Annotated in this window: 52 protein-coding genes (2 of these 52 cut by a window edge); 21 read left to right on the top strand and 31 right to left on the bottom strand. The window is 65.1% G+C overall.

The genetic code is table 11. The features are described from left to right. Positions 1 to 2,189 carry the 5' portion of a DNA polymerase II gene (locus GTP44_RS10980; protein ID WP_161019441.1) on the bottom strand. 181 nt of this gene lie to the left of the window's left edge, so 2,189 of the gene's 2,370 nt are visible here — the first part of the coding sequence; it begins with the start codon at positions 2,187 to 2,189; the stop codon falls past the left edge of the window. Between the two features lie 34 nt (positions 2,190 to 2,223). After that, on the bottom strand, positions 2,224 to 2,835 hold the full coding sequence (locus tag GTP44_RS10975) for a hypothetical protein (RefSeq protein WP_160990814.1): 612 nt from the start codon (positions 2,833 to 2,835) through the stop codon (positions 2,224 to 2,226). 179 nt (positions 2,836 to 3,014) lie between these two features. Here GTP44_RS10975 and GTP44_RS10970 point away from each other — a divergent pair, with 179 nt between their 5' ends. Further along, entirely contained in the window at positions 3,015 to 3,707 is a 693-nt protein-coding gene (locus tag GTP44_RS10970) for a response regulator transcription factor (protein ID WP_160990931.1), read from the top strand. Further along, on the top strand, positions 3,707 to 5,671 hold the full coding sequence (locus GTP44_RS10965; protein ID WP_229256874.1) for a sensor histidine kinase: 1,965 nt from the start codon (positions 3,707 to 3,709) through the stop codon (positions 5,669 to 5,671). Before GTP44_RS10970 ends, GTP44_RS10965 begins: the two co-directional genes overlap by 1 nt. 211 nt (positions 5,672 to 5,882) lie before the next feature. Here the strand turns inward: GTP44_RS10965 and GTP44_RS10960 are convergent, their stop codons facing one another. Both GTP44_RS10960 and GTP44_RS10955 read right to left on the bottom strand, forming a co-directional pair. Next, positions 5,883 to 7,097 carry an acyl-CoA dehydrogenase family protein gene (locus GTP44_RS10960; protein ID WP_161019440.1) on the bottom strand — a complete coding sequence of 405 codons (1,215 nt, stop codon included), beginning with the start codon at positions 7,095 to 7,097 and terminating at the stop codon, positions 5,883 to 5,885. Between the two features lie 14 nt (positions 7,098 to 7,111). After that, complete coding sequence (locus tag GTP44_RS10955) at positions 7,112 to 7,807, bottom strand: histidine phosphatase family protein (protein ID WP_161019439.1); 696 nt, start codon at positions 7,805 to 7,807, stop codon at positions 7,112 to 7,114. Positions 7,808 to 7,888: 81 nt separating this feature from the next. On the opposite strand from GTP44_RS10955, the gene GTP44_RS10950 reads away from it, so the two are divergent. Continuing rightward, complete coding sequence (locus tag GTP44_RS10950) at positions 7,889 to 8,800, top strand: LysR family transcriptional regulator (RefSeq protein WP_160990817.1); 912 nt, start codon at positions 7,889 to 7,891, stop codon at positions 8,798 to 8,800. A 160-nt stretch (positions 8,801 to 8,960) separates the two neighbouring features. Continuing rightward, positions 8,961 to 9,425: an alpha/beta hydrolase gene (locus GTP44_RS10945; protein WP_161019438.1), complete on the top strand. Its 465-nt coding sequence runs from the start codon at positions 8,961 to 8,963 to the stop codon at positions 9,423 to 9,425. Positions 9,426 to 9,445: 20 nt separating this feature from the next. Here GTP44_RS10945 and GTP44_RS10940 read toward each other — a convergent pair whose 3' ends face one another. The 5 genes from GTP44_RS10940 to GTP44_RS10920 all read right to left on the bottom strand — a co-directional run bounded on the left by GTP44_RS10940 (position 9,446) and on the right by GTP44_RS10920 (position 15,470). Beyond that, a complete protein-coding gene (locus GTP44_RS10940; RefSeq protein ID WP_161019437.1) occupies positions 9,446 to 10,051 on the bottom strand; it encodes a PqiC family protein in 606 nt (201 codons plus the stop codon). Next, a complete protein-coding gene (locus GTP44_RS10935; protein ID WP_160990819.1) occupies positions 10,048 to 11,670 on the bottom strand; it encodes a PqiB family protein in 1,623 nt (540 codons plus the stop codon). Before GTP44_RS10935 ends, GTP44_RS10940 begins: the two co-directional genes overlap by 4 nt. Next, complete coding sequence (locus GTP44_RS10930; RefSeq protein ID WP_160990820.1) at positions 11,663 to 12,931, bottom strand: paraquat-inducible protein A; 1,269 nt, start codon at positions 12,929 to 12,931, stop codon at positions 11,663 to 11,665. The genes GTP44_RS10935 and GTP44_RS10930 overlap by 8 nt, the downstream gene beginning before the upstream one ends. Before the next feature lie 98 nt (positions 12,932 to 13,029). Then, positions 13,030 to 14,256: a M20/M25/M40 family metallo-hydrolase gene (locus tag GTP44_RS10925; RefSeq protein WP_161019436.1), complete on the bottom strand. Its 1,227-nt coding sequence runs from the start codon at positions 14,254 to 14,256 to the stop codon at positions 13,030 to 13,032. 11 nt (positions 14,257 to 14,267) lie between these two features. Further along, positions 14,268 to 15,470: a urate hydroxylase PuuD gene (locus GTP44_RS10920; RefSeq protein ID WP_161019435.1), complete on the bottom strand. Its 1,203-nt coding sequence runs from the start codon at positions 15,468 to 15,470 to the stop codon at positions 14,268 to 14,270. Positions 15,471 to 15,587: 117 nt separating this feature from the next. Between GTP44_RS10920 and GTP44_RS10915 the strand changes: the two genes are divergently transcribed. Together GTP44_RS10915 and GTP44_RS10910 are read left to right on the top strand one after the other, a co-directional pair. After that, positions 15,588 to 16,526 carry a LysR family transcriptional regulator gene (locus GTP44_RS10915; protein WP_161019434.1) on the top strand — a complete coding sequence of 313 codons (939 nt, stop codon included), beginning with the start codon at positions 15,588 to 15,590 and terminating at the stop codon, positions 16,524 to 16,526. Positions 16,527 to 16,598: 72 nt separating this feature from the next. Beyond that, entirely contained in the window at positions 16,599 to 18,356 is a 1,758-nt protein-coding gene (locus GTP44_RS10910; RefSeq protein WP_202424048.1) for an allantoate amidohydrolase, read from the top strand. Here GTP44_RS10910 and GTP44_RS10905 read toward each other — a convergent pair. From GTP44_RS10905 to aptA, 8 genes are all read right to left on the bottom strand, one after another. Continuing rightward, positions 18,338 to 19,699 carry a tetratricopeptide repeat protein gene (locus GTP44_RS10905; protein WP_161019433.1) on the bottom strand — a complete coding sequence of 454 codons (1,362 nt, stop codon included), beginning with the start codon at positions 19,697 to 19,699 and terminating at the stop codon, positions 18,338 to 18,340. The two genes, GTP44_RS10910 and GTP44_RS10905, sit on opposite strands and share 19 nt — an antisense overlap. 32 nt (positions 19,700 to 19,731) lie before the next feature. Continuing rightward, entirely contained in the window at positions 19,732 to 20,958 is a 1,227-nt protein-coding gene (locus GTP44_RS10900) for a Zn-dependent hydrolase (protein ID WP_161019432.1), read from the bottom strand. Continuing rightward, the gene (gene hydA / locus GTP44_RS10895) at positions 20,958 to 22,364 is read right to left on the bottom strand and encodes a dihydropyrimidinase (protein ID WP_161019431.1); all 1,407 of its coding nucleotides are present in this window, start codon (positions 22,362 to 22,364) and stop codon (positions 20,958 to 20,960) included. Before hydA ends, GTP44_RS10900 begins: the two co-directional genes overlap by 1 nt. Before the next feature lie 10 nt (positions 22,365 to 22,374). Beyond that, the gene (locus GTP44_RS10890; protein ID WP_161019430.1) at positions 22,375 to 23,859 is read right to left on the bottom strand and encodes an NCS1 family nucleobase:cation symporter-1; all 1,485 of its coding nucleotides are present in this window, start codon (positions 23,857 to 23,859) and stop codon (positions 22,375 to 22,377) included. Between the two features lie 51 nt (positions 23,860 to 23,910). Continuing rightward, positions 23,911 to 25,206, bottom strand: coding sequence for an NAD-dependent dihydropyrimidine dehydrogenase subunit PreA (gene preA / locus GTP44_RS10885; RefSeq protein ID WP_161019429.1), 1,296 nt, complete (start codon positions 25,204 to 25,206; stop codon positions 23,911 to 23,913). Beyond that, complete coding sequence (locus tag GTP44_RS10880; protein WP_161019476.1) at positions 25,206 to 26,576, bottom strand: NAD(P)-dependent oxidoreductase; 1,371 nt, start codon at positions 26,574 to 26,576, stop codon at positions 25,206 to 25,208. Before GTP44_RS10880 ends, preA begins: the two co-directional genes overlap by 1 nt. 67 nt (positions 26,577 to 26,643) lie before the next feature. Further along, the gene (locus GTP44_RS10875; protein WP_161019428.1) at positions 26,644 to 28,137 is read right to left on the bottom strand and encodes a CoA-acylating methylmalonate-semialdehyde dehydrogenase; all 1,494 of its coding nucleotides are present in this window, start codon (positions 28,135 to 28,137) and stop codon (positions 26,644 to 26,646) included. Positions 28,138 to 28,186: 49 nt separating this feature from the next. Further along, on the bottom strand, positions 28,187 to 29,503 hold the full coding sequence (gene aptA / locus GTP44_RS10870) for an omega-aminotransferase AptA (protein ID WP_161019427.1): 1,317 nt from the start codon (positions 29,501 to 29,503) through the stop codon (positions 28,187 to 28,189). A gap of 189 nt (positions 29,504 to 29,692) precedes the next feature. Between aptA and GTP44_RS10865 the strand changes: the two genes are divergently transcribed. From GTP44_RS10865 to GTP44_RS10835, 7 genes are all read left to right on the top strand, one after another. Further along, positions 29,693 to 31,153, top strand: coding sequence for an aminotransferase-like domain-containing protein (locus tag GTP44_RS10865; protein ID WP_161019426.1), 1,461 nt, complete (start codon positions 29,693 to 29,695; stop codon positions 31,151 to 31,153). Further along, a complete protein-coding gene (locus GTP44_RS10860; protein ID WP_160990833.1) occupies positions 31,141 to 31,788 on the top strand; it encodes a TetR/AcrR family transcriptional regulator in 648 nt (215 codons plus the stop codon). Before GTP44_RS10865 ends, GTP44_RS10860 begins: the two co-directional genes overlap by 13 nt. Before the next feature lie 5 nt (positions 31,789 to 31,793). Next, complete coding sequence (locus GTP44_RS10855; protein WP_161019475.1) at positions 31,794 to 32,126, top strand: GNAT family N-acetyltransferase; 333 nt, start codon at positions 31,794 to 31,796, stop codon at positions 32,124 to 32,126. A 101-nt stretch (positions 32,127 to 32,227) separates the two neighbouring features. Next, positions 32,228 to 32,479, top strand: coding sequence for a hypothetical protein (locus GTP44_RS10850; RefSeq protein WP_160990834.1), 252 nt, complete (start codon positions 32,228 to 32,230; stop codon positions 32,477 to 32,479). Then, on the top strand, positions 32,476 to 33,387 hold the full coding sequence (locus GTP44_RS10845) for a sensor histidine kinase (RefSeq protein WP_160990835.1): 912 nt from the start codon (positions 32,476 to 32,478) through the stop codon (positions 33,385 to 33,387). Before GTP44_RS10850 ends, GTP44_RS10845 begins: the two co-directional genes overlap by 4 nt. Further along, positions 33,384 to 34,145, top strand: coding sequence for a LytR/AlgR family response regulator transcription factor (locus tag GTP44_RS10840; RefSeq protein WP_161019425.1), 762 nt, complete (start codon positions 33,384 to 33,386; stop codon positions 34,143 to 34,145). Before GTP44_RS10845 ends, GTP44_RS10840 begins: the two co-directional genes overlap by 4 nt. Positions 34,146 to 34,200: 55 nt before the next feature. Then, positions 34,201 to 34,659: a VOC family protein gene (locus tag GTP44_RS10835; RefSeq protein ID WP_161019424.1), complete on the top strand. Its 459-nt coding sequence runs from the start codon at positions 34,201 to 34,203 to the stop codon at positions 34,657 to 34,659. On the opposite strand, the gene GTP44_RS10830 is transcribed toward GTP44_RS10835, so the two are convergent. The 7 genes from GTP44_RS10830 to xapA all read right to left on the bottom strand — a co-directional run bounded on the left by GTP44_RS10830 (position 34,617) and on the right by xapA (position 43,112). Beyond that, entirely contained in the window at positions 34,617 to 35,840 is a 1,224-nt protein-coding gene (locus tag GTP44_RS10830) for a nucleoside deaminase (RefSeq protein ID WP_161019423.1), read from the bottom strand. The genes GTP44_RS10835 and GTP44_RS10830 overlap by 43 nt on opposite strands. Next, positions 35,840 to 36,247 carry a cytidine deaminase gene (locus GTP44_RS10825; protein ID WP_160990841.1) on the bottom strand — a complete coding sequence of 136 codons (408 nt, stop codon included), beginning with the start codon at positions 36,245 to 36,247 and terminating at the stop codon, positions 35,840 to 35,842. The genes GTP44_RS10830 and GTP44_RS10825 overlap by 1 nt, the downstream gene beginning before the upstream one ends. Continuing rightward, positions 36,244 to 37,569 carry a thymidine phosphorylase gene (gene deoA, locus GTP44_RS10820; RefSeq protein WP_161019422.1) on the bottom strand — a complete coding sequence of 442 codons (1,326 nt, stop codon included), beginning with the start codon at positions 37,567 to 37,569 and terminating at the stop codon, positions 36,244 to 36,246. Before deoA ends, GTP44_RS10825 begins: the two co-directional genes overlap by 4 nt. Before the next feature lie 60 nt (positions 37,570 to 37,629). Next, positions 37,630 to 40,011, bottom strand: a complete 2,382-nt coding sequence (locus tag GTP44_RS10815) for an aldehyde dehydrogenase family protein (RefSeq protein ID WP_371867200.1) — start codon at positions 40,009 to 40,011, stop codon at positions 37,630 to 37,632. A gap of 14 nt (positions 40,012 to 40,025) precedes the next feature. Further along, positions 40,026 to 40,979 (bottom strand): deoxyribose-phosphate aldolase, encoded by a 954-nt coding sequence (gene deoC, locus GTP44_RS10810; protein WP_161019421.1) that lies wholly within the window; start codon positions 40,977 to 40,979, stop codon positions 40,026 to 40,028. Then, the gene (locus tag GTP44_RS10805) at positions 40,976 to 42,169 is read right to left on the bottom strand and encodes a phosphopentomutase (protein ID WP_161019420.1); all 1,194 of its coding nucleotides are present in this window, start codon (positions 42,167 to 42,169) and stop codon (positions 40,976 to 40,978) included. The genes deoC and GTP44_RS10805 overlap by 4 nt, the downstream gene beginning before the upstream one ends. A gap of 103 nt (positions 42,170 to 42,272) precedes the next feature. Next, the gene (xapA, locus tag GTP44_RS10800) at positions 42,273 to 43,112 is read right to left on the bottom strand and encodes a xanthosine phosphorylase (protein ID WP_161019419.1); all 840 of its coding nucleotides are present in this window, start codon (positions 43,110 to 43,112) and stop codon (positions 42,273 to 42,275) included. Positions 43,113 to 43,319: 207 nt separating this feature from the next. Between xapA and GTP44_RS10795 the strand changes: the two genes are divergently transcribed. The 3 genes from GTP44_RS10795 to GTP44_RS10785 are packed head-to-tail and all read left to right on the top strand — an operon-like array spanning position 43,320 to position 46,331. Further along, complete coding sequence (locus GTP44_RS10795) at positions 43,320 to 44,450, top strand: carbohydrate kinase family protein (protein ID WP_161019418.1); 1,131 nt, start codon at positions 43,320 to 43,322, stop codon at positions 44,448 to 44,450. A 4-nt stretch (positions 44,451 to 44,454) separates the two neighbouring features. Continuing rightward, entirely contained in the window at positions 44,455 to 45,366 is a 912-nt protein-coding gene (locus tag GTP44_RS10790; RefSeq protein ID WP_161019417.1) for a pseudouridine-5'-phosphate glycosidase, read from the top strand. 59 nt (positions 45,367 to 45,425) lie between these two features. After that, positions 45,426 to 46,331: a LysR family transcriptional regulator gene (locus tag GTP44_RS10785; RefSeq protein WP_161019416.1), complete on the top strand. Its 906-nt coding sequence runs from the start codon at positions 45,426 to 45,428 to the stop codon at positions 46,329 to 46,331. 3 nt (positions 46,332 to 46,334) lie between these two features. Here the strand turns inward: GTP44_RS10785 and pcp are convergent, their stop codons facing one another. Genes pcp through GTP44_RS10750 form a run of 7 tightly spaced genes read right to left on the bottom strand, consistent with a single transcriptional unit; the run spans position 46,335 to position 51,891 of the window. After that, positions 46,335 to 46,985, bottom strand: a complete 651-nt coding sequence (gene pcp / locus GTP44_RS10780; protein WP_160990849.1) for a pyroglutamyl-peptidase I — start codon at positions 46,983 to 46,985, stop codon at positions 46,335 to 46,337. Positions 46,986 to 47,022: 37 nt separating this feature from the next. Then, the gene (locus GTP44_RS10775; RefSeq protein ID WP_160990850.1) at positions 47,023 to 47,979 is read right to left on the bottom strand and encodes a DUF979 domain-containing protein; all 957 of its coding nucleotides are present in this window, start codon (positions 47,977 to 47,979) and stop codon (positions 47,023 to 47,025) included. Beyond that, positions 47,976 to 48,662: a DUF969 domain-containing protein gene (locus tag GTP44_RS10770; protein ID WP_160990851.1), complete on the bottom strand. Its 687-nt coding sequence runs from the start codon at positions 48,660 to 48,662 to the stop codon at positions 47,976 to 47,978. Before GTP44_RS10770 ends, GTP44_RS10775 begins: the two co-directional genes overlap by 4 nt. Before the next feature lie 28 nt (positions 48,663 to 48,690). Next, entirely contained in the window at positions 48,691 to 49,359 is a 669-nt protein-coding gene (locus GTP44_RS10765) for a TorF family putative porin (protein WP_160990852.1), read from the bottom strand. Between the two features lie 5 nt (positions 49,360 to 49,364). Continuing rightward, a complete protein-coding gene (locus GTP44_RS10760; protein WP_161019415.1) occupies positions 49,365 to 50,672 on the bottom strand; it encodes a S8 family peptidase in 1,308 nt (435 codons plus the stop codon). Further along, on the bottom strand, positions 50,669 to 51,325 hold the full coding sequence (locus tag GTP44_RS10755; protein ID WP_161019414.1) for a zf-HC2 domain-containing protein: 657 nt from the start codon (positions 51,323 to 51,325) through the stop codon (positions 50,669 to 50,671). The genes GTP44_RS10760 and GTP44_RS10755 overlap by 4 nt, the downstream gene beginning before the upstream one ends. Then, positions 51,322 to 51,891, bottom strand: a complete 570-nt coding sequence (locus GTP44_RS10750; RefSeq protein ID WP_161019413.1) for an RNA polymerase sigma factor — start codon at positions 51,889 to 51,891, stop codon at positions 51,322 to 51,324. Before GTP44_RS10750 ends, GTP44_RS10755 begins: the two co-directional genes overlap by 4 nt. Positions 51,892 to 52,098: 207 nt before the next feature. Between GTP44_RS10750 and mrtJ the strand changes: the two genes are divergently transcribed. The 5 genes in view from mrtJ to GTP44_RS10720 are tightly spaced (at most 16 nt apart) and all read left to right on the top strand, a layout consistent with a single transcriptional unit that may run on beyond the window. Then, positions 52,099 to 52,392, top strand: coding sequence for a JDVT-CTERM system glutamic-type intramembrane protease MrtJ (gene mrtJ, locus GTP44_RS10745; protein ID WP_371867199.1), 294 nt, complete (start codon positions 52,099 to 52,101; stop codon positions 52,390 to 52,392). Between the two features lie 16 nt (positions 52,393 to 52,408). After that, positions 52,409 to 55,057 (top strand): choice-of-anchor D domain-containing protein, encoded by a 2,649-nt coding sequence (locus GTP44_RS10740; protein ID WP_229256873.1) that lies wholly within the window; start codon positions 52,409 to 52,411, stop codon positions 55,055 to 55,057. Further along, entirely contained in the window at positions 55,054 to 55,284 is a 231-nt protein-coding gene (locus GTP44_RS10730) for a DUF4266 domain-containing protein (RefSeq protein ID WP_160990856.1), read from the top strand. The genes GTP44_RS10740 and GTP44_RS10730 overlap by 4 nt, the downstream gene beginning before the upstream one ends. Before the next feature lie 11 nt (positions 55,285 to 55,295). Further along, on the top strand, positions 55,296 to 56,429 hold the full coding sequence (locus GTP44_RS10725) for a DUF3570 domain-containing protein (protein ID WP_161019412.1): 1,134 nt from the start codon (positions 55,296 to 55,298) through the stop codon (positions 56,427 to 56,429). Further along, positions 56,426 to 57,200, top strand: partial view of an FAD:protein FMN transferase gene (locus tag GTP44_RS10720; protein ID WP_371867198.1) — the 5' portion only. It continues 119 nt past the right edge of the window; only the first 775 of its 894 coding nucleotides appear in the window; the start codon lies at positions 56,426 to 56,428; its stop codon lies beyond the right edge, outside the window. Before GTP44_RS10725 ends, GTP44_RS10720 begins: the two co-directional genes overlap by 4 nt.

Genomic DNA, 57,200 nt, shown 5'->3' with positions numbered 1-57,200 from the left:
TTCTGATAGCGCAACGGGCGCCGCTGCGACTGGTTGTATTCATCGGCGATGCGCGCGGCGCGCACCTGCGGCGGCACGTTGACCTTGTATTCGTCCAGCGGCTGGCGCAGGCGTTTGCGATAGACCAGCAGGTCATCATGGTCACCGGACAGCGTTTTCTCGGCATACTCGCGCACATAATCCTGGTAAGGCTCATCCTTGAAGATGCGGGTGAACAGCCCCTGCTGGAATTGCTGCGCCAGCGGCGTCCAGTCGCTGCGCGCCACCTCCAGTCCGCGATAGATGACTTCCTCTTCGCCCTTGGCGTTGACGGCCAGACCGGCATAGCGCTTCTTGCTGCCCAGGTCGGTGCCGCGAATGGTGGGCATGAAGAACTTCCGGTAATGCGTGTCGAACTCGATTTCGAGGTGGCAGTCGAGGCCGTGCTTTTCCTTCAGCATGGTGCGCCACCACTGGTTGATGTCGTCGGCCAGCGCATGGCCGATGGCCAGCGCCTCCTGGTTCGGGTATTCCTTTTTCAGCCAGATGAAGATGGAGTCGGTGTCGCCGTAGATGACGTCGTAGCCTTTGGCCTCCACCAGCTCGCGCGTCTGCTTCAACATCTGGTGACCGCGCAGCGTCACCGACGACACCAGACGCGGGTTGAAGAAACGGCACTCGCTGGCGCCCAGCACGCCGCAGAAGGAATTCATCAGCAGCTTCAGCGCGGTCGACAGCGGCTCGTTCTTGGCCCGCTTGGCGGCGTCGCGCTGTTTCCAGATATCGGTGGTGATGGCCGGCAGGCAGTGCTTGTCGCGCGAGAACACGGTGCCGTTGACGCCCTCCACCACCTTGGCCGGATCGGTGGCGGCTTCGCCCTCGATCAAGCCCACCGGGTCGACCAGAAAGGTCCGGATGATCGACGGGTACAGGCTCTTGTAGTCCAGCACCACCACCGAATCGTACAGCCCCGGCTTGGAGTCGAGCACGAAGCCGCCCGGCGAGGCGCCGCCGCTGATGTCGCCGACATTCGGCGCCACATAGCCTTCGCGGTGCATGCGCGGCAGGTAGTGGTGGTTGAAGGCGGCGATCGAGCCGCCCAGGTGGTCGGCCGCCAGCCCGGTCACGGTGGCGCGCTCGATCATGAAGGCCAGCAGGTTGGCCTTGGCGAAGATGCGCGTGACCAGTTCGCAATCCTTCAGGTTGTAGCGCGCCAGCGCCGTCTTGTCATGCTGGAAGCGGCGTTCGATTTCCGCCATCTTGTCGTAGTCGTCGCCGATTTCCTTGCCCTCGCCCAGCATCGCCTGCGCGACGTTTTCCAGGCTGAAGGACGGGAACATCCACGAGGCCGCCTTCAGCGCGTCGATGCCGTCGAGGATGATGCGGCCCGGCAGCGGCGCGAACAGATAGCCCTGCTTGCCCGGATGCTCGCGCCATTCGATGCCCTTGCCCTCGCGGCCCAGCGCCAGCGGCACCTTGTACTTGTCGGCGTTCTTTTGCAGCACGCGCAGGTCGAACTGCACCACGTTCCAGCCGACGATCACATCCGGATCGTGGCGCGCCATCCAGGCGTTCAGACGCTCGATCAGCTGGCGCGGCGTGGCGAGGTATTCCAGCGCGAAGTCGACCGCCGGCGCGTCGGCCGGCGCCGCCCCCAGCATGTAGACCTGGCGCTGGCCGCAGCCTTCCAGCGCGATCGAATACAGGTCCTCGTAGGCGCTGGTTTCAATGTCCAGCGACACCATCGTCAGCGTCGGCCGGTAGTCGGGCGCGGGCTTGAGCTTGCAGTTGTGGATGACGGCGCCGCTGGCGTGGCCGCCCTCGGTCTGCACGCTGGCGGTGATGAAGCGTTCCATCAGATAGCGCTCGGGCGGGCGGATGTCGGCCTCGTACAGCTTGATGCCGTGGTCGCGCAAGACGCGCTCCAGCGCGGTCAGTGATTTGTAGCGCGAGGCGTAGACGCCGACCACCGGCTGCTGCTGGAAGGTTTTCAGCGGCAGCTCGCGCAGCGCGATGCCGGCGCCGGGCGCGATCTGCGCCGCGATCGCCTCGCGCAACGCGGCCTCGGCGAAGGCCACCGAGGTCTGCGCGGTAAGGCGCACTTTCCTGGGGCCGGCGTCGGTCGCCAGCCAGAAATCGATCTCCGTGCCGCTGGGCGTGTCGCGCCAGTGACGGGTCAGGATGAAGCCGGTTTGTGCGGTATGCGTCATGCCAGAATTATACTGTATGCGCATACAGTTTACACTACTCTGTGCTGAGCCATCCCCCGGCGTGGTAGGTCAGCCGCAGGGCTGCCGGGCCGCGCGGCGCCGGCCGGTGTTCCGGCTGACCCGGCGTGCCCGCGCGCTCGACGTCGAAGGCCACGCCGTCCAGGCTGATTTCCACGCTGGCGCCGTCCTCGGCGCGACCGGCGAACAGCAGCAGCGCGCCCGGTCCGCGCACCGCGCCGCGCAAGGTCGACAGGCCGGACCAGCGATAATGCAACAGCTCGCCGACCAGACGGGTGGCCGCCCGCACCAGCGGCAGCCGCTGTTCCTGCGACGGGTCGCCGCCGCTGATCCAGTACACCTGCACCGCGCACAGCACGCCGTGCTCGGCGTCGAACAGGTAGTGCAGCCGCGCCGCGCCGGGCCCGGGCGGCAACGCCGGCAAGCTCAGTTCCAGCCGCTGCTCGCCGCTGAAGCGGTCGTACTCGTGGCGCAGTGTCGCCTGCGCCGCCGGATGCTCTTCGGCGATCGCCTGCATCACGGTGGCCACGTCCATGCCCCAGCGCGCGCGGCCGTAGCCGCTGCAACGGTACAGGTGTTCACCCACCTGCCAGGCGCGCGGCTGACCGGTCAGTGATAGTTCCTGCATGGGGCGACGCACGGGACGGGGCGACAACTTGGATTGGACGTACATGGCGAGTCGGAAAACGGAGAACAGATAACGGTGCAGATTGTATGTTGCGATATCGCATCGTGTCTGTAGCACGAATGTACTACACGGCGGCGATCACCGCCGAGGCCGCCGCCGTTACGGCGTACAATGCCCGCATGACGCCCACACTGCCCCAAGATACCCGCCGCATCCACGTTGCCATCGTTGAGGACGACCCGGATTTCGGCAGCGCCCTCAGCCTGGCGGTGCAGGCCTGCGCCGACCTGCTGCTGACCGGCCGCGCCGCCACCCAGGCCGAGGGCCTGGCCATGCTGTCGGGGCCGCCGGCCGATGTGCTGCTGGTTGATCTCGGCCTGCCGGACGGCTCCGGCATCGAGGTGATCCGCGCGGCGGCGCGGCTGTGGCCCAGCTGCAGCACCATGGTCAGCACCAACTTCGGCGATGAAACCCATGTGATGCGCTCGATCGAGGCCGGCGCCGCCGGCTACCTGCTGAAGGACAGCTCGCCGGCGCGGATGAGCGACGAGATCCGCAGCCTGGCCAACGGCGGCAGCCCGATCAGCCCGATCATCGCGCGGCAGGTGCTGGCGCGCTTCCGCCACATGCCGACCGAGGCGCCGGCCAGCGCCGCCACGCCGCCGGCGGATGCGCCGACGCTGCTGTCGCAGCGCGAAAAAGAAGTGCTGGACTACATCACCAAGGGCTTCAGCGTGCATGAAATCGCCGGCCTGATGCAGCTGTCGCACTTCACCATCCGCACCTTCGTGCGACGCATCTACAGCAAGCTGAAGGTCAACTCCAAGGCCGAGGCCATCTACGAAGCCCGCACCCAGGGCCTGCTGTCCTGATGGCACGCCCGGCACGGCTGCTGGCCCATCTGCTGTTGCTGTTCTCCATCGCCGTGCTGATCGCGGCCGCCGCGCTGTATCTGGACAACGAAGGCGGCGCCGGCGCGCCGCTGCGCCTGACGCAGGCCGAGTGGCAGGAAACCGTGGCGAGCGGCTACACGCCGCCGCCGCCCACGCTGAACAGCGCGACGCTGCCGCCGGTCTGGCAAACAACACCGCTGCCGTTCAACCCGCCGATCGCGCTGCTGCGCCAGGCGCAGTCGGGTGCCAGCACCACGCCGCCGCACGCGGTGCGCGTGACCTGGCTCAGGGTGGCGCTCGACTCATTGCCGGCCGCCGGCCACCATCTGGCGCTGTACAGCGCGCGCGTCAAGACCGACGGCACCATCGCGGTGTACGTCAACGGCCGCCTGAGCTATCAGGCGCAGCAGAACGGACCATCGTGGAACAGCACCCGCACGCCGCTGTGGTTCCAGCTGGACGGCGGCCGCGACGCGCCGCCGGTGCACGAGATCCTGCTGCGGTTGGAACATACCTACGCGTCGCAGACGGCGGTGGCGTCGCTGCGGCTGGGGCCGGCGGAAGCGCTGCGCCCGGCCTACCATGTACGGCTATGGCTGCAACAGCAATTGCCGGCCATGCTCAGCGCCGCCTTCCTGGCGGTCGGCGTGTTCGCCGTGTTCGTCTGGGTGCGCCGCCCGCATGAGATGGCCTATCTGCTGTTCTTCAACCTGTCCGCCACCGGCTTCCTGCGCGGCCTGCATTTTTATGTGGACTTGCGGGTCGAGAACGACTGGTTCGCCTGGCTGACGGTCAACTCGCTGTTCTGGCTGGTGCTGGCGGTGCATTTCTTCCTGTGCCAGCTGCACGGACGGGCGCTGGTGTGGCTGACGCGCGCGCTGGTGGCGGTGACCGCGCTGATCGGCGTGCTGACCTTGCCGTCGCTGGCGGTGCTGCCCAATATGCCGACGGTGACGCCGCTGATCTACCCGGTGGCGGCGCTGATGAGCACGATCGCCTGCGTGGTCGGCGGCGTCTGCGCCTGGCGCCACTCGTCCGAGGGGCGGCTGGTGGTGTACGGCCTGTTCGCCTGCACCGCGATGGGCATGACCGACTGGCTGCTGCAGAACAACGTGATCAGCGCCGAAGGCTGGTATCTGGGCGCCTACGCGCCGGCGGTCTGCTTCATCACCTTCGGCATCCTGATGTACCGGCGCTATGTGGCGGCGATCGCCGAGGTCGAGCTGGTCAACGCCAGCCTGGCGGAACGGCTGGCCAGGCGCGAGGCCGAGCTGGAGGCCAGCCACCAGCGCCTGCGCACCATCGAGCTACGCCAGACCATCAGCGACGAACGCCAGCGGCTGATGCAGGACATGCACGACGGCCTGGGCTCGTCGCTGATCAGCGCGATCCGCTCGGTGGAGCGCGGCGACATCAGCGACGCGCGCGTGTCGCAGATTCTGAAAGATTGTCTGGATGACCTCAAACTGACCATCGACTCGATGGAGCCGGTGGAGGCCGACCTGCTGCTGCTACTGGCCACGCTGCGCTTCCGCCTGGAACCGCGACTGGAGGGCACCGGCGTGCGGCTGCTGTGGGAGGTGCGCGAGCTGCCGGTGCTGCCGTGGCTGAATCCGTCGAGCGCGCTGCACATCCTGCGGATTGTGCAGGAGAGCATCGCCAACATCCTGCGCCACACGCGCGCCACCGAGATCCGGGTCGGCACCACCGCCGGCGGCGACGGCGTGCAGGTGCACATCGCCGACAACGGCGACGGCTTCGACGTCGCCCAGGCGCTGCGCCAGGGGGGCGGACGCGGCCTGCAGAACCAGCAGCGCCGGGCCGCCTCGGTGGACGGCACGGTGCGCTGGGAATCGGGCGCGGCCGGCACGCTGTTCACGCTGTGGCTGCCGCTGGGACGCAAGCACGGCGCGACCGAGACGCGGCCGCCGGCCAACGCCTGAGGGGCGGGGCGCCCTGCTCGCGGCAAAAAAAAAGCAAAAAAAAGCCCGCTCCAGGGAGCGGGCTAAATCTATTTCCTTGGAGGAGAATAGAGGAGACAGGTGCAATGATGCCCGTCGCCAAGCTATTAATCCAATTTATCTTTCTGATGCCTGAGATTCACAACACGCATAACACGCCGAAAGCCGGCCGCCCGCCGCCGCCAAGCGGACCTTATTTGTATCGCGCCAGCTCCATTTTGCCGATGTGCGCCCGGTGCACCTCATCCGGGCCGTCGGCCAGGCGCAGCGAGCGGGCGCTGGCGTAGGCGTGGGCCAGGAAGGGATCGGCCATGCCGCCACCGCCCTGCATCTGGATCGCCCAGTCGATCACCTGGCAGGCCATGTTGGGCGCGGCCACCTTGATCATGGCGATTTCCTTGGCGGCCACCTTGTTGCCAACGGTATCCATCATGAACGCCGCGTTCAGCACCAGCAACCGCGCCTGATCGATCAGGATGCGTGACTCGGCGATGCGCTCCAGCGTCCCCCCCTGCTGCGCCACCGGCTTGCCGAACGCCACCCGCGCCAGACTGCGCCGGCACATCTGCTCCAGCGCGCGCTCGGCCAGGCCGATCAGCCGCATGCAATGGTGGATGCGGCCTGGGCCGAGGCGGCCCTGGGCGATCTCAAAGCCCCTGCCCTCGCCCAGCAGCAGATTGGCGGCCGGCACGCGCACCTGGTCGAACACCACTTCGGCGTGGCCGTGCGGCGCGTCGTCAAAGCCGAACACCGGCAGATGGCGCACGATGGTGACACCCGGCGCGTCGCGCGGCACCAGGATCATCGACTGCTGCTGATGCCGGCTCGGGTGGTCCGGATCGCTCTTGCCCATGAAGATGAACAGCGCGCAGCGCGGATCGTTGGCGCCGGACGACCACCACTTGCGGCCGTTGATCACATACGCGTCGCCATCGCGTACGATGGCGCTTTCGATGTTGGTCGCGTCCGACGACGCCACCGCCGGCTCGGTCATGGCGAAGCAGGAGCGGATGCGCCCGTCCAGCAGCGGCGCCAGCCACTGCCGCTGCTGCGCCGGCGTGCCGTAGCGCGCCAGCACTTCCATATTGCCGGTGTCCGGCGCGGCACAGTTGAACACTTCCGGCGCCCAGTGCACGCGGCCCATGATCTCGCACAGCGGCGCGTACTCCAGGTTGCTCAGGCCGGCGCCGTGCGCGGAATCCGGCAAGAACAGATTCCACAGGCCGGCGGCGCGCGCCTCCAGCTTCAGCTGTTCCATGAGCCGGGTCGCCACCCAGGCGTTGCCGGCCTCGCGGTTGGCGTCGATCTCGGCGTGGAAGGCGGCCTCGTTGGGATAGATATGCTCGTCCATGAAGGCCGTCAGCCTGGCCTGCAATTGCTGTACTTTCGGGCTGTAATCAAAATCCATATGCGCTCCTGTGCTTAGCGGTAGGTGACGGCACCCGGCTGGCCCAGCCATTCCAGATGCGCGTAGTTGTTCAGACAGTTCAACGTGAACTGGCCGGGCCGGTGCAGCAGCCTGGTGACGCCGCAGTTGGCCAGCGACCAGTTCAGCGCCATCGTCTGCGTATCCTGCAAGCCCAGCAGATGCTGCATCAGCGCCGCGATCACGCCGCCGGAGGTGAACACGATGGTGGCCTGCTTGCCGCCGCCGGCATCCAGCCGTTCCAGCGCGCGCACGCAGCGGCCGCGGAACGCCGGCCAGCTTTCCGTGTAATCGCCGCCGTCCATCCAGCGCTGCATGGCGGCGCGGAACAACTGTTCCAGCGCGCGCGACGGATCGGCTTCGTTGGCCAGTTGCGCCTTGAAGGCGTCCGCATCGGCAAACGCCGGGCAATGGCGCAGCAGCACCTCCTTGTGATCGAACTCGGCAAAGTCATCGTCGGTGATCCACTGCGCGTCGGGCAGCAGCGCGGTCGGCAGCTCGCCCAGGCAGGCCTCCGCCGTCTGGCGGTGGCGCGTCATGCCGCCATGGATCACCTTGTCGAAGCGTTGACGCGTGTTGGCATACCACCGGCCCAGCAGGCGCGCCTGCTCCAGGCCCAGCGCCGACAGCTGATCGTAATCGGCCTTGCCGAACGAGGCCTGCCCGTGGCGCACCAGAAAAATCTGTCCCATATCGTCTCCCAGAGACCTGTAGCTTAGCGGCTGGCCTATAATTCATCAAATGAATAGCATTAATGCACCCGGATAAATCCCATGCATATATCCAAGATCGACCTCAACCTGTTCATCGTGCTGGAAGCGATCTACACGGAAGGCAGCATCACCCGCGCCAGCCAGAAAATGAACCTGACGCAACCAGCCATCAGCCATGCGCTGAAGCGGCTGCGCGACTTGTTCGACGACCCGCTGTTCGAGCGCCAGGGTAACGTGATGACGCCCACGCCGCTGGCCCGCTCCATCATCGAACCGGTGCGGCGCGCACTGCGCGGACTGGAAGTGACGCTGACCGGCGCCGCCCGCTTCGACGCCGCCAGCAGCGAACGCGGCTTCTCGCTGGCGATGCGCGACGTGCTGGAAGCGAACGTGCTGCCGCCGCTGATGGCCGGCATCGCACGCGAGGCGCCATTGGCCACGCTGAACACGCTGCAAGTGAGCCGCAAGGAACTGGCCAGCGAACTGGCCGCCGGCACGCTGGACGCCGCCATCGACGTGCTGCTGCCGCTGCCAAACGAGGTGCGCCGCATGCAACTGGCCGGCGACCAGACGGTGGTGCTGGTGCGGCGCGGCCATCCGCTGATCAAGCGCGGCAAACTGCCGCTGGAAACCTATTTAGCACTGGAACACGTCCAGACCAGCTCGCGCCGGCGCGGCCCCGGCCTGGAGGATGTGGAACTGAGCCGGCAAGGGCTGCAACGCCGCATCCGCCTGCGCTGCCAGCACTACTTCGCCGCCTGCCGCGTGGTCAGCCAGACCGATCTGGCGCTGACCATGCCCGACCGTCTGGCGCGCATCGTCAACCAGCAATTCGGCAACCAGATTTTGCCGCTGCCGCTGACGATGCCATCGCTGGACGTCTACCTGTACTGGCACGCCAACGTCGACAACGATCCTGCCAACACCTGGCTGCGCGCCCGAGTCGCCGCAGCGATGCAGGCCGTCGCCTGACACAAGTTGCCAGATCAGTTAAAGTGTCGGAATTGCAACTTGTCAACCACAGGACTATGAAACCAAACAACTTCCACCACCGGACGCTGATTACCAAAGCAAAAGACTTCTCCACCAACCTGCTAGGCGCACTGGCATTCTTGCTCGTGGTCGGCTTCATGTGCATGGGCCGGGCGACGGCGGGTCGAAGGCTTTTCGTGCCTTTATACGGAACGATTTGATGCCCGAGGTGGCGAAACGCTACCGCATCACCTCCGAACGCGCGATCGTCGGCGAATCGCTGGCCGGCCTGTTCGTTGTCGAAACGCTGGTGCAGGAGCCGGACCTGTTCGACACATACATCGCGCTGGACCCGAGCCTGTGGTGGAATGGCGGCAAATTGCTGACGCAAGCCGCCGACAAGCACCTGGCGTTCAGCGGCAAGAAGAATGTGTATATCGGTTCCAGCGCGGACGGCCAGTCCTTCATCAATCAGTCCACGCTCGCCGCCACGTTCGGACCGATTAAAAACCTGAACTACCATTACGAGAACTGGCCAGCCGAAACGCACGCGACGATTTACCACCCAGCCGCGCTGAAAGCTTTCCGGATGCTGCTCGCCGCAACCAGCAAGGCGGCCGAGTAAGCCGGTCTACGCGGCGCAAGTCAGCAAGCGGGCTGATTACCGCCCGCCAGCGCCCGCACGGCCTTGGAGATGTCGGCGCCGATACGCGCAACGGCGCGACGATGCCCGGCCACCAGTTCATCGTAGCCGGCCCCCACCGTCTCCTGCGCCACGCTGCGGCAAGTCAGCACCTGCGGGCTGCCAACCTGGCGCACGCTCCACACCGCGTCGATCAGCGCGTACCGGCCCGGGGCCGATTCAAACCGCTGCACATTGGTGCTGATGCGGTACACCGGCGCCTGGTCCGGCACCGGCGCGCGGAACACGTCGACCGTGCCCAACTCCCCGCTCACCGCCAGCGACAAGGCCTGGCCGATCTCCGCCGCCGGCGGCGAGACCCAGCGCTCCTGCTCCAGCACATCGACGCGGCCCGCGCCGGTGGTCACCACCAGCTGATTGCGCGTCGCCTGCTTCGGCACCGTCACCGCCGGCACCTCGATGTAGTAGGCCGGCGCCGCCAGCGTGGTGCGCGCGGCATCCGTCGCCGGCGCGCCGAGGCCATTGCTCAGACTATAGAACCGCTCCTGCGGCACGCTGCCGCATCCCGCCAGCATCAACGCCGCCACGGCGACAACTGCACGCATCATTTCTGCTCTCCTTTTTTCTCCGGCTTACCGCGTATCAGCGACTCCGGATGCCGCTCCAGATAGTCCGCCAGGCCATTCAAAGACTCCATGGTTTCCGTCACCTGCCGCAAGGCCTCGCGCAGATCCGACTGCACCGGCGAGTCTTTCTGCAGCAGCTGGTCCGCCTGGCTGAAGGTCTTGCGCGCCGCCGCCAGCGTGTCCTTCAGCTCCGGCACCACCTGCGCATCCAGGCGCTTCATCAGCACATCGGCGCTCTTCAAACTGTCGCGCAGATTCTTGCCGATTTCATCGAACGGCACCTTATCCAGCTTGCGCGCGATGCTGGAGAGCTGCGTCTGCAATTCATCCAGGCTATTAGGCACGGTCGGCAGCTCCACCACCTCGGCGGTCGTGTCGATCTTCACCGGCGCCGCGTTCGGGAAGAAATCCAGCGCCACGTACAGTTGCCCGGTCAGCAGATTCCCGGTGCGCAGCTGCCCGCGCAAGCCGCGCGCCACCAGCCGCTCCAACACCTGCGTGCCGGCGCTGCGTTCCTGATCCTGCTCCACCGTACGCGCAAAGCTGCGTCCCAGACGCGCCGGATACATATCCACCGTTACCGGCATGCGGAAGTTTTTCTTAACCGGATCGAACTCCACGCCCACCGAACGTACCTCGCCCAGCACGATGCCACGGAAGTCCACCGGCGCGCCGGCCGACAAACCACGCAGCGACTGGTCGAAATACAGCACCGTGGTCACCGCCACGCCGTCCGGCTCGCGCATCGCGCTGGCCTGGTCGGCCGCCAACATGAACGCGGTGCCGCCCGGCGCCACCGCCGACGGTTTCTGTCCGCTCACCGACTCGAACGAAATACCGCCCACCAGCACCGCCGCCAGCGATTGCGTATTGACCTTGAAGCCGTTCGAATCCAGGCGCACATCGACGCCGCTGGCATGCCACCAGCGCGTGCTCTTGCCCACATACTGATCGTAAGGCGCGGCGATAAACACCGTCATTTTGACGCCGCGTCCCTTCTCTTCCAGATCGAAACCGGTGACCTGCCCCACCTGAATGCGGCGATAGAAAATCGGCGAACCGACATCGATGGAACCGAGCGTCTCGCTGTGCAGCACATACGAGGTGCCCTTCTCGTCGCGCGTGACCTGCGGCGGCTTCTCCAGTCCCGTGAATTCGGTGGTGGTCTCTTCCGACTTGCCGGCATCGACGCCGATGTAAGACCCGGACAGCAAGGTATTCAGGCCGGACACGCCACTCGCGCCGATGCGCGGCTTGACCACCCAGAAGCGCGTGTCCTGCGCGGTGAAGCGCTTGGCCTCTTTGCTCATATCGATCGTCACCAGCACCTTGGACAAATCGCGCGCCAGCGAAATCGACTTGACCAGACCGATATCCACATCCTTGTATTTGACCTTGGTCTTGCCCGGTTCCAGTCCGTCCGCGCTGCGGAAGCTCACCGTCACCGTCGGCCCCTGATCAAGTATCGTGCGCGCCACCAGCGTCAGGCCGATCAACGCCGCCAGCAGGGGGATCAGCCATACCAGCGAGGGCAGCCAGCGGCTGGCCTTCTCCACTTCCGGCTCGTTCAACGGCGGATTGCCGTTCTCGTTCTCAGGCATGCTTCTCTCCGTGTGTATCGATGGGATCCCAGATCAGCCGGGGATCGAACTGCATAGACGCGATCATGGTCAGCACCACCACCGCGCAAAACGCCAGCGCGCCGGGACCGGCCGTGATCACCGCCAGCGACTGGAACCGCACCAGCGCCACCGTCAGCGTAATGACAAAAATATCCAGCATCGACCAGCGGCCGACAAACTCCACGATGCGGTACAACACCGTGCGTTGCAAGGGCCGCCAGCGCGAGCGCCGCTGCGCCGTCCACGCCAGCAGCGCCAATGCCGCCAGCTTGGCCACCGGCACCACGATGCTGGCGATGAAAATGATGGCCGCCAGCCCCGGCGAGCCGCTGTTCCAGAAGAACACCACACCGCTGATGATGGTGTCGTCCTCCTTGCCGAACAGCGAATGGGTGTACATCACCGGCAGCAGGTTGGCAGGAATATAAAGAATGGTCGCCGCCAGCAGGAACGCCCAGGTACGCCCCACGCTGTCCGGCCGCCGCCGATGCAGGCTTGCGCCGCAGCGTGCGCAGTACTGATGCCGCACCGTGTACTTCAGCGATTCCACCAGCCCGCACGCATGGCAGGCCAGCAGCGGCGCGCCCTTCACCAGCGCCGCATACTTGAAAGTCTTCTGCGCCACGCGGCGCGGCCCCGGCAAGTGCTCGCCGATATTCCACAGCGTTTTCGGATCGAACGACACCACGATGGCCAGCATGATCGTCAGCGCGCCGAAGGCGAACAGGCCGGGATGCAGCACCACTTCGGCCAGACTGGTCATCTTGATAATGGTGATCAGGATGCCGATCATCAGCACCTCGGTCATGCCCCAGCGTCGCGCCATGCCGACCGCGCGCAACAGATGATCGAAACCCGGCGGCCGGCGGCCGGCGCGCAGCGACATGGTCACATACAGCAGGGAGCCCAGTTCCACCGCCGGTAACAAAATGGTGAACAAAAACACCACCACCGCCACCAGCTGCATCTGTTCCGTCCACAGCACGCGGATGGCGCCCAGCAGCGTGGCGCTGCTGTTGTAGCCGCCCACTTCCAGCTCCACGATGGGGAAGAACTGCGCAATCAGAAAGGTGAACAAGGCGGCCAGCGTGATCGCCGCCATGCGGCCGGCGTCAGGATGGATGCCGCGATACAGGATCGAGCGGCAACGCACGCACCGCGCCTTCTCGCGCGAACGCAGCGGGCGGTGCTGGTGTAGCACGCCGCAATCGTGACAGCTGATTAAATCGTATCGATGCACAGGCCGGCCGGATGAGCAATAATGGCCCTATCATACGACAAAGCCAGATTCGTTATGATAGAACACTCACGCAAATACCCATCAGGCCAGCCGGAATCTCAGGTCCCGAGAAAATCGAACAGGGTCGATGCGACCACCTTGGTCGCCTTGCGCAGATCTTCCAGGTTCAGACGTTCATCGGCCTTCTTGGCGTTCGACTCCGGCACCGTGCGCGGACCGGCGCCGTACAGCACCGCCGGAATACCATGCTCGCCGTACAGGCGCGCATCCGCATACAGCGGCGTGCCCTGCGCCGGTATTTTCTCGCCGATGAAGGTTTCGGCATTTCGCTGAATGCTGGCCACCAGCTTTTCCGTACCGGAGCGTTCGCGCAGCGCGTGCGACAGCAGCAGGCGCCGGATCTCCAGCGTGATGCCGGGCACGCCCTGCACCGCGTTTTCGATCAGCGCACGCACCTGGGCCTCGACTTGCGCCGGATCTTCTTCCGGAATCATGCGGCGATCCATCTTCATCACCACCTTGCCCGGCACCACATTGGTGTTGGTGCCGCCATCAATGCGGCCCACCAGCATGGTCGGCGAATCGATGCCGGCGATCTTCGACTTGATCTTCTTCAGCTCCGGCAGTTGGCCGTAGATGGCATTAAGGATACGCGTGGCCGCCTGCAGCGCATCGTGGCCGGTTTCCGGCATAGCGCCATGACCGGACTTGCCGTGCACCGCAATCTCCAGTTGCAGGCAGGCGTTGTGCGCGGTGACGATGTTGTAACTGAAGCCCGCCGCGATCACATAATCGGGCTTGGTCAGCTTCTGTTCCAGCAGCCAGCCCGGTCCCAGCAAGCCACCGAATTCTTCATCATAGGTGAAGTGCAGTTCCAGCCCGCCCTTCAGCGGCACGCCCAGCGCCTCCAAGGCGCGCACGGCAAAGATATAGGTTGCGAAATCGCACTTGGAAACCGCCGCCGCACGGCCATAGATATAGCCGTTGTCCACCACGCCGCCATACGGCGGATAGGTCCAGTTGTCGCCCGGCGGCACCACGTCGCCGTGCGCATTCAGCGCGACGGTCGGTCCGTCCGCCGAATAAGGCCGGCGCACGATCAGATTGGTGATGCTCTCCATGCCGTAATCGCGCACGGTCTGCCGCGGCACGGCGTGCTTCTCGGCTGTCCAGCCATAGGCCTTGACCAGATCGGCCACCATGTCCGCGTGCGGCGCGTTGTTGCCGGGAGGCGTATCGGTCGGCACGCGCAGCAGTTGCTGCAACACGCCGACTTCCTCATCAAAATGCGCGTCGATCCACGCGGCCAGTTGTTGCTTGCTCATCGCTTGTTCCTTCATTTTGCGCCGGCCTCGTACCATGCGGCGATCCGCGCCCGCTCGGCGTCCGTCATATTGGTCAGGTTAGCCAGCGGCATGGCCTTGGTCTGCACCACCTGCTTGTAAATTTTCTCCGCATTCTGATGAATCTCTTCGGGTGTGTCGAAGGCCACGCCCAGTGGCGCGGCGGCGAAGCCGGGCTGCGTAGGGTGCGCCGCGTGACAGGCAAGACAGCGCGTATCGATCACCGCTTTCACCGTGGCGAATTCCGGCGCCGCCGACGCCGCAACCGCGACCGGTCTGGCTGGTGCGATCGCCACCGCCACGCCGGCCAGCAGCGCCACGCCGATGGCGGGGTAGCGCCACTCCACGCGGCCCTTGTGGCGCAGATTGAAGAAGTGGCGGATGAAAACGCCGGCCGCCATGATCATCGCCAGCACCAGCCACGCATGCTGGTGACGGTACGTCATCGCATAGTGGTTGCTGATCATGATGAACAGCACCGGCAGCGTAAAGTAGTTATTGTGCACACTGCGCTGCTTGGCCTTCTGGCCGTGCACCGGATCCGGCATGCGGCCGGCCGACATGGCCTCGACCATCTTGCGCTGGCCGGGAATAATCAGCATCAGCACATTGCCGACCATGATGGTGCCGATCAGCGCACCGACATGGATATAGGCGGCGCGCCCGCTCAGCACATGCGTCAGGCCATACGCCGCCGCCGTAATCAGCAGGAAAATCACCACACCGAACCACAAATCATGCTTGCCCAGCGGCGACCGGCACAGCAGGTCATACACCGTCCAGCCAACGACCAGCGTGCCGATGCCGATGCCCACCGCCTGCAGGCTGCTGATGTCGGCCACCTGCTTGTCGATCATCATCGCCTGCGCGTTGAAGTAGTAGGCGATGGTCAGCAGTGCGATGCCGGACAGCCAGGTGGAATAAGCCTCCCATTTAAACCAGTGCAGCTCCTTCGGCAGCTCGGCCGGCGCCACCAGATACTTCTGCGGATTGTAAAAGCCGCCGCCATGCACCGCCCACAGCTCGCCCGAGACGCCCTTCTTCGCCAACTCCGAGCCCGGCGCCGGCGGACGGATCGAATTATCCAGCCACACAAAATAGAACGAAGCGCCTATCCAGGCGATGCCGGTGATGATGTGCAGCCAGCGCACGAGCAGGTTAGCCCATTCGAGGCCATAAGGGATCAGGTATTCCATGCTGTTTCAGAAGTCAATAATGTGGCTAATTTACAGAAGATAAACGGATTTGATTCCTGCCACATGAACATTGGAGTATATTAAACATATTCATTTCCGTATAAACGACTCCAACACATGTCCGCTTTGCCGCAACACCTGGACCTTCACCTGATCCGCATTCTCTACCTGCTGCTGGTTGAGAAAAATGTCTCCCGCGTGGCGCTGAAACTGAATCAGCCGCAGCCCTCGATCTCGGCCTCGCTGCGCAAGCTGCGCGAGCTGACCGGCGATCCGCTTTTGGTGCGTGGTGCGCGCGGCATGGTGCCAACCCAGCATGGTGAAAGCCTGCTTGCACCAGCAAAGCGCATTCTCGATGAAACCGAGAACCTGTTCCTGAAGAAGGCAGCTTTCATGCCACAGCAAGAGGCGCGCACCTTTCACGTCGCCGCGCCGGATTATCTGGACAGCCAGTTCCTGCCCAATCTGGTCGCGCTGCTGCGACGCGGCTCGCCCAACAGCCGCATCAAGATTCACGGTCTGGGGCCGGGATCGGACTACGTGCGCCTGCTGTCGGATGGCGATATGGACCTGGTCATCGCCAACTGGGAAGAGCCGCCCGAGCACCTGCACATGTCCAAGCTGTTCGAGGACCCGATTGTGTGCGTGATGCGCGCCGACGCGCCCTACGCGCTGCGCACCGACAGCGACAAGATGACGATGGACGACTACCTCACGCTGCCGCACGTGGCGCCAACGCAGATCCTGCCCGGCTACCTCGGCGTCATCGACGATTATCTGGAGCGCCAGGGCCTGCAGCGCAACGTGGTGGTGGAATCGGCCTACTTCGGCCTGATCCCCAACATGCTGGCGCAGACGGACCTGATGCTGACCACCGGCAGCCAGTTCGTGCGCCACTACGAAAAGCAGATGGGACTGAAAAAGTTCACCGTGCCGGTCAAGTTCCCGGCGATGCGTTTCTACCAGCTGTGGCACGAGCGGGTGCACCAGGCGCCGGAACACAAATGGCTGCGCGAGCAAGTCACCGCCGCCGCCAAAGCACTCACACAGAATTAAGCGCAACCATATAAACCGTACCGCATACCGCATATATCGCGGCGGTTCTGGCGCGTTATGATGGAGTCCATGATGACGACACTCTCTGAACTGAACAGCTGCGACAGCGCCACCTTCGTCGACCGCCTGCGCGGCATTTACGAGCACTCGCCATGGATACCGGAACGCGCCGCCGCACGGCGGCCGTTCGCCAGCCTGGCCGCCTTGAAGCTGGCCTTGCAGGACGTGGTCAGCGCCGCCACGCTGGATGAGCAACTGGGCCTGATCCGCGCCCACCCGGAACTGACCGGCAAGGCCGCCGTGGCCGGACAACTGACCGCCGAATCGACCAGCGAGCAGGCCAAGTCCGGCCTGCACCTGTGCAGCGCCGAGGAATTCGCCACGCTGCATCAGCTGAATGCCAACTACAACGCCAGGTTCGGCTTTCCGTTCATCCTCGCCGTCAAAGGGCCGACCGGACAAGGGCTCACGCGCCAGGTGGTCATCTCCACTTTCGCGCGCCGCCTGAAGAATCAGCGTGCCGACGAAATCGCCGAATGCCTCCGCCAGATCAAGCGCATCGCCGAAATCCGCCTCAACGACCTGCTGTCCGTGCAGCTGGAATTCGGCCCGGCCATCATGCAATGGAGCGAAGACCTGGCCGCGTGGAGCGACGACGAAGACGCCCTGACCTGCGCCTACATGACACCAGCCCACCGCAAGACCGCCACGCAACTGCTGGAGTGGATGCGCGCGGCCGGCATGGATGCGCACATAGACGCCGTCGGCAACGTGGTCGGCATCTACCGTTGCGACACGCCCGGCGCCAAAACCCTGATGACCGGCTCGCACTACGACACCGTGCGCAACGGCGGCAAGTACGACGGGCGCCTCGGCATTCTGCTGCCGATTGCCATCGCGCGCCATCTGCACGCGCGCGGCGAAAAGCTGCCGTTCAATTTTGAGGTCGTCGGTTTCGCCGAAGAAGAAGGCGTGCGTTTCAAGAGCACCTTCCTCGGCAGCACCGCGGTGACGGGCCGCTTCGACCTGTCGCTGCTGGAGCAGACCGACGCCGATGGTGTCAGCATGCGCGAGGCGCTGCTGGCCGCCGGCCATGACATCGCGCGCATCCCCGCCATCGCCCGCGATCCCGCCGACCTGCTGGGCTTTGTGGAAGTGCATATCGAACAAGGCCCGGTGCTGCTGGAGCGTGACCTGCCGCTGGGCGTGGTCACCGCCATCGCCGGCAGCTCACGCTATCTGCTCGAACTGACCGGGCTGGCCAGCCACGCCGGCACCACGCCGATGACGATGCGCAAGGACGCCGCCGCCGCCGCCGCCGAAATCGTGCTGCTGCTCGAACAGCGCTGCGCACAGGCGCCGTCGCTGGTTGGCACGGTCGGGCAGTTGCAGGTGCCAGGCGGCTCGGTCAACGTCGTCCCCGGCGCCTGCAAGCTTTCGCTCGACATTCGCGCCGCCGACGACGCCGTGCGCCAGGCCGCCGTGAAGGACATCTTGGACGGCATCGCCGCCATCTGCGCGCGCCGCCAGATCGAATACACGCTACAGCTGCTGCTGGATGCCAGCGCGGCACCGTGCGCGTCGCGCCTGATGCGGCAGTTCGGCGACGCCATCGAACGCGCCGCCCTGCCACGTTTCGAGCTGCTGTCCGGCGCCGGCCATGACGCCATGGCGATGGCTGCCATCACCGATGTCGCCATGCTGTTCACGCGCTGCGGCAATGGCGGTATCAGCCACAATCCGCTGGAAACCATGACGGCCGACGACGCCGACATCGCCGCCCGTGTGCTGCTGGACTTCCTGCGCAACTATCACAGTGATCGCGCTTGAACGGGCGTCCATCGTGCCAGCGCGGCCGCCACCTCCGCGATCACCGGCGCCCAGCCACCGCCCGGCTGCTGGCGGAATAGCCGCATAGTCGGATACCACGGCGTGTCGCCGCGCTCCGCCATCCAGCGCCAGTCGCAGCGATAATCAGGCAGCAGCAGCCAGCAAGGCTTGCCCAGCGCGCCGGCAAGATGCGCCACCGCCGTATCGACGCTGATCACCAGATCCAGATCGGCGATGACCGCTGCGGTCTCCGCAAAATCAGCTAGCTGCGCGCCGATGGCAAGCAGCGACATGCCGCTTGGTGGCTGCAATGCCTCTGCCTCACCAGCGCCCTTCTGCAAGCTGACGAAATGCGCATCGATGGCCGCCAGCGGCGCAAGCGTCATCAACGAAGGCAAGGAGCGGTCGGCGTCATTCTCGAAGTTGGCATTGCCGCGCCACGCCAGGCCGACGCGCAAGCCATGCCGGGGCAGCGCGCCACGCCAATGCTCCGGTTGTGCGCGCAAATACGGCACCTCCGCCGGAATCATCGCTAGGTCTGTGTTGAACAATCCCGCCAAGCGCATGGGCCGCGTCCAGTAGTCCCAATCCTGCGGCAGCTTCTCGCCCAACGCATGGACGCGGTCCACGCCAGGCAGCGACGCAAACAGCCGCTGTAAAGCCGGATGGCAGACCACATCCACGCGCGCCGCGCCACGCCGCTTCAGCAAAGGCACGTAACGCGCAAAGTGGATCATGTCGCCGTGGCCCGCCTCCAGTCCCAGCACGATCGTCTTGCCGGCCAGCGCCTCGCCTTCCCAGAACGGACAATCAAACGACAGCGGAAAATGATCGAACTGCCAGCGCGCGTCCAGCATGCGCCAGCCTTCCTCGAAACGTCCCTGACGCAGCAGCAGGTAACTCAGGTTGAACTGGGTGCGCGCATGTTCCGGCTCCAGCGCCAGCGCTTCGCGGTAGCAAGCCTCGCCCTCCGCCTCGCGATGGGTACACGCCAGCAGCGCGCCCAGCATATTCCAGGCGGACGCCGAATCGGATGCACACTCCACCGCCGTGCGCAGCGCCGTTTCGGATTCGGCAAAGCGCTTCTCCTTCAGCAGCAACGCGCCGAGATTCTGATAGAGCTGCGGGTGATCCGGCATCAGCGCCAGCGCCTGCAGATAATGAAACTCCGCCTCCGCCGCGGCGCCCTGCTGCTCCTTCAGGTATCCAAGGTTGGCGCGCGCCGCCGCATGCCAGGGCTGCAATGCCAGCGCTTGCAGATAACTCGCCTCGGCGCCGGCATGGTCGCCGGCGGCCAGGCGCTCGTTGGCATCTTGATAGGCTTGCTGGGGATCGGTATGCATGCGAAGCAGTATGCACCGGCCCCGCGCGACGGTCAAACGACGCCGGCGCGCTCCAGCATCGCGTGCAACAGAACGTTGCAGCCGGCTTCCAGATGCTCGGATTTTGCATCCTCGATTTCGTTGTGGCTGATGCCGTCCTTGCAAGGCACGAAGATCATGCCGGCGGGCGCCAGGCGGGCGGCGTAGATGGCGTCGTGACCGGCGCCGGAGACCACGTCCATGGTCGAGTAGCCGAGTTTTGCGGTGGCGTTGCGTACCGCGTCCACGCACTCCGGGTGGAACGGGCACGGAGGATAGTAGGAGACGCGCTCGACGGATATCTTCAGGCCGCTTTCGCCGCGCATCTTGTCAATGAAGGCCAGCATCTCTTCATGCATGGTGTTGAGCAGCTCATCGTTCACGTTACGCAGATCGATACTGAATTTGACTTCACCGGGGATGACGTTACGGCTGTTCGGGAACACCTGCACCATGCCGACCGTGCCCCGCCCATACGGTGGATAGCGGTTGGCGATGGCGACGACTTCCTGCATGATTTTTGTGGACACCTGTAGCGCGTCCTTGCGCAGCCCCATCGGCGTCGGGCCGGCGTGGGCTTCCATGCCTGTGACCACGCAGTCGTACCAGGAGAGTCCCATCACGGCCGGTACCACGCCGATCACTTTATCGGCATCTTCCAGAACCGGGCCTTGTTCGATGTGCGTTTCAAAATACGCGCCGATCGGATGGTCACCGGGCACCTGCGTGCCTTTATAGCCGATGCGTTCCAGCTCGTCGCCGACCGACTTGCCATCGACGTCACGCGCGGCATATGCGGTCTCCAGCGAAAAGGCGCCACAGAACACGCCAGAGCCCATCATCACCGGCACGAAGCGCGAGCCTTCCTCGTTGGTCCAGAAGGCCACTTCGATCGGCGCTTCGGTCTTGATGTTCAAATCGTTCAGCGTGCGCACCACTTCCAGGCCGGCCAGCACGCCGTAGTTGCCATCGAACTTGCCGCCGGTCGGCTGGGTGTCGATATGGCTGCCGGTCATTACCGGCGGCAGTGCGTTGTTGGTGCCGTCGCGGCGCATGAAGACGTTGCCGATCTGGTCAATAGTGACCGACATGCCGGCCTGCTTGCCCCAGCCGACTACCAGGTCGCGGCCTTGTTTATCCAGGTCGGTCAGCGCCAGGCGCTTGACGCCGCCCTTTTCCGTCGCGCCGATCTTCGCCAGTTCCATCAAAGACGCCCACAGGCGCTCACCATTAATTTTCATTACTCGACTCCCTGACGTGCCGACGTGGCCTTGAACGCCGGACGATTGATATAGCGGCCCGCGCCCTCCACGGCCATCAGCACGCCACGATGGAACACGACGTTACCGGCGGAGAGCGTGGTGCTCGGAATGCCACGCACGGTGCGGCCTTCAAACACGTTGAAGCCGCCCTTGGCAAACTGCGTCAGCGCGGAGATGGTGCGCGTGCCTTCCGGGTCCCATATCACCACATCCGCATCCGCACCCGGCGCGATCACGCCCTTGCGCGGATACATATTGAAGATCTGCGCCGTATTGGTGGAGGTGACCTTGACGAATTCCGAAGGCGTCAGCATGCCGGTATTGACGCCCGCGTCCCAGATCACCGACATGCGGTCTTCCACGCCGCCGCAGCCGTTCGGAATCTTCGTAAAGTCATCCTTGCCCATCGCCTTCTGCTCGGCGCAGAAGGTGCAGTGGTCGGTCGCTGTGGTATGCAGATTCCCGCCTTGCAGCCCTTGCCAAAGCGCTTTCTGATGATGCTTGCCGCGGAACGGAGGGCTCATCACATGGCCCGCCGCGAACTCCAGGTCATCGCTCTGGTACACGCTGTCGTCAATCACCAGATGGCCGGCCAGCGCCTCGCCATACACCCGTTGACCGTGCGCGCGTGCCCGCGTGATCGCCTCCAGCGACTCGGCGCAGGACACATGCACGATGTAGATCGGCGTATTCATCACATTGGCGATGGCGATGGCGCGGTTGGCCGCTTCCGCCTCCACCTCCGGAGGACGCGACAGCGGGTGCGAACTCGGTCCGGTGAGCCCGCGTTTCAGCAAATCCTGCTGCAACTGATAAACCAATTCGCCATTCTCGGCGTGCACGGTCGGCATCGCCCCCAGTTCCAGGCAGCGACGGAAGCTCTTCACCAGCGTTTCGTCGTCGGCCATGATGGCGTTCTTGTAGGCCATGAAGTGCTTGAAGCTGTTGACGCCATGGTCCTTCACCAGAATACCCATATCGCGGTGCACCGTCTCGTCCCACCAGGTAATCGCCACGTGGAAGGTGTAGTCGCCGGCCGACTTCTTCGCCCACTCGCGCCACTGCTGGTACGCTTCGATCAGGTTCTGCTTCGGCGACGGAATCACGAAGTCGATGATGGTGGTGGTGCCGCCAGCCAGACCGGCGGCGGTGCCGGTGTAGAAATCATCCTGCGTCACCGTGCCCATGAACGGCAGGTTCATGTGCGTGTGCGGATCGATCCCGCCCGGCATCACATACTGGCCGCCGGCGTCGATCACCTTGGCGCCGGCCGGCGCCTCAAGGTTTTCGCCGACTGCGATAATCTTGTCGCCGTCGCACAGCACATCGGCGCGGAAGGCGCGGTCGGCGTTGACGACAGTGCCGCCACGGATGATAGTCTTCATAAGCGTCTCCTTATGGGTGAGCCGGCGCGCGAACTGCGGGCACCGTCTTCCCTTTCATCAAAACACCGTACACCACGGCCGAAATGGCGATGCCAACGAACCATGCGTAGGTATAAATCGTTTTAAACATGCCCGACACCTCGGGGAAGGATGCCGGGAAAGCCGCGTTGAGGAAGCCCGGAATATTCGGCACCACGCCGATCACAAAGGCCACCAGTGCCGCCGTATTCCAGCCTTTTCCATACGAATACTGACCGTCTTCGCGATACAGATCGCCGACGTTGAGCTGCGTCTTGCGCACCAGGTAGTAGTCGACAATCAGCACGCCGGCGATAGGTCCCAGCAACGCCGAGTAGCCAATCAGCCAGGTGAAGATGTAGCCTTGCGTGGATTCGAGTATCTTCCACGGCATCATCAGGATAGCGATGGCGGCGGTGATGTAGCCACCGGTCTTGTAGGTGATGGTCTTCGGCGACAGCGCCGAAAAATCATACGCCGGGCCGACCAGGTTGGCGGCCAGATTCACCGACACTGTATCGATCAGCAGGATCACCAGCGCCACCAGCACCGCCACGCCGGTCATGCGGCTCGCCAGATCAACCGGGTCCCAGATCGCCTTGCCATACAAAACCACCGTGGCCGAGGTCACGATCACCGCCATCGCCGCCAGCAGGCCCATAGGCAGAGGCAGGCCGACGGTCTGGCCGATCACCTGGTCGCGCTGCGTTTTGGCGAAGCGGGTAAAATCCGGAATGTTCAGCGCCAGCGTGGCCCAGAAGCCCACCATCGCCGTCAGCGATGGCCAGAATACGGACCAGAACTGGCCGGCCCTCTTGCCTCCTTCGACAAACTGCGAGCGCGCCGACAGCAGATCGCCGAAACCGCCCGCTTTGCTATGCACCCAGCCAAGCAGCACAAAGCAGATGGCGATCTTCAACGGCGCGGTGTAGGTCTCCAGCTTGCGGATCGACTCCATGCCGTGCACGATGTAGTAAAACTGGATCGCCCAGAAAGCCAGGAAGCAAAGCAGCTGGCCGCCATTGATGCCGAGGCCCGCGATCTTGCCGCCGCCGATATCGCCGCCCATCATCACGCTTAACAACGTATAAATCATCTGGCCGCCAAACCACGTCTGGATGCCATACCAGCCGCAGGCCACGATGGCCCGCATCAGCGCCGGCAGCTTGGCGCCCGACGTGCCGAACGACGCGCGCGCCAGCACCGCATACGGAATGCCGTACTTGGTGCCGGCATGGCCGATCAACAGCATCGGCAGCAGCACGATCGCATTGGCCAGGAACACCGTCAGCACCGCCTGATAACCCGACATGCCGCCTTCGATCAGGCTTGCGGACAAGGTGTACGCCGGTATGCACATCACCATGCCCACCCACAGCGCGGAGAAGTGATACCAGCGCCAGGTGCGCTGTGCCGCCGTGGTCGGCGCAAGGTCTTCGTTCCACAACTGCGTGCTGCCAGAGGATTCATGGCTCAAGGCATACTCCCAAAAGGTTGAGTGATTCCTTCAATGCTGCAATTTTCGTACCTATGCCACCTGCCCGGCCGCCACCTTCTCCGCGCGCGGATTGCGCGGGTCCTGCGTCCAGTTCATATAAGGCTTGCCGGTATCCTGCGGCACCATCGTAATGCAGCCCTGCACCGGACAGGTGATCTCGCACAGATTACACCCAACGCACTCCTCTTGGTTGACTTCATAGGTACGCGTGCCTGTCGCCGCATCGACCAGTTGATTGATCGACTGGTGCGACGTGTCCTCGCAAGCGACGTAGCAGCGGCCGCACTTGATGCAGTCGTCCTGGTTGATCTGCGCGATCACCTTGTAATTCATGTTCAGGTATTTCCAGTCGGTCGTATTGGGCACGGCCTTGCCCGAGAATTCCGCGATGCTCTGGTAGCCTTTCTGGTCCATCCAGCGCGACAGGCCATCCTTCATCTCTTCAACGATGCGGAAACCATGCAGCATCGCCGCCGTGCAGACCTGCACGCAGCCGGAACCCAGCGCGATGAACTCCGCCGCATCGCGCCAGTTGCCGATGCCGCCGATGCCGGAAATCGGCAACCCAGCCGTCAACGGATCGCGCGCGATCTCGGCCACCATGTTCAGCGCAATCGGCTTCACCGCCGAACCGCAGTAGCCGCCGTGCGTGCTGGCGCCGCCGACAATCGGAAAGGCCACCATCTGGTCCAGGTCCAGGTGCGTGATGGAGTTGATGGTATTGATCAGCGAGACCGCATCCGCGCCGCCCGCCTTGGCCGCGCGGGCCGGCGCGCGCACATCGGTGATGTTCGGCGTCAGCTTGACGATCACGGGCAGCCTGGTGTGCTGCTTGCACCAGCGCGTGACCATCTCCACGTATTCGGGCACCTGCCCCACCGCCGCGCCCATGCCGCGTTCGGGCATGCCGTGCGGGCAGCCGAAATTGAGCTCGATACCATCGGCGCCGGTGGCCTCCACCTGCGGCAGGATATCGGCCCACAGGCGCTCCTCGCACGGCAGCATCAGCGAGACGATGATCACGCGGTCCGGCCAGTCCTTCTTCACCTGCGTAATCTCCTGCAGGTTCAGCTCCAGCGAACGATCGGTAATCAGCTCGATGTTATTGAAGCCGAGGACTTCGCGGTTCTTGCCGTAATGCGCCGAATAGCGCGACGACACGTTGACGGCGGCGGGGTCCTCACCCAGTGTTTTCCATACCACGCCGCCCCAACCGGCCTCAAATGCGCGCACCACGTTGTAGGCCTTGTCCGTCGGCGGCGCGGAGGCCAGCCAGAACGGATTGATGGATTTGATGCCGCAGAATTCTATGCTCAGATCAGCCATTATGCAGCCTCCTTCAGACCATTGATGTCGTGATGAATGGCGTGTGCCGCCAGCTTGCCGTGTTGAACCGCCTGCACGGTCAGGTCTTGTCCCGGCGCCACGCAATCGCCGCCGGCGTAAATGCGCGGCAGGAAGGTGCGGAACTGCGGATCGACATGGATCTTGTCGCCATCGCGTTTCAGGGTTGTCGCCAGCGGGTCGCTGATGCTGGTCTCCTCCAGGCCCTGGCCGATGGCCTTGAAGATGGCGTCGGCGGCGATGTCAAACGTTTCGCCGGTGCCGGCCAGTCGGCCGTTGACCAGCGCGGTCTTCTCGAAGCGCATGCCTTGCACGCGTCCGTCCGCATCCAGCAGCACCTGTTGCGGCTGCGCCCAGGTGCGCATGCGAACCTGATTCTCCTTGGCGATATGCTGTTCGTGTTCGGTGGCGCTCATGGCCTCGAAGCCGCGACGGTAGACCAGCGTGACGTCATCCGCGCCAAGGCGCTGGATCTGCACCGCCATGTCGATGGCGGTGTTGCCGGCGCCGATGACGATGGCGCGCGCCGGTACCGGCAACTTGCTCAGATCATCCGCCTGGCGCAGCGCGGCGATGTAGTCCACTGCGGCGAGCAGCCCTGGCGCATCCTCGCCGGTCAGGCCGATCTGCTTGCTGGCGCCGAGGCCGAGGCCGAGGAACACCGCGTCGTAATTGGTATGCAGGTCGCGCAGTTGCAGGTTCACGCCCAGCGTCTGGCCATGCTTGATGCTGATGCCGCCGATCTGCAACAGGAAATCAACTTCCTTCTGTGCGAAGTTGTCGGTCAGCTTGTACTTGGCGATGCCGTATTCATTGAGGCCGCCGGATTTCTCCTTCGCTTCGTAGATCACCACCTCATTGCCCAGCATCGCCAGCCGGTGCGCGCACGACAGGCCCGCAGGGCCGGCGCCGACCACGGCGATCTTCTTGCCGGTCGATGGGCCGCGTTTGAACGGGTGCTCTTCCAGCTTCATGTTGTCGATGGCATAGCGCTGCAACAGGCCGATTTTCACCGGCTGCCCTTCGGCGTCGTGATTGCGCACGCAGGCGTCCTCGCACAGGATTTCGGTGGGACAGACGCGCGAGCAACTGCCACCGAGGATGTTCTGTTTGAGGATGCCGACGGCGGCGCCGTTGATATTCTCGTCGTGGATATTGCGGATAAAGCTGGCCACGTCGATGTCCGACGGGCAGATGCGGGTGCATGGCGCATCGTAGCAATACAGGCAGCGCGAGGCTTCGATGGCGGCTTGGCGCGCGTTGAGCGCCGGCGCGAGGTCGGTGAAGTGTTTCGCCAGGGAGTCATTGGACTCCTTCGACGTGGGCATATAACTGAGCGATTCGATCATGATCTTTTCCTGGCGTCTGCTGAGATAACCGTCATTCCCGCGAAGGCGGGAATCCATGACAACGGGGCGCTTACTTCATTTGAGGGAATGCAAATTCTGCGCCAGCGCTGGCGGTATTCGGCCAGCGCTGCATCACCGCCTTGTGACGCGTGTAGAAGCGCACGCCTTCCGGACCATAGGCGTGATGATCGCCGAACAGGCTACGCTTCCAACCACCGAAACTGTTGAACGCCATCGGCACCGGCAGCGGCACATTCACACCCACCATGCCGACCTGAATCTGCCGCACAAATTCGCGCGCCACGCCGCCGTCGCGCGTGTAGATCGCCACGCCATTGCCATACTCATTGCGATTGATCAGCTCCACCGCGCTGCCCACGTCCGGCGCACGCAGCATGCATAGCACAGGGCCGAAAATCTCTTCTTTGTAGATCGTCATCTCCGGCGTAACGTGATCGAACAACGTACCGCCGATGAAGAAGCCGTTCTCGTGTCCAGGCACTTTGTAATCACGTCCATCGACCACCAGTTTCGCGCCCTGCGCCACACCCTCGCCGATCAAGCGCTCTATACGCTGCTTGGCCGCGCTGGTGACAACGGGCCCCATCTCGGCCTCCGGCGCCATGCCTTCGCGCACTTTGAGTGCGGCGGTGCGTTTTGCCAGTGCATCGACAATCTTGTCGCCCGCCTCGCCGACCGCAACCACCACCGAAATCGCCATGCAGCGTTCACCGGCCGAGCCGAATGCGGCGCCCATCAAGGCGTCGACCGTCATCTCCATATCCGCATCCGGCATCACCACCATATGGTTCTTGGCGCCACCCAATGCCTGCACGCGCTTGCCCGCAGCGCAGCCGCGCGCGTAGATGTATTCCGCGATCGGCGTCGAGCCGACAAAGCTGATCGCCTGCACCACCGGATGATCGAGCAGCGCATCGACCGTCACCTTGTCGCCCTGCACAACATTAAACACGCCGTCCGGCAGGCCGGCGTCCTTCAGCAGGCGCGCATGCAGCAGCGACGCCGATGGATCGCGCTCGGAAGGCTTGAGCACAAAGGTGTTACCGCAGGCCAGCGCCACCGGGAACATCCACATCGGCACCATCACCGGGAAGTTGAACGGCGTGATGCCGGCCACCACGCCGAGCGCCTGGCGCATCGACCAGGCGTCGATGCCGCGTGAAATCTGGTCGGTGAATTCGCCTTTCAACATCTGCGGAATGCCGACCGCGAACTCCACCATCTCGATGCCGCGGGCCACCTCGCCCTGGGCGTCGGAGAAGGTCTTGCCATGTTCACGGGTGATCATCGCCGCGAATTCGTCGACGTGCTGCTGGCACAGTTGCAGGTACTTGAACAGCACGCGCGCGCGCGTCAGCGGCGGCGTTGCGGCCCACGATGGAAATGCCTTCTCGGCCGCGCGCACGGCGGCATCCACTTCCTCCACCGTGCCCAGCGCCACGCGAGCGACCGGTTCGCCCAGCGCGGGATTGAATACGTCCGCATGGCGGCCGCTTTGCGTATCGACGTTGGCGCCGTTGATGTAATGGGTGATGGTATTCATGATGCTCTTTCAAGATGTGCGGCTTGGGATGGGTTTTGAACGACGGCGGTTAGTCCAGGTTCTTGAGGACTTCCGCCAGCTTGCCGAACAATTCGTCGATGTGTTTTTTCTCCAGCACCAGCGGCGGCGACAGCGCGATGATGTCGCCGGTGGTGCGGATCAAAATGCCGTCCTCAAACGCTTTCTTGAACGCGGTGAAGGCGCGCACACCCGGCTTGCCGGCAATCGGCGCCAGCTCGATACCGGCGATCAGGCCAATGGTGCGGATGTCGATCACGTGCGGCAGGCCTTTCAGCGAATGCACCGCGTCGGCCCAGTACTCGGCCATGCCGGCCGCGTGTTCGAGGATGTTCTGTTCCTTGAACACTTCCAGCGTCGCCAGCGACGCCGCGCAGGCCACCGGATGGCCGGAATAGGTATAACCGTGGAACAGTTCAATCCCCGCCGGCGCCTCCATGAAGGCGTCGTGGATGAACTGCTTGCTGAACACCGCACCCATCGGAATGGTACCGTTGGTGAGGCCCTTGGCAGTGGTCATCATGTCCGGCTCAACGCCGAAGTAGTCGCCGGCGAATGGCGTGGTCAGTCGGCCAAAGCCGGTGATCACCTCGTCGAAGATCAGCAGGATGCCATGCTTGGTGCACAGCTCGCGCAAGCGCTTCAGATAGCCCTTCGGCGGAATCAGCACGCCGGTCGATCCGGCCACCGGCTCGACGATCACGGCGGCGATGGTCGATGCGTCATGCAGCGCGACGATGCGCTCCAGTTCATCGGCCAGGTTGGCGCCGTGTTCCGGCTCGCCGCGCGTGTAGGCGTTCAGCTCCAGATTATGCGTGTGCGGCAGATGATCGACGCCCGGCAGCATCACGCCATACGGCTTGCGGTTGCCGGCGATGCCGCCGACCGCAATGCCGCCGAAACCCACGCCGTGATAACCGCGTTCGCGGCCGATGAAGCGCGTGCGGCTCGCGTCGCCGCGCGCCTTGTGATACGCCAGCGCGATCTTCAGCGCGGTATCCACCGCTTCCGAACCGGAGTTGGTGTAGAACACATGGCCGTAGCGATGGTTGGTGTATTCCATCAGACGCTCGGCCAGATCGAAGGCGGCCGGGTGGCCCATCTGGAAGGTCGGCGCGAAATCGAGCTGGCCGACCATCTCGCGCACGGCGGCGACGATCTTCGGCTGCGCGTGGCCGCACGGCACGCACCACAAGCCGGCAGTGCCATCGAGGATGCTGCGGCCGTCGACATCCTTGTAGTACATGCCTTCGGCCGACACCAGCAGGCGCGGATGGGCTTTGAAATCGCGGTTGTTCGTGAAGGGCATCCAGAAGGACGCCATCGATTCGGGTCTGGACTCGTTCATGCACCTCTCCTGTGAAACAACTTTCTTCGGATTTTTTTGACAGCTGTAAAAAAATTTACCAGTTGGCAAAATGATGATGCAATAATAGACAGCAGGATCACTGTGGCACAGATACACAATTAATCAAACTGTCCAACCGTACTGGCGTCAAAAACACTACAGTTTCACTTTTGCTGCGTGGAGTCAAGGATGGAAGCAATGCGTGCTGTGCTCGATCAAACCGGCTGGCCGGTGGTCGCCATCGAGCGGCGCCAGAAAGGCAGCCTGGTCGAGCAGATCGTCGCCGCCGTCAGCGCCCTGGTGGCCAGCAAAGAGTTGCGTATAGGCACCAAGATGCCCTCGGTGCGGCAATTCGCCAAGTGTAATGGCGTCAGCACCTTTACAGTTGTCGAGGCCTACGACCGCCTGGTGACGCTGGGCCTGCTTTCCTCGCGGCGCGGCTCGGGCTATTTCGTCGCCCGCCAGGACTTGCCGGCGACGCTGCTGGCGACCGCCCAGCCCGCCACGCCCAGCGCCCCGCCGGCGGCCATCGACGCGCTGACCGCCGAGCTGTATTCCGGCATGTCCGAGGCGCTGCCGGTGGGCGCCGGCTGGCTGCCGCCCGAGTGGTATGGCGAGGACACCATCCTCGACGCCGTGCGCCAGGCGATGCGCATCCCCGCCGCGCGGCTGCGCGGCTACGGCCACCCGCTCGGCTTCCCGACGCTGCGCCAGCACATGGCGGCCACGCTGAGCGAGGAGCTGTATCCGGTGGAAGCCGAACAAATCCTGCTGACGCACGGCGCCACGCACGCCTTCGACCTGATACTGCGCACGCTCACCAAGCCGGGCGACACGGTGCTCGTCGAAGATCCCGGTTACAGCAACCTGCTGTCGCTGATCCGCCATCACGGCTGCGTGGCGGTCGGCATTCCGCGCGACGAGCATGGGCTGGATCTGGACGCGCTGGCGCAACAGGCGGCGCTGGCGCAGCCCAAGCTCATGTTCGTCAACACGGTGCTGCAAAATCCGCTCGGCACCTCGCTGACGGTGGCGCAGGCGCACCGCCTGCTGGCGCTCGCCGAGCAGTTCGACTTCTGGCTGGTGGAGGACGACATCTACCGCGAACTGGCGCCGCGCGGCGAGGCGTCGCTGGCGGCGATGGATGGCTTGCGGCGCGTGATCCGCGTCGGCAGCTTCTCGAAGACGCTGTCGCCGGTGCTGCGGGTCGGCTCGATCAGCGCCTCGTCGTCGCTGCTGCCCGAACTGCTGCGGGTGAAGATGCTGGCCGGCCTGACCACCTCCGAAATCAACGAGCGCGCCGTCTACCACGCCATCACCGCCCGCCCCTACCGGCGCATGGTGGACAAGCTGGTGACGCAGCTCGACGCCGGCCGCGAACGCGCCATGGCCAGCCTGCGCGAGGCCGGCATGACGCTGCTGGCGCGCCCGCGCGGCGGCATGTTCGTCAGCGCCGGCTGGCACGACGCGCCCTCGCCGGCGTGGAACGGCAAGGTCATCGCCGACCTCGCGCTGAAGCACGGCATTTTGCTGTCGCCGTGCGACTTCTTCATGCTGCGCGCGCCGGAGGCGATCTGGTTCCGCTTCAACGTCGCCTACGCCGACCATCCGCAACTGCTCAACTTCCTGAGACTACTATGCCGACCGTAAAAATCAACCGTCGCCTGCTCAACCGCGACAAGCTGGAAGCCGGCATCACCACCGAGGCGGTGCGCGTGTTTGCCGAATGCGGCTACGAAGGCACGTCGATCGCCACGGTGGCGGACAAGGCCGGCCTGTCGAAGCAGAACCTGATGTACTACTTCCCCACCAAGCAGGCGCTGTACCAGCGCGTGCTGGACGAAGTGCTGGACGACTGGCTGGCGCGCATGGAAAGCCTGGCGGCGGCCGAACAGGACCCGCGCGACGTGCTGCGCGCCTACGTGCAGGCCAAGCTGCGCTTCTCGCGCGAGAATCCGTGGGCCTCGCGCGTCTACGCGATGGAAGTGATCAGCGGCGCGCCGCTGTACGGCGGCCAGATCCAGACCCGCGTGGTGCCGCTGGTGCGCAAGGACATCGAGGTCTTCGAACGCTGGATCAGCGAGGGCAAGATGGCGCCGCTCAACGCCACGCATCTGCTGTTCGCGATCTGGGCGATGACACAGTCCTATGCCGACTTCTCGGCCCAGATGGCGCTGGTCCTGAACCGCAAACAGCTGACCGACAAAGACTTCGACGATGCCGAAAAACTCATCGTCGACATGGTGCTGGCGGTGATCAGCGTGCCACCGGCCGCCGCCGCTTAGCGCCCATATCACCAGGAACATCCGATGCCGCCAGTATTCACGCCAACCGCCGTTGCGAAATCGGCTACATTCTCGGCCGCCCGCACTGGGGCCGGGGTTACATGCGGGAAGCCACGCGCGCGCTGCTCGACTACGCCTTCGGCACGCTGCAACTATCGCGGCTGGAAGCTGATATCCATCCAGACAACATTACCTCCGAGCGACTGTTGCAAGGCCTGCATTTTCAGCGCGAGGGCCGGCTGCGGGCGCGCTGGATCGTCGGTGACGAGGTGTCGGACAGCGTCATCTACGGGCTGCTGCGCCGCGACTGGGACGCCGCCGTTCATCCCGCGCAATAGCGGCCCAGCCCTGTAAAATGGCAGTTGATCGGAATCCGCCCCGGCCGCGCCGGTCGCTTTGCTACAGTGTCTCCATCGCCCAACCTTTCATGGAGCAACAAATGACCAAAGTTACCGCCTTGTTCGACGAAATCTTCCAGGCCTTCACCCGCGCGCTGCGCTACGGCGTGCGCCTGATCGGCGGCATGTCGCCAGCGGCCTTGCTGGGGGCGGCGCTGGTGCTGGCCCTGATCTGCGCCGTGTTGCCGCTGGCGCTGACGTTGTTCGTCGTGTTCCTGCTGGTGAAGCTGGCCTTTGGCGCCAGCGTGCTGGCCCGCCGCCCACGCTACACCACCTACAAGGACGTTGAATGAAAAGGACAAAGCTGGCCACGGCCGGCTTGCTGGACATTGTCCGCGAGGTCGGCGAAACCGCCGTCAGCGTCTGGTGGCATTTTTTCGACTGGCTGGCGCAGGTCGAGTGGCGCAAGCTGCTCATCATCTGGCTGCTGTTCCTGATCCTGTCGGCGTCGCTGTTCCACATCAACGAGCAGATCTGGGGCTTCGTGCTGGCCTCGTTCGGCCTCAAGGTGCTGGCCGGCGGCAAGCGCAAGGCCGAGCTGGAAGCGCGCAACGCCGAGACCCACGCCGATGAGGAAAGCATCGAACGGCGCGTGGTCGAGGCGCGCATGGCCGCCCTGCAGGCGCAGGTCGAGCCGCATTTTCTGTTCAACACCCTGGCGCTGATCGGCCAGTTGATCGAGACCGATCCGCCGCAAGCGGCACGCATCCACCAGAACCTGATCGACTACCTGCGCGCCACGCTGCCGCAGATGCGCGCCAAGGGCACCGGCACGCTGGGCCGGCAAATCGAGATGTCGCGCGCCTACCTGGCCATCATGCAGGCGCGCATGCGCGCGCGGCTGGCGGTGTCGATCGACGTGCCGGCGGAAATGCTGAGCGCCACCTTCCCGGTGATGATGCTGCAGATCCTGATCGAAAACGCCATCAAGCACGGGCTGGAACCGAAGATCGACGGCGGCCGCATCGACATCCGCGCCGCCGTGGATGGCCAGATGCTGCAGGTGGACGTGATCGACGACGGCGTCGGTTTCAATCCCTTCTCCAGTGACGGCCTCGGCCTGGCCAATGTGCGCGAGCGGCTGCGCATCCAGTACGGCAACCGCGCGCAACTGGTGATCGAAGCGCCGCTGAACGGCGGCACCCGCGCCAGCATCCGCGTGCCGTATGCACCAGATATTTTTGCCGGGAGCGCCAAATGAGCCGCCCTACCGCTGTCATCGCCGATGACGAGGAAGGCATGCGCCAGCAGCTGCGCAGCCGCCTGCAAGAAGCCTGGCCGGAGCTCGACATCGTGGCCGAGGCGGCCAACGGCATCGAGGCCGTGGCGCTGGCAGGCCAGCATCAGCCGGACGTGGTGTTCCTCGACATCCGCATGCCCGGCCTGTCCGGCATCGAGGCCGCGCGCATGCTGTTCAACCGCTGCCACCTGGTGTTCGTCACCGCCTACGACCAGTATGCGATCGAAGCGTTCGAGCAGGGCGCGCTGGACTACCTGCTCAAACCGGTCGGCGGCGAGCGGCTGAAGACCGCCTGCGGACGGCTGCAAGCGCGCATCGGCAAACAGCCCTCCAATATCGAACGGCAACTGACCCAGCTGCTGTCGCACCACAACAAGCTGGCGCCGAAGCAGGACTACCTGCGCTGGATCCAGGCGGTGGTGGGCGCCAACCTGCGCATGATCTCGACGCGCGAAGTATTGTTCTTCCAGGCCGACGAAAAGTACACGCGCGTGCAGACCGAGCAGTCTGAAGTGCTGATCCGCAAGACCTTGAAGGAGCTGGCGGATGAGCTGGACCCGAACGAATTCTGGCGCATCCACCGCTCGACATTGGTGCGCGTGGACGCCATCCAGGAGGTCACGCGCGACCTGCGCGGGCGGCAGATGGTGCGTGTTCGCAACCATGGAGAATTGTTGGAAGTAAGCCGCGGCCACACACATTTATTCCAGCAAATGTAACGTGCGGTGAAGGCCATCGGCGTATACTGACCCTCTGCTTCCAAGGGAGGGAACGATGTCCAGCATACCCAAGCAAACCTTATGTGGCGTGATCCCGTGCCTGCGCTACCGCGACGCCCCGGCGGCCATCGACTGGCTGCGCGACACGCTCGGCTTCACCGTACAGTTCGTGGTGCCGGATGCGGACGGCAGCATCGCCCACGCCCAGCTCACCTTCGGCCACAGCATGATCATGCTCGGCTCCGCCTTCGACACCGACTACGGCCGGTTGCTGAAGCAGCCCGCCGACACCGGCGGCTTCGTCACCCAGAGCGCCTATCTGGTCGTGAACAACGCCGACCTGGTATATGGCCGCGTACTGGAAGCCGGCGGCAAAATCCTGCTCGACATCAAGGACGAAGATTACGGCGGCCGCGGCTTCACCTGCGCCGATCCAGAGGGTCACGTGTGGAGTATCGGGACCTACGATCCCTATGCGGAGAGCGCGGCAACCAGCGCGGCATCGGCCACCTGAACCGGGCGGATGCGGATGATGTTGCGGTAGAGCGGCGGCATGGCGGCGCACAGTGCGGCCAGTTCGGCATCCGGCAGCGCGGGTAGCACGTATTGCAGCTGCGCGGGATTCTGCAGTGGCAGCGGGCCTTCCATGGTGGAGCCGTAGGCGCCCAGATTCATGTAGCTGATGGCGCTGGCGTCCGGACCTTGGGCGAACACAAAGGTGCCCTCTTTCGGATGGCCGAGATAGCGGCGAATGTCATCCTGCTGCGCGCTTGTGGCGCCGTGCAGCAGCTTGTAGCGCAGTTGCGCGTAGGCGCGCGTGGTTTCCATGAAGGCGCTGCGGATGCCTGATTGCGTCATCCGGCCCGGCATGCATAGCAGCAGGTTGCCGAAGGAGTCCAGCAGCGCCACCGCGTCACCCGTGCCGCCATGTTCTCGGTCGCGCGCCATCGCTTGCAGCAGGAATGGCGCAAGTCCGGCATCCGGCGCGTGCGATTGGCAGCGATAGGTCAAGGCGTCCGGGTACTGCTGCTTCAGCGCGCGCACGATGGCGTGGTCAGCTGGCAGCGTGGCGGGATCTTTCAGCAGTTCCTGCGGATGGTCCGCGCTGAACATGCCGATCACTTCGGCCGACGTGGCCTCGAACACCAGTGAGCACAAGGCTTGCGTCGGTTCGGCGATGGTTTTCCCGATGAAGAACGATTTCGGCGCGGCGCCACTGGCGGCGCGCGCGTACAGCGACGCCCCGAGAATGGCCGGGTAGCTGAAGCTGTCGCCGGCCTGTTCGCGCAACGCCGCGGGCAGCGCGGTGAAGCTGGCGCTGTTGTCGTAGTTGATGCCGGACTCCTTGTCCGGCGCGGCCACCACCACCTTAAAGCCGCCGGCCAAAATCGCGCCGCTGCACATGCAGCATGGATCGAGCGAGGTGACGATGGTGATGTCCTGCGGCGGCGGCAGATCGCGGCCCTTTGCGCGTTCGGCGTAGTACCAGTCGATCAACTGGCGTTCGCCGTGCGCGGTCGGATCGAAGATCAAGCCGTCCTTGACGACGTTGTTGTGCAGCGATTGCAGCACGTTGCCATACTGGTCGAGCATCAAACCACCGACGCCGAAAGTGCCTTGCGTGCGCGCGGCGATGGCTTCCGAGGCGGCGATGGCGACCGCCGCCTGCACATCAATCGTCTTCTTAAGCGCCATTACTTCTTCTTGAGGTCTTGGCCGCCGAAGGCATTCGGCAGTTGCTCGGCCGCCGTGGTCTCGAAGATGTCGCCTTTGAGGTTGGTCAGCAGGACTGGCAGCTCGTTACCGCCCAGTTCCAGGATCACCTGGCGGCAGGCGCCGCATGGCGCGATCGGGCCATCGGTTTCGCCGATGACCACCAGTTGCTGGAAGTCGCCTTGCTTGTAGCCGTGGGCGAAGGCGCTGAAGAACGCGGTGCGCTCGGCGCAGTTGCACAGGCCATAAGAGGCGTTTTCCACGTTACAGCCGTGGAAGACTTTACCGTCGCTGGTCAGCAGCGCGGCGCCGACCTTGAAGTTGGAGTATGGCGTGTAAGCCTTCAACCGCGCGGCGGCGGCTTCGGCGATCAGTTCTTGTTTGTTCATGGACGGATGGTACGGTAGATGACAGGGTTGGCAGCAGGCGCTGCGTCGGCGATCCGGTAGGCCGCCTGGATTTCGCGGATGGCTTGCTCGGCCGCTTCCCGCGTGCGCGCGTGGACCATCGCCAGCGGCTGGCCGGCTTCCACTTTATCTCCCAGTCCCGCCAGATCGGTCAGACCAACGGCGAAGTCGATCGGATCGGCGGCGCGGCGACGGCCGCCGCCCAGCGACACCACGGCCAGGCCGATTTCGCGGCAGTTGACCGACGCGGCGTAGCCCGAAGTCAGCGCCGGCGCCGGCACGATGACCGGCGAGCGTTCCAGATACTTGTCCGGATTGTCCATCAGGTCCGCCGGGCCGCCCAGCGCCGCCACCATGCGCGCAAAGCGCTCGGCCGCTTCGCCGCTGTCCAGCGACGCCTGCAGCTTGGCGCGCGCTTCCTCTTCGGTCGCCGCCAGTTTGCCCAGCACCAGCATCTCGGCACACAGCGCCATGGTCACTTCGTGCAACCGCGCGGGACGCGATTTGCCGGTCAGGTAATCGATCGCGCCGCGCACTTCCACGGCGTTGCCGGCGTATGGCGCCAGTGATTCGTTCATGTCGGTCAGGATGGCGGAAGTCATCATGCCCGCGCCGTTGCCGACTTTGACGATGCTCTCGGCCAGCTCCACCGATTTGTCGTAGGACGGCATGAAGGCGCCGCTGCCCACTTTCACGTCCATCGCCAGCGCGTCCAGGCCGGCCGACAGTTTCTTCGACAGGATGGAGCCGGTGATCATCGCCACCGATTCCACCGTCGCGGTCACATCGCGCACGCCGTAGAAGATTTTGTCCGATGGCGCCAGCGAGGACGTCTGGCCGATGATGGCGACGCCGACTTCTTTCACCACTTTACGGAACAGGGCATTGTCCGGCACCGTGGTATAGCCGGGGATGGAGTCGAATTTGTCCAGCGTGCCGCCGGTATGGCCCAGGCCACGGCCGGAGATCATCGGCACATAGCCGCCGCAGGCCGCGACCATGGGGCCGAGCAGCAGCGAGACGACGTCGCCCACGCCGCCGGTGGAGTGCTTGTCGACCACCGGGCCGTTCAGGTTGAGCGAGCGCCAGTCCAGCACTTCGCCGGAGTCGCGCATGGCCAGCGTGAAGGCCACGCGTTCGTCCATGGTCATGTCGTTGAAGTAGACCGCCATCGCCAGCGCGGCGATCTGGCTTTCGGTCACGCGGCCGGATGTAATGCCGCCGACGAAGAATTGGATTTCTTCGGCGGACAGTACGCCGCCGTCACGCTTTTTGCGGATGATCTCTTGGGGTAGATAGGACATGAATTCTCCCGTAATTCAAAACGCGTCATTCCGGCGTAAGCCGGAATGACCGGGGTGGGGTTAGACGCCGTAGGGAATCCAGATGTTTTTCACTTGCGAGGCGTGCGCCAGTACCGCGCGGCCGCCCGCTTGCGCGGTGCTGTACCAGTCGCGGCCTTTGGCGCCGCCCACCCAGGTACGCTTCAGCGTCGATGCCGACAGGCGCTCCACTTCCGCGCAGCCTTCGGCCGAACCGTCATGACGCCACACCGCATCGATATCGCCATGCGTCGCCAGCGTGCGCGCCAGCTCATCGGCCGAACCGGTGATGATGTTGACCACACCGGCCGGCAGGTCCGACGTATCGAACACCTGATACAGATCGGTGGCGGACAACGGATGCGCTTCCGACGGCACCACCACCACGCGGTTACCCAGCGCGATGGCCGGCGCCACCAGCGAGATGAAGCCCAGTAGCGGCGCCTCGTTCGGGCACACGATGCCGATCACGCCCAGCGGCTCGTTCAGCGCCACGGTAATGCCGTGCATCGGCGGCTGATGGGCCAGACCGTCGTACTTGTCGGCCCACGCGGCGTAGTAGAACAGACGCTCGATCGACGCCAGCACTTCCTTCTCGGCGTTTTTGCTACTGGTCATGGCGGCGATGCGGGCGGCGAATTCCTCGCCGCGCGCGGCCAGGTTTTCAGCGATGTAGTACAGCACCTGCGCGCGATTGTGCGCGGTGGCCTTGGTCCAGCCGGTGGCCTTGTGCGCCGCTTCCACCGCGTTGCGGATGTCCTTGCGGCTGCCCTCGCCCACTTCGGCGATGAACTCACCGTCGGCGCCGTGAATCGCGCGGCTGTAGGCGCCATCAGGGCGTGCCTGCTTGCCGCCGATGTACATCTTGGCGGTGCGGTCGATGGCGAACACGCCACCGCTTGCCGGCACAGCTTTCGGCTTGGCCTTCGGCTCCACCACTGGCGCGGCCGGACGCGCGTCTTCCGACAACGCGGTCATATATTCGTACATGCCTTCGCGGCCGCCTTCACGGCCGTAGCCGGATTCGCGGTAGCCGCCGAAGCCGCAAGCGGCGTCGAACTGGTTGGCGGTGTTAATCCACACCACGCCAGCCTTGATCGCCGGAGCGACGTCCAGCGCCAGCGAAATATTCTCGGTCCACACGCAGGCGGCCAGACCGTACACCGTGTTGTTCGCCAGTTGCACGGCTTCCGGCGGCGTGCGGAAGCTCATCGCCACCAGCACCGGGCCAAAGATTTCAGCCTGCGCCACGGCGGCGGCGGTCGAGGCGCCGGTGATCAGGGTTGGCGGGAACCACGAGCCATCGGCCGGCAGTTCGCACGCTGGCTGATACACGGTGCAGCCTTCGTCACGCGCCGATTGCACCAGGCCTTCGATGCGCTGTTTCTGCACCGGATCGACCAGCGCGCCGATGTCCATCGACTTGTCCAGCGGCGAACCGAGGGTCAGCTTGTCCATACGGGCGCGCAGCTTGTCCAGGAATTTATCCTGCACCGATTCCTGCACCAGCAGGCGCGAACCGGCGCAGCACACCTGGCCCTGATTGAACCAGATCGAATCGACCAAGCCTTCAACGGCGGCGTCCAGGTCCGCATCTTCAAACACGATGAACGGAGATTTTCCGCCCAACTCCAGCGACAGCTTCTTGCCGCTGCCGGCCGACGCTTCACGGATCAGACGACCCACTTCGGTCGAACCGGTGAAGGCCAGCTTGTCGATGTCCGCGTGCTTGACGATGGCTTCGCCCACACGGCCATCGCCGGTGACGATGTTGACCACGCCCGCCGGCACGCCGGCCTGCACGCAGATGTCGGCGAACAGCAGCGCGGTCAGCGAGGTGAATTCGGCCGGCTTGAAGACCACGGTATTACCGGCGGCCAGCGCCGGCGCGATTTTCCACGCCAGCATCAGCAGCGGAAAATTCCACGGCACGATCTGACCGACCACGCCCACGGCGCGGTAGTCGGCGAATTCCTCGGCCTGCAGTTGCGCCCAGCCGGCGTGGTGGTAGAAGTGACGCGCCACCAGCGGCAGATCGACGTCGCGGGTTTCGCGGATGGTCTTGCCGTTGTCCAGCGTTTCCAGTACGGCGAACAGGCGCGCGTGCTTCTGCATCAGGCGCGCGATCGCGTACATGATCTTGGCGCGGCCATGGCCGCCCAGTGCCTGCCAGCCCGGTTGCGCGGCGCGCGCGGCGGCGACGGCGCGATCCACATCGGCGGCGGTGCCCTGGGTCAGGTCGGCCAGCTTGGCGCCGTTGGCCGGATTGATGGAGGCGAACAGTTCACCGGCTTCGCTCCACTCGTTGTTGATGAACAGGCCGAACTGGCGGCCACGTTGTTCCAGCCACGCTTGCGCTTCTTTGGTGCTTTCCGGTGCTGGGCCGTATTCCATGGTGTTAAGGATCTCTTTAATGGTTGGCATGACGGTTCCGATTCTTATGGTTGCGCGTGGCGGTGTGCGGCCGAGTAGTTACCGGTCACGTAGTGTTCCAGCTGGCGTTCGATGTCGGTCAGCAGGCTCGATGCGCCGATGCGGAACAGGTGCGGCTCCAGCCACTCGTTGCCCAGTTCTTCCTTCATCAGGGTCAGGTACTGCAGCGCGGCCTTGGCCGTGCCGACGCCGCCCGCCGGCTTGTAGCCGATCTTGAAACCGGTCTGCTCGTGGTAATCGCGGATCGCGCGCACCATCGTCAGCGATACAGGAATGGTGGCGTTGACCGGCCCCTTGCCGGTCGAGGTCTTGATGAAGTCCGCGCCGGCCATCATGCAGACCCACGATGCCTTGGCCACGTTTTCCAGCGTGACCAGTTCACCGGTCGCCAGAATCGCCTTGACGTGCGCCTCGCCGCAAGCCTTGCGGTAAGCCAGCATCTCGTCGTACAACGCTTGCCAGTTGCCGGTCAAAACGTGCTGGCGGGTGATGACGATATCAATCTCGGAAGCGCCGGCGGCGACCGACAATTCGATCTCGCGCACCTTGGTTTCCATGCTGGTCAAACCGGCCGGGAAGCCGGTTGACACGGCGGCGATCGGCAGGCGGCCTTGCAACACTTCCACCGCCGGCTTGATCATCTCGTGGTACACGCAAACAGCGCCGGTGGCCAGGTTATAGTCCTGCAGGCCCAGCGCCTCCACCAGATCGGCGCGCAGCGGCCGCAGCGCCTTGCGGCACAGGCGTTCCACGCGGCCCGGCGTATCGTCGCCGGACAGCGTGGTCAGGTCGATCAGGCCGATGGCCTTGACCAGCCAGGCGGCCTGGTACTCTTTCTTCACGGTGCGACGGTTGGCCAGACTGGCGGCGCGGCGGTCGGCGGCGCTCTTGTTGACGTGAATATGGTTGATCCAGCCGAGGTCCAGCGGGACTGCTTCATTGCGCTTAAAGTCGCTCATAACAGATTGCTTCCGTTCGAAAGTGGCTTGACGCCGAGGTGATGGGCCAGGGTCTGGCCGATGTCCGAGAAGGTTTCAGAGATGCCCAGCGATTGCGCCTTCACCTTCGGACCGAAGAAGATCATCGGGATATGTTCGCGCGTGTGATCGGAGCCGGGCCAGGTCGGGTCGCAGCCATGGTCGGCGGTGATGACCACCAGGTCGTCCTCTTGCAGCTTGGCGATGAACTCCGGCAGGCGCGCATCCATTTCGTGCAGCGCGTTCGAGTAGCCGTTGACGTCGCGGCGGTGGCCGAAGGCCTGGTCGAAGTCGACGAAGTTGACGAAGGTGAGCGACTTGTCACCGGCTTCGTCGGCCACTTTCAGCAGCGCGTCGAACAACGCCATATTGTCCTTGCCCTTGACCACGCGCGATACGCCCTGCGTGGCGAAGATGTCGCTGATTTTGCCCAGCGCGATCACTTCGCCGCCGTCGTTCTTCACGTGGTCCAGCAGCGTCGGCGCTGGCGGCGCGACGGCATAGTCGTGACGGTTGGTGGTGCGGGTGTAGTTGCCGTTGGCGCCGACGAACGGACGCGCGATCACGCGGCCGATGTTATACGGCGCCACCAGTTTGAAGGCGATCTCGCACACTTCATACAGGCGCTCCAGGCCAAACGATTCCTCGTGCGCGGCGATTTGCAGCACCGAGTCGGCGGAGGTATAGATGATCGGCTTGCCGGTGGCGACATGCTCGTCACCGTGCTGGTTAATGATTTCCGTGCCCGAGGCGTGGCAGTCGCCCAGGAAGCCCGGTACGCCGGTCAGTTCCCGCAGCTTTTGCGTCAACTCGGCCGGGAACGACGGCACGGTTTTTGGGAAGTAGCCCCAGTCGAACTCCACCGGCACGCCGGCGATTTCCCAGTGGCCGGACTGCGTGTCCTTGCCAGTCGAGCGTTCGCGCGCGGCGCCGTAGGCGGCGGTGAAGCCTTCGCGTTGCGTGAAGCCGGTGGCCCATTCGCCGCTGGCCAGCTGCGCGGCGGCGGTCAGGCCCAGTTTTTCCATGGTCGGCAGCGACATCGGCTTGCCGTTTTTGGCAACGGTTTCCGCGATGTGGCCAAAGGTGTTGGCGCCGACATCGTTGTACTTCGCCGCATCGGGCGTGGCGCCCAGGCCGAAGGAATCGAGCAGCAGGATAAATGCGCGTTTCATGATCACTCCATATCCGCCCCGCGCGCGCGTCATTCCGGCGCAAGCCGGGACGACGCGGAGGGGCTAACAAAAAAGGGGCGGACTACGCCGCCCCTTAGGTAACTTACGCCTGCGGCGTTTTCGCCACGTTGCCGAGGAAGCCCAGGATCACTTCCACCAGCGAGGTCGCCGCAACGGCGGCATACTTCAAGGTCTGTTCATGCGACAGCGGGAACGGCGACAAGCCTTCCGCCAGATTGGTGATGGCCGACACGCCCACCACTTTCAAACCGCAGTGACGCGCCGACACCACTTCCGGCACCACCGACATACCCACCACATCCGCGCCCAGCGTCTTGAACGCGCGGATTTCCGCAGGCGTTTCAAAGTTAGGACCGGCGTAGGCGATGTACACGCCTTCATGCAGCGTCACGTTCTTCTCCTTGGCCGACGCTTGCAGCAGCGCGCGCAGATCGGCGTCGTAAGCGTTGGCCATGCTGAAGAAGCGTGGGCCGAAGCGCTCATCGTTCGGGCCCATCATCGGCGTGCCCGGCAGGAAGTTGATATGGTCGGTCAGCGCCACCAGCGAACCGGCGTCCACTTCAGGGCGCAGCGAACCGGCCGCGTTGGTCACGAACAGCATCTCGCAGCCCAGCAGCTTCATGGTGCGCACGGCGCTGGTCATCACGCCCAGGCCATAGCCTTCGTAGACGTGGCCGCGGCCCTTCATGCACACCACCTGCACGCCCGCCAGGGTGCCGATCACCAGTTCGCCGGCGTGGCCGTGCACGGTGGAGATCGGGAAGCCTGGCAGTTGATCGTAGCCAATGGTGACCGCGTCGGTCATCTGTTCCGCCAGCACGCCCAGGCCGGAACCCAGAATCATCGCTACGCGTGGCTTGAAGCCTTCTGGAAGACGGGCACGAACAATCTCGGCGGCCTGGAATGGGAAGTTATTAGACATGAAAATCCTCGAATTTTTTGATATGGCTGGGGAAGCTGCCACTATGCATCATCGTGCATATGTATGGCAAATACCATTTTTCTTAGCTATTTATACATAAACGATATAAATCCCGGCTATTATAAACCACGGCAAATTGAGCCGCGGTGCGCGGTTGACTTGATTCAAACAAATGTTTACGATTGCAGACAACTGTTTGGAAGCAATATGACCGATTCTTCAAAAAAGGAGCAGTTGTACCAGCTGATCCGCGACTATCCCTTCATTTCCCAGCAAGAGCTGGCGGACCAGCTGCGCCTGTCGCGTTCGGCCGTGGCCGGCCACATCGCCGGCCTGATCCGCGAGCGCCGGCTGCTGGGTCGCGCCTACGTGCTGCCCGATAAACGTCCGGTGTTATGCATCGGCGCCGCCAACCTGGACCGCAAGCTGCGCAGCATCGCGCCGCTGCAGCCGGCCACCTCCAATCCCGCCACCGCCGAGGAAGTGTATGGCGGCGTGGCGCGCAACATCGCCGAAAACCTGGCCAGGCTGAATCTGCCGGTGGCGCTGCTGAGCGCGTTGGGCAACGACAGCGCCGGCCGCCAGTTGCAAGACCATGCGCAAGCGGCCGGCATCGACACGCTGGGCAGCCTCAAGCTGCAAGACGGCACCACCGGCACCTACACCGCCATCCTCGACGACAAGGGCGAGCTGGTGCTGGCCCTGGCCGACATGGCGCTGTACGACCGTCTCACCCCTGAATTCCTGGCCAGCCGCCAGCAACAACGCGCCGCCGCCGCGCTGACGGTCGCCGATCTGAACCTGCCCGCCGGCAGCATCACCGCGCTGCTGGAAAGTGCGCGCAGCGACCACGTGCCGCTGGTGATTGTTGCCGTATCGCAGCCGAAGATGGCGCGTCTGCCTTCAGACCTCGGTGGCCTGCGGCTGCTGATTCTGAATCGCGGCGAGCTGGAAACCCGTGTCGGCCGCGCGCTGCCGACCGAAGCCGACGTGCGCGCCGCCTGCAATGAGGTGTGCGCGCAGGGCGCGCGGGACGTCATCGTCACCTGCGGCGGCCAGGGCGTGTACCACACGCGTGGCGGCGCGCTGGTATGGCTGGCAGCACCCCAGGTGGCCGTGGTGGACGTCACCGGCGCCGGCGACGCGTTCTCGGCCGCCGTCTGCTGGTCGCTCTATCAAGGCAGCGACGACCTGACGCTGGCCTGCCGCCGCGGCCTGAAGCTGGCCGCGCTGACGCTGGCAAGCCGCGCCACCGTGGCGCCGGACTTGAGCGCCGGCGTCCTCGACGACATCCACGATTTTGACCAGAGCGCCCCGCTCTTCCCCTGTAAAGGATAAGACCATGCACCAATACCTGTTGTTCTCGCCGGAAGTGGCCGCCGCCCGCGCCGCCGGCCAGCCCATCGTCGCGCTGGAATCGACCATCATTTCGCACGGCATGCCGTATCCGCAAAACGTCCAGATGGCGCGGGAAGTCGAACAGCTGATCCGCGACGGCGGCGCCGTGCCGGCCACCATCGCCATCATCGGCGGCAAGATCTGCATCGGCCTGTCGGAGGCGCAGCTGGAACTGCTGGGCACCTCGACCGACGCGATCAAGGTCAGCCGCCGCGACCTGCCCTACGTGCTGTCGCAGAACAAGCTGGGCGCCACCACCGTGGCGGCGACCATGATCTGCGCCGAGCTGGCCGGCATTCAGGTGTTCGTCACCGGCGGCATCGGCGGCGTGCACCGTGGCGCCGAGACCAGCTTCGACATTTCGGCCGACTTGCAGGAGCTGGCGCAGACGTCGGTGGCGGTGGTGTGCGCCGGCGTCAAATCGATTCTGGATATCGGCCTGACGCTGGAGTACCTGGAGACGCATGGCGTGCCGGTGATCAGTGTCGGCCAGCGCGGCTTCCCGGCGTTCTTCACCCGCGAGAGCGGCTTCAACGCCGACTTCCAGCTGGATACGCCGGCCGGGCAGGCGGCTTTCATTCACACCAAGTGGCAGCTGGGCCTGAAAGGCGGTATCGTGGTCAGCAATCCGGTGCCGGCCGCCGAGGCGATGCCGAAGGAAGAGATCGACCGCATCACCGAACAGGCGCTGGGCGAGGCGGAACAGCAAGGGGTAAGCGGCAAGCACGTCACGCCGTTCCTGCTTAGCCGCATCAAGGCGCTGACCGGGGGACGCAGTCTGGCCACCAATATCGCGCTGGTGAAAAACAATGCCCGTTGCGGCGCCGCGCTGGCGGTGGCGATGCAACGGACCTGATCGCCAACAGGCATTCCGGCGCAGGCCGGAATGACGAGGGGCAAACTTTCGAGGCCACCATGTCCATCGATCTGAAACAACTGAAGTACTTCCTCGCGGTCGCTGAAGAAAAAAGTTTCAGCCGTGCCGCCGAGCGCCTGCACATCTCGCAGCCGCCGCTGAGCCAGCAGATCATGAAACTGGAAAGCGAACTGGGCGTCAAACTGTTCGCCCGCACCACCCGCACCTTCGAGCTGACGGTGGCCGGCAAGGCGCTGATGAGCGAGGCGTCCGAACTGCTGGCCAAGATGCGCATGACCATCGACACCATCCGCCAGATCGACCGCGGCGAAGTCGGCCGGCTGCGCGTTGGCATCGTCGGCTCGGCGATGTGGGGGCCGATCCCCAGTCTGCTGGAAGAATTCCAGACCAAGTTCCCGCGTGTGACATGGACGCTGCATGAACTGGGCCCAACGCTGCAATACGAAGCGCTGCGCGCCAAGCAGATCGACGTCGGCTTCTGGCGCGAGCCGCGGCTGGACGAGGACGACCTGAAACACGACAACCTGCGCCAGGAATTGTGCTTCCGCGAAGACGTGTGCGTAGCCCTCAACGAGCACCATCCGCTGGCCAAGGAAGAGGCGATCGAGCTGACCGACATCGCCGAAGAACCGATGCTGACACTGGCGCTGGACAAGTCATCGTTCCCGCGCTACCTGATCCAGTGCTGTGTGAAGGCCGGCTTCCAGCCGACGATTTTTCAGGAAGCGTCCGAGCCGCAGACCTTGCTGGCCATGGTCGGCGCCGGGCTGGGCGTGGCGCTGATGCCCGAGACCACCAGCCGCATCGGCTGGCCGGGCGTGGTGTTCGTGCAGATCCGCAGCAATCCGCCATCGGCCAATCTGTACATCAGCTACACCACCACCGACGACGCGCCCGTGGTGCGCGCCTTCCTGAATATCCTCAACCCGCCGGCGCGCGACTGAGGCCTAGTGCGTCAGCCCGCCCGCCTCGCGCACATCGATGGTGTGCGCCAGCGTGGTGCGGACGGCGATGCGCAATGCTTCGACCACATCCGCCAGCTGCATGCTGGCCGTGCCCGGATGACGCGCGGCCTGCTCCGGCAGATACGGAATGTGAATGAAACCGGCCCGCATGGTGGTGCCCCATTCGTGCGCCTGATGCATGAGACCATAGAACACATGATTGCAGACAAACGTGCCCGCCGTCTGCGACACCGACGCCGGCAAGCCCGCCGCGCGCAACTCATGGACGATGGCCTTGATCGGCAAGGTCGAGAAATAGGCGGCGGGGCCGCCGTTGATGATAGTCTGGTCGACGATCTGCCGATGCTGGTTGTCGGGAATCGGCGCGTCATCGATATTGATGGCGATGCGCTCCACCGAAATATCCAGCCGGCCACCGGCCTGCCCGACCGCGATGACGATGCTGGGTTGCAGCTCCTCCACCGCCTGATGCACCACCTTCAGCGCGCGCCCGAACACGCAAGGCAACTGCCGCGCGTGCACCACGAACTCTCCTTCGTGCCAACCTTCCAGCTGACGCACCGCTTCCCACGAGGGATTGATGGTCTCTTTGTTAAACGGTTCAAAGCCCGTTAACAATATGATCTTTTTCATCTCCACGAACTCCGTGACGCATTAACCCAGCAGCGTCTCACAGATTCATCAAAAAATAAAGCAGCGCAATATTTACTAACAATAATGGCAATGCCGTGGGAATCTGCATTTTGACGACCGCGTTTTTATCCGGCAGTTCCAGCAGCGCCGCCGGCACGATGTTGAAATTGGCCGCCATCGGCGTCATCAAGGTGCCGCAGTAGGCGCTGAACATGCCGATCGCCGCCATCACCGCAGGATTGGCGTGATACACGCCCACCAACACCGGAATGCCAACGCCGCCGGCCATCACCGGAAACGCCGCGAAGCCATTGCCCATGATGATGGTGAACAGCGCCATGCCGATGCAATACACCGCCACCGCCACCAGCCGCACGTCCATATTGATGTACGACGTGACCACATGCGCCACCGCCTTGCCCATGCCGGCATCGGTGAACAGCAGGCCCAGCACCGCCAGCATGTGCGGCAGCACCACCGCCCAGCCCAGATGATCGACCAGGCGGCGCGATTCGCGCAGCGCCTGCATCGGCGTCGAGCGTGTCAGCCAGCAGGCGGTGGCGACCGCGAACAACGAGCCGCAGCCGAGGCTGACCAGCGTGATGTTTTTCGGATCGAGCAGGAACAGGCCGTGCCAGCGCACGTCCTTCAACAAGGTGGCGCCGATGACGGTGGTGAGTGGAATCAGCAACGCCGGAATCAGCAGCTTGTGGCCCAGCCGCCGCGCGCTGGTGCCGCGCTCCTCCGGCGTGCGGTCGCCATAGCGGCCCAGGGCTACGCCGCCGAAGCCGGCGATCAGCGCCATCACCACCATCAGCAGACCGGCCGCCACCGGCGGCAGTTGTTCGCCGGCCAGGTAGATCACCGCGTACAGCGCCCAGAACAAGGCGCTGCTGTAACGCCTGGGATTGTGCGGATCGCGCAGCGCCATGACGGCGACGATCAGCAGCATCACGCCCAGCACGTAGTAGAAGAAATCCAGCGTGACGATCATCGCACGCTCCGGGCGATCTGCGCGTCCAAGCGGTACAGGCGCCACGAGTGGATGATGAAGGCGCACACCGCAGTCGGAATGCCCCACAGCGCCATGTGCAGCGGATCGACATCGATGCCTTCGCCATGCAGTATGGTTTGCATCAACACGATGGCGCCGAAGGCAACAAAGATATCCTCACCAAAAAACAGGCCGACGTTGTCGGTGGCGGCCGCCATGGCGCGGATGCGGTACCGCATGTCCATGGTGATATTCGGATAGCGCACCTCGGCCGCCCCTTCCGCCATCGGCGCCACCAGCGGCCGCACCATGTTCGGATGACCGCCGATGCTGGTCAGGCCGAAGGCGGCGGTGAGTTCGCGCACCGCCAGGTAGACAATCAGCAGCCGGCCGGTGGTGGCCGAGCGGATGCGCGCGATCGAGGCTTGCGCGTGCTCCTTCAGGCCGTAGCGCTCCAGCAAGCCGATGGCGGCGATCGGCAGTAGCAGGATCAGCGGCAGGTTGCGCGTCTTGATGAAGGCGGCGCCCAGGCTGGCCAGCAACTGCTCGACCGGCATGGCGGCGGCAAAGCCGGTGACAAAACAGGCCGCCACCACCACCAGCACCGGATGGGCGCGCAGCACGAAGCCGGCGATGATGACGGCCACGCCCAGCAGCGGCCACAGGTTAACCACGGTACTCATATCCGCATCCCCATGCAAAGATCCTGGTTCAGAAAGCGCGGGCAAACGACAGCACCAGCCGCCGCTCCCAGTCGACATCGATGGCCGACGTGCCAATATAGGTACGGCTGTTGGACGCGCTGCGCAAACGCGTCAGGTCGAACGAGGCCTGCGCGCGCCAGCCGTGCAGGCCGGTGGCGACGCCGAAACGCAACTCGGCGCGGTTGCTCAGCGCGTTGTCGAACGAGTGCAGATAGCCACCGTGCCAGAACGCCTGCCAGCGCGGCGCCAGCATCCAGCCGCCGTTCAGTTCCCCAAACAAGGTGCGCTCGTTCATGCCCAGATAGTCGGGCGAATAATGCAGCCGGCCGCTCAGTCCATTACCGGCCAGGCCGACGTACACTTCGCGAAAATTCCAGGTCGGGCTGCGGGGAAAGGCATAGGCGCTGACGCCGCTTTCCCACGACAGGCCGGAAGCCAGCCGCGCGGCATAACCGGCATAGCCGACCCATTGCACGTTGCGCTGCTGTTCGGTCACCAGTTGACCGGTCACGGCCTGACCGCCGGCATACCAGCCGCCGGCGCCGTCATAGTTCAGCGCCAAACGCGCCGCCGGCTGATTGTTACTCAGTGAAATACCGCGATACAGGTAGTTGGACATCAGGCCGGCGCTGCCGCTCAGTTGCGCCTGGGCCGCCGGCGCCAGCAAGCATGACAAGAGGCTTAGGGCGACTGTGCGAATTGGCTGCTGGAACTGTGTGTACACGCGCATGAGCACCTTCCTGAAATGCGGCTGATGGTGGCACACAGATCTATTCCCGTCAACGGTACGCCGCCTTCGTTCAGGACGATGCTGTCGCGCAGTCTGGCGGCCGGCATCTGCGGTTTGAGTTGTTCCAGCAAGGCCAGCATGCCGGAGACGTGGGCGGCGGCGTAGGACGAGCCGCTGACCAGCCCCCAGCGCCCGCCCGGCATGGTGGTGGGGATGTCACGCCCCGGCGCGGTCAGCGCGTGGTTGCCGGTGTGCGGCGCGGCGCCATCGGAGGCCACCGCGAACACGCCCGGCGTATTGGCCGGAAAGCCGCCGTCCGGCCGCGCCGGATCGACCGCGCCCACCACGCGGATGCCGCGCGCCAGCGCCACTTCCACCAGTTGCTGCAACAGCCGGTCCTGCGGGCCGGAGAGGCTGAGATTGATGACCTGGGCGCCATTAGCCAACGCAAAGTTGAGCGCCTTGGCCAGCGTGAAGCTGTTGCAGCGGGTGGCGCTGCCGGCCTGCCAGCAGGCCCGCAGGGCCAGCAACCGCGCCTCGGGCGCCACGCCCTCGATGCCGATGCCGTTGCCGGCGCGGGCGGCGATCACGCCGGCGATGGCGGTGCCGTGCAATTCGGCCACGTATTTTTGCTGATCGACGAAGTTCTCCTCCAACGCCACCTGGCCGGCCAGGTCGGGATGATTGCTCTCGACGCCGCTATCGACCACCGCCACCACCACCTTGCGGCCGGTGGCGACCTTGCGTACCTGCGCCAGTTGCCAGGCGCCGGCGACCGGCTGCGTGCGGTACAGCGGGTCGCTGCCGCCTTGCGCCACGAAGTCCTGGATCAGCTGCGTCCACGCCACGCGCTGGTCCTGCGCCAGGGCCGCCAGCAGCGGCGCGGTGGCCATGCCGGCGGGCAGTCGCATGCGGTAGCAATCGATGCTGAGCACCGGCATCGCCCAGTCCTCGACCAGTTCCAGCTGGTACTCCTGCGCCAGCTGCGCCGCCAGGCGCTGGCGCGCGGCGCGGCCGGCGTCGTCGCGGTAATCGGCGCTGCCATAGCTGTCGGGGCGAAAATGCGGCGCCGGCAGATGGAACATCACCAGGATTTCAGCGTTCGCGGCCGCCTCGGGCGCCGCCGGCCCGGCCGTCTGCACGTCGGTGGACGGGCCGCCGATCTGCGGCAGATCGGATTCGGTTTGCGCGGCGGTGGCGCCGGTCAGCAGGGCCAGGCCCAAACACACCGCCAGCCAACGTGCCAACAGCGGCCTCATGGCTGGCTACCGGCGGTCAGCGATTCGGCCAGCTCCACCGCCGGATCGGCGCGCAACGCCGATAGCAGTTGCGCCTGGCGGCTCTGTTCCACCTCCAGCATGTAGGCGCCGGTAACGGTCGGGCCGCCGATGATCTGGGCGCTGTGCGCTTGCAACAGGCGCTGCACCTGCTCCACCCGCGCCAGCGGCTTGAACACCACCAGCAGGTCCGGCGTGGCGGCCGCGCCGCGCCCCAGCGCCTGATAGGGTTGCGCTTCCTGGCGCGGCATCAGCTGCATCGAGGCCAGCACCGCGATCGCGGCGAACTGCGCGCCCAGCGCCCAGCCCTGCCAGCCGGCGAGGCCCAGCCAGGCGCGCAGGCGGCCGGCAAGGCGCTGCCCCGTTACCGCTGGCGCTGGCGCCGCCGGGCGCGCCTCCAGTTGCGGCATCAGGCGCGCCAGCGCCCGTTCCGGGTCCAGCCCGGCCGGCAGCGGGGCTTCGGTCTCCAGCAGCTTGCGCTGCCAGGCCAGGTCTTCGCGGCACAGCGCGCAGTCGCTCAGGTGCCGCTGCACCCGCTCCGCCTCGCGCTCGTCCAGCGCGCCGGACGCATACCAGGGCAGTAAATCCTGTAGCGCCAGATGCTCGGCGCCGCTCATCGTGCTTAGGGTACTCATTGCATTTCTTCCATATGATCGGACAACATGCCCTTCAGCTTTTGCCGCGCGTGAAACATGCGCGTCTTCACCGTGTTCACCGGACACCCCATGGTGTCGGCGATTTCCTGATAGGCCATGCCATGGTAATACGTCAGGCTGACCACCACCCGTTGCTCCACCGGCAACGCATCGAGCGCCCGGCTCACGCCCTGGCGCAGCTGATGCGCCGCCATCGCGTGCTCCGGCTCCGCCGCCGCGTCGCCGCACTGATCGTCCTGCGGCTCCAGCGGCGCGTCGGCGCCGCGCAGCGCCTTCAACCCCTGCCGGTAGGCGATGCCAAAAATCCACGTCGACAGCTTGCAACTGCCATCGAAGGTGTCCGCTTTCTGCCACACCACCAGCATGGTGTCGTTGATAATTTCCTCGATCAGCGGCACGTCGCGCGTCATGCGGTCCAAAAAACGCGCCAGACGGGAAAAATACGCGCGATACAAGGCCTGGAAGGCCGACCGGTCGCCGCCCACGATACGCCGCAATAAGGCACTTTCATCCAGTTCGTCCGCCCCGCCCCGCTCAATCCGCATGCAATTCTCCTGTAATCACGTGAATACCGAGCCCAGGAAAAAAGGTTCAATAAAAAAACAAAAATAAATTCTGCGCCAATTTTGAACCATTTTGCCGCGCGTGGGTATTGACCGTCACCAACATTGACGGATTGTTCAGCCAGCGTGCTTGCCTCCCCTTCTGCTCTTTTCTGCGGCCCGGCTCTATTACACCCGGACCTGGCCACCGTGGCGCGCCTGCTATTGCTGGCGCCGCTGCTGGAGGAGTGGGTCGTGCGCGCCGGTTTGCACGCCTGGCTGTTGCAACGCACCGCGCCCGCCATCGCCCTGCTGGTCAGCGCGCTGGCGTTCAGCGCCCTGCACCTGGGGTCGGGCCTGACGGCGGCGGCGCTGGTGTTCGGGCCGGGCTTGCTGTTTGGCGCGGTCTACCAGCGCTGGCGGGACTGGCGCTGGTGTGCCCTGTTGCACGCGCTTTGCAATGCGAGCGCGATCACCGTATGTGGATCTGTTTCTGGACCTTGAGCTGATTGGAGAACCGATGAAGAAAATCTCACCTTCCCACCGCGGCGCGCTCTGCGCGACCAGCGTGTGGGCCTTGCTGATGCTGGCGCCGGCCGCGCACGCCGCCGACGCCCTGAACGGCAGGAGCCTGTATCTGAACGGACCGGCCTCCGGCGGCACCGCCTGCGCCTCCTGCCACGGCCCGACGCCGGCCAACAATGTCAACGGCATCCTTGCCGCGGCCAATAATCCCGGTGTGATCAGCAGCGCCTTCAGCACCAATCGCGGCGGCATGGGCTCGCTGTACAACGGCAAGTTCTCGGCGGCCGAGCTGTCGGACCTGGCGGCCTTCATCGGCAACCCGAACGTGACGGCCGCGCCGGCGGCGACGCTGGCGCCGGCCAGCCTGTCGTTCGCCGGCACCACCGTCGGCCAGGCCAGCGCCGCGCTCAGCACCACGCTGACCAACAGCGGCAACGCCGCGCTGGCCATCAGCGCGGTCGGCGTCAGTGGCGCCAACGCCGCCGACTTCTCCATCAGCGGCGGCAGTTGCGGCGCCGGCGTCAGCGTCGCGGCCGGCGCCAGCTGCAATGTGCAGCTGGTGTTCCGCCCCAGCGCCGGCGGCGCCCGCAGCGCCAGCCTGAACGTCAGCCACAACGCCACCGGCGGCACCAGCAGCGTCAGCCTGAGCGGCAGCGGCAATGTGGCGGCGGCGCCGACCATCGCCCTGTCGGCCAACGGCCTGAACTTCGGCACGCTGCTAACCGGCAGTGCCTCGCCGGCCCAGACCATCACTGTCAGCAACGCCGGCCAGGCGGCGCTGAGCCTGACCGGCATCAGCCTGTCCGGCGCCAACGCCGGCATCTTCCAGCTCGGCGGCACCTGTGCCACGGCGACCGCCGTGCCGGCCGGCGGCAGTTGCACCGTCACGGTGGTGGCCACCCCCACCGCCGCCGGCGCCTTCGCGGCCAACCTGACGCTGGCCTCCAACGCCAGCAACGCCAGCGCCAGCGTCACCGTCAGCCTGAGCGGCAACGCCAGCGCGGCGGCGCCGGCCCTGGCGGCCAATCCATCGGCGCTGTCGTTCGGCGCGCAGACAATTGGCGCCAGCGCGCTGACGCAAAGCGTGAGCGTGACCAACAGCGGCAACGTGCCGGTCAACTTCACCAGCATCGCCGTCAGCGGCGCGCCATCGGTGACGCTGGCCAGCGGCGGCTGCGGCGGCACGCTGGCGGTCGGCGCCAGCTGCAATCTGACGCTGTCGTTCGCGCCGACGACGACCGGCGCGGTCAACGCCACGCTGCTACTGCGCTCGAACGCGCCGGACCTGTCCATCGGCATCAGCGGCAGCGGCACCACCAGCGCCGTGGCGCGGCCGGTGTTGTCCGACACCACCCCGGTCACGTTCGGCAGCACGCAAGTGGGCCAGCAGGCCACCGCGCACCGCACCACGCTGAGCAACAACGGCAGCGCGGCGCTGAAGATCACCACCCTCGCGCTGGGCGGCACCAATCCCGGCGACTTCGCGCTGGCGGGCAGCTGCGCCGTGGGCGCCAGCATCAGCCCGGGCGCCAATTGCACCATCGACAGCAGCTTCCAGCCCACCGCGGCCGGCGCCCGCAGCGCCAATCTGGTGTTGATGACCGACGGCGGCGCGCAACTGAGCCTGTCGCTGAGCGGCAACGGTGTGGCCGTGGCGGCCGCCGCCCCGAGCCTGGGCATCAATCCGCAGGCGTTTGATTTCGGCAGCGCCACGCTGGGCGACGCCGGCCCGGTCAAACGCTTCACGCTGACCAACACCGGCAGCACCGCGCTGACCATCAACAGCGCCAGCTTCACCGGCCCGTTCGCCGCCGCCACCGACAGCAAGTCCTGCGCCGCCTTCCCGCTGACGCTGGCGGCGGGCGCGGCCTGCGAACTGCCGGTGCGCTTCACGCCGGCCAGCGCCGGCAGCGCCAGCGGCAACGTCAGCCTGCAAGCCAACGGCGCCAGCTGGACCATCGCGCTGAGCGGCCAGGGCGCGACAGCGGCTCCGGCCACCGGCCAGCCGCAGAACCGTGGCGGTGGCGGTTGCTCCGCCGCGCAGGACGGCAACGACCCAACCCTGGCGGCGCTGGTGCTGCTGGCCGCCGGTGTGCTGCTGTGGCGCCGTCGTCAGGCGCGCGCCGCCGCCGGCACGCTGGCCGGCGTGGCCAGCGTGGCCGCCTGCGCGCTGTTGCTGGCGCCGGCCGTGACGCCTGCCACGGCGCAAGCCGCCGACGTGGGCAAACCGGCGCCCGCCTTCGCCCTGGAGGGACCGCAAGGCGCGGTCAAGCTGGAGCAGTATCGCGGCAAGCTGGTGTACGTCGACTTCTGGGCCTCGTGGTGCGGCCCGTGCCGCCAGTCGTTCCCGTGGATGAACGAGATGCAGGCGCGCTATGGCGACAAGGGCCTGCAGATCGTCGGCATCAATGTCGACGCCAAGACCGACGACGCCCGCAACTTCCTCACCGGCACGCCGGCCAAGTTCGTCATCGGCTTCGACCCGAGCGGCACGGCGCCGCGCGCCTACGGCGTCAAGGGCATGCCCAGCAGTGTGCTGATCGGCCCGGACGGCAAGGTGCTGTATGAACACAGCGGCTTCCGCGCCGACGACCGCGCGGCGCTGGAAAGCCGCATCCAGGCGGCGCTGGGAGCGTCCAAATGAGCCCGCGCATCCTGACCCGCCTGGCGCTGCTGGGCGCCATCGCGGCCGGCCTGTCCGGCTGCGCGCTGCCCCCGGTGCAGCCGTGGGAAAAGGGCGAGCTGGCGCGCCCCGACATGCTGATTCAGGGTGACGGCCTCGCCACCCGTTTCAATGAACACATCTACGCCAGCAAGGAAGCCGCCTCCGGCGGCAGCGCGGTTGGCGGCGGCGGCTGCGGCTGCAATTGACAAGGAATCCCATGGACAAACAAACCCAAGCGGCCCTAGGGCCGGCGTTGCTGGCGGCGGCGATGCTGCTGCCCGGCCTGGCGCAGGCCGAGACGGCGCCCGAGCGCGGCGCCATCAGCGTCAAATATCTCGACTACCAGGAAGACCAGTCCGGTCTGGACCGCATCCGCGTGCACGCGCCGGCCATCTCGGTGATGATGCCGGTGGCCGGCGAATGGAGCATTGCGGCCAGTGCCACCCGCGACGCGGTGTCCGGCGCCACGCCGCGCTATCACACGGCGGTGTCGGGCGCCTCGCGCATGAGCGACGAGCGCAAGGCGGGCGACCTCAGCGTCACCCGCTACCTGTCGGGCGGCACGATCAGCGTCGGCACCGCCTTCTCCACCGAGCACGACTACCGCTCGCGCGCGCTGTCGCTGCAAGCGACCATCGACAGCGCCGACAAGAACACCGTGTGGGCGTTGGGCATCGGCGGCTCGGACGACGCCATCAACCCGGTCAACCGCATCGTCACCAACGAGGGCCGGCAGACGATCAACCTGCTGGCCGGCGTGACACAGGTGTTCACCCCGGTGGACATCGGCCAGCTGACCTACACCCACAGCAGCGGCCACGGTTACTATTCCGATCCGTACAAGCTGGTCGACAACCGGCCGCGCAAGCGCGAGCAGGACACCTTGCTGGCGCAGTGGAACCACCGCTTTGTCGGGCTCGACGCCACCAGCCGCCTGAGCTACCGCTACTACCGCGACACCTTCGGCATCAGCGCCCACACGCTGTCGGGCGAATGGGTGCAGTCGCTGGCCGCCGGCTGGACGCTGACGCCGTCGCTGCGGCTGTACACCCAGCGCGCCGCCAGCTTCTACTTCGACCCGGTGTACGACGCCCGCATCGGCGAGCCCTTCCCGCCCGGCTATGTGTTCGGCGGCCCGGCCTTCACCTCGGCCGACCAGCGCCTGTCGGGCTTCGGCGCCGTCACGGCCGGGCTCAAGGTGGCCAAGCAGATCGACCGCGACTGGAGCGTTGATCTGAAGGTCGAACGCTACCAGCAGCGCGGCGCCTGGCGCGTGTTCGGCGACGGCAGCCCCGGCCTGGCGCCGCTGCGCGCGACCAGCCTGCAAATCGGCTTCACGCGGCTGTGGTGAACGGGCTGCACACGGTCAGCTTTGCCGCCATGGGCAGTCACTGCGAGGTGGTGCTGGCGGTGGCCGACGGCCGCGCGGCGCACGCCGCCGCCGCACCGGCGATCGCCGAGGTGCGCCGCATCGAGCGCAAGTACTCGCGCTACCGCGACGACAGTGTGCTCAGCCGCATCCACGCCGCCGCCGGCCTGCGCCCGGTCAGCTGCGACCGCGAAACGGCGGCGCTGCTGGCCTACGCCGACACGCTGTACCGCGCCAGCCAGGGCCGTTTCGACATCACCTCCGGCGTGCTGCGCAAGGCCTGGGACTTCCGCCACGGCCGCGCGCCGCAACCGGGCGCGCTGGAGGACCTGCTGCCGCTGGTCGGCTGGCCGATCGTTGAATACGACCACGACAGCGTGTTCTTGCCCTTGCCCGGCATGGAGCTCGATTTCGGCGGCTTCGGCAAGGAGTACGCGGTGGACCGTGCGGCCGAGGCGCTGACCGCGCAGGGGCTGACGCACGGCTACGTCAACCTCGGCGGCGACATGCGCTTCCTCGGGCCGCGCCCGGACGGCACGCCGTGGGACATCGGCATTCAGGACCCGCGCGACATGGCGGCGACCATCGCCAGCATCCCGTTCAGCCGTGGCGCGCTGACCACCAGCGGCGACTATGAACGCTTTATTGAAATCGACGGCCAGCGCTATTGCCATGTGCTCGACCCGCGCAGCGGCATGCCGGTGTCGTACTGGCGCTCGGTGAGCGTGGTGGCGCCGCTGGCGATCACCGCCG

The sequence above is a fragment of the Duganella lactea genome (assembly GCF_009857505.1).
Classification (GTDB): Bacteria; Pseudomonadota; Gammaproteobacteria; order Burkholderiales; family Burkholderiaceae_D; genus Rugamonas; species Rugamonas lactea.
The sequence above is the reverse complement of the archived record's forward strand: the minus strand, read 5'-3'. Positions and strand labels throughout refer to the sequence as shown.

Coding starts and splice junctions, on each gene's coding strand:
- GTP44_RS10975 (WP_160990814.1), bottom strand. CDS start 2,835: ATGCAGGAACTATCACTGACCGGTCAGCCGCGCGCCTGGCAGGTGGGT.
- GTP44_RS10970 (WP_160990931.1), top strand. CDS start 3,015: ATGACGCCCACACTGCCCCAAGATACCCGCCGCATCCACGTTGCCATC.
- GTP44_RS10965 (WP_229256874.1), top strand. CDS start 3,707: ATGGCACGCCCGGCACGGCTGCTGGCCCATCTGCTGTTGCTGTTCTCC.
- GTP44_RS10960 (WP_161019440.1), bottom strand. CDS start 7,097: ATGGATTTTGATTACAGCCCGAAAGTACAGCAATTGCAGGCCAGGCTG.
- GTP44_RS10955 (WP_161019439.1), bottom strand. CDS start 7,807: ATGGGACAGATTTTTCTGGTGCGCCACGGGCAGGCCTCGTTCGGCAAG.
- GTP44_RS10950 (WP_160990817.1), top strand. CDS start 7,889: ATGCATATATCCAAGATCGACCTCAACCTGTTCATCGTGCTGGAAGCG.
- GTP44_RS10940 (WP_161019437.1), bottom strand. CDS start 10,051: ATGATGCGTGCAGTTGTCGCCGTGGCGGCGTTGATGCTGGCGGGATGC.
- GTP44_RS10935 (WP_160990819.1), bottom strand. CDS start 11,670: ATGCCTGAGAACGAGAACGGCAATCCGCCGTTGAACGAGCCGGAAGTG.
- GTP44_RS10925 (WP_161019436.1), bottom strand. CDS start 14,256: ATGAGCAAGCAACAACTGGCCGCGTGGATCGACGCGCATTTTGATGAG.
- GTP44_RS10920 (WP_161019435.1), bottom strand. CDS start 15,470: ATGGAATACCTGATCCCTTATGGCCTCGAATGGGCTAACCTGCTCGTG.
- GTP44_RS10915 (WP_161019434.1), top strand. CDS start 15,588: ATGTCCGCTTTGCCGCAACACCTGGACCTTCACCTGATCCGCATTCTC.
- GTP44_RS10910 (WP_202424048.1), top strand. CDS start 16,599: ATGACGACACTCTCTGAACTGAACAGCTGCGACAGCGCCACCTTCGTC.
- GTP44_RS10905 (WP_161019433.1), bottom strand. CDS start 19,699: ATGCATACCGATCCCCAGCAAGCCTATCAAGATGCCAACGAGCGCCTG.
- GTP44_RS10900 (WP_161019432.1), bottom strand. CDS start 20,958: ATGAAAATTAATGGTGAGCGCCTGTGGGCGTCTTTGATGGAACTGGCG.
- hydA (WP_161019431.1), bottom strand. CDS start 22,364: ATGAAGACTATCATCCGTGGCGGCACTGTCGTCAACGCCGACCGCGCC.
- preA (WP_161019429.1), bottom strand. CDS start 25,206: ATGGCTGATCTGAGCATAGAATTCTGCGGCATCAAATCCATCAATCCG.
- GTP44_RS10875 (WP_161019428.1), bottom strand. CDS start 28,137: ATGAATACCATCACCCATTACATCAACGGCGCCAACGTCGATACGCAA.
- aptA (WP_161019427.1), bottom strand. CDS start 29,503: ATGAACGAGTCCAGACCCGAATCGATGGCGTCCTTCTGGATGCCCTTC.
- GTP44_RS10865 (WP_161019426.1), top strand. CDS start 29,693: ATGGAAGCAATGCGTGCTGTGCTCGATCAAACCGGCTGGCCGGTGGTC.
- GTP44_RS10860 (WP_160990833.1), top strand. CDS start 31,141: ATGCCGACCGTAAAAATCAACCGTCGCCTGCTCAACCGCGACAAGCTG.
- GTP44_RS10850 (WP_160990834.1), top strand. CDS start 32,228: ATGACCAAAGTTACCGCCTTGTTCGACGAAATCTTCCAGGCCTTCACC.
- GTP44_RS10845 (WP_160990835.1), top strand. CDS start 32,476: ATGAAAAGGACAAAGCTGGCCACGGCCGGCTTGCTGGACATTGTCCGC.
- GTP44_RS10840 (WP_161019425.1), top strand. CDS start 33,384: ATGAGCCGCCCTACCGCTGTCATCGCCGATGACGAGGAAGGCATGCGC.
- GTP44_RS10835 (WP_161019424.1), top strand. CDS start 34,201: ATGTCCAGCATACCCAAGCAAACCTTATGTGGCGTGATCCCGTGCCTG.
- GTP44_RS10830 (WP_161019423.1), bottom strand. CDS start 35,840: ATGGCGCTTAAGAAGACGATTGATGTGCAGGCGGCGGTCGCCATCGCC.
- GTP44_RS10825 (WP_160990841.1), bottom strand. CDS start 36,247: ATGAACAAACAAGAACTGATCGCCGAAGCCGCCGCCGCGCGGTTGAAG.
- deoA (WP_161019422.1), bottom strand. CDS start 37,569: ATGTCCTATCTACCCCAAGAGATCATCCGCAAAAAGCGTGACGGCGGC.
- GTP44_RS10815 (WP_371867200.1), bottom strand. CDS start 40,011: ATGCCAACCATTAAAGAGATCCTTAACACCATGGAATACGGCCCAGCA.
- deoC (WP_161019421.1), bottom strand. CDS start 40,979: ATGAGCGACTTTAAGCGCAATGAAGCAGTCCCGCTGGACCTCGGCTGG.
- GTP44_RS10805 (WP_161019420.1), bottom strand. CDS start 42,169: ATGAAACGCGCATTTATCCTGCTGCTCGATTCCTTCGGCCTGGGCGCC.
- xapA (WP_161019419.1), bottom strand. CDS start 43,112: ATGTCTAATAACTTCCCATTCCAGGCCGCCGAGATTGTTCGTGCCCGT.
- GTP44_RS10795 (WP_161019418.1), top strand. CDS start 43,320: ATGACCGATTCTTCAAAAAAGGAGCAGTTGTACCAGCTGATCCGCGAC.
- GTP44_RS10790 (WP_161019417.1), top strand. CDS start 44,455: ATGCACCAATACCTGTTGTTCTCGCCGGAAGTGGCCGCCGCCCGCGCC.
- GTP44_RS10785 (WP_161019416.1), top strand. CDS start 45,426: ATGTCCATCGATCTGAAACAACTGAAGTACTTCCTCGCGGTCGCTGAA.
- pcp (WP_160990849.1), bottom strand. CDS start 46,985: ATGAAAAAGATCATATTGTTAACGGGCTTTGAACCGTTTAACAAAGAG.
- GTP44_RS10775 (WP_160990850.1), bottom strand. CDS start 47,979: ATGATCGTCACGCTGGATTTCTTCTACTACGTGCTGGGCGTGATGCTG.
- GTP44_RS10770 (WP_160990851.1), bottom strand. CDS start 48,662: ATGAGTACCGTGGTTAACCTGTGGCCGCTGCTGGGCGTGGCCGTCATC.
- GTP44_RS10760 (WP_161019415.1), bottom strand. CDS start 50,672: ATGAGGCCGCTGTTGGCACGTTGGCTGGCGGTGTGTTTGGGCCTGGCC.
- GTP44_RS10755 (WP_161019414.1), bottom strand. CDS start 51,325: ATGAGTACCCTAAGCACGATGAGCGGCGCCGAGCATCTGGCGCTACAG.
- GTP44_RS10750 (WP_161019413.1), bottom strand. CDS start 51,891: ATGCGGATTGAGCGGGGCGGGGCGGACGAACTGGATGAAAGTGCCTTA.
- GTP44_RS10740 (WP_229256873.1), top strand. CDS start 52,409: ATGAAGAAAATCTCACCTTCCCACCGCGGCGCGCTCTGCGCGACCAGC.
- GTP44_RS10730 (WP_160990856.1), top strand. CDS start 55,054: ATGAGCCCGCGCATCCTGACCCGCCTGGCGCTGCTGGGCGCCATCGCG.
- GTP44_RS10725 (WP_161019412.1), top strand. CDS start 55,296: ATGGACAAACAAACCCAAGCGGCCCTAGGGCCGGCGTTGCTGGCGGCG.